Raw genomic sequence first — 55,747 nt, 5'->3', positions numbered from 1 at the left:
CCACGATGACCGGCTCCGGTCCGCGTGCCGATAGTTCGACCATATGAATCAATGCCTTATCAAATTTGATGGGCGAATGCCGGCAGCCACCCGACGGCGGATACCGCACCAATGCTTCACCCCCGAACAGAACCCGGCCGGGCTACCCACCCGAAGCCGGCTGGCATCCTCGGGCGCCCGCCGGAGGCGGGCAGCCGGAATGCCGGATATTAGTATATGGATACTATATTCGGACCGTTTTGGCCGGATAATTTAATTTATATGAAAGAAATGGTAACAGATTGTGTTTTCCCGCCGAAACCCCGCCTGCGGCCCTGGCCGGCGCCGCGGGCCGGGTCGGCACGGTTCCGGCGCGCCCCCCGGGCGTGTTAGTCTGCCGGGCCGCGACGACCATGACCACGATGCCCACCGAACCGCCCCGCCCGGCCGCACCGCTCCGGCCCAGCCCGCCCGATGCCTGACGGCCAGGCCCGGCGCATCCGCCTTTCCGGCCACGTCCAGGGCGTCGGCTACCGGCCCTTCGTGTACCGGCTGGCGCGCGAACTGGGCGTGCGCGGCTGGGTGCGCAACGTGGTCGGCGCGGTCGAGATCCATGCCGAGGCCGACGCGGCGACGCTGGCCGAGTTCACGCGCGCCCTGGTCGAACGCGCGCCGGCCATCGCCCGGCCGCAGCCGGTCGCCGACCGGGCGGCCGATTTTGCCGGACACGCCGCCTTCGCCATCCTGGCCAGTGCGGCCGACAGCGAGCCGGACATCCACGTTCCACCCGACTACTTCACCTGCGACGACTGCCTGCGCGAACTGCGCGACCCGGCCGACCGCCGCCATGGCTACCCGTTCATCAACTGCACCCAGTGCGGCCCGCGCTACACGCTGATCACCGCCCTGCCCTACGACCGCCCGAACACCAGCATGGCCGGCTTCCCGCTCTGCCCGGACTGCCGCGCGGAATACGAGGACCCGGCCAGCCGGCGCTTCCACGCCGAACCGGTGGCGTGCCCGGTGTGCGGTCCGCACCTCAGCTACGTCGATGCCGAGCGCCGCATCGAGGGCGACGACGACGCCCTCGCGGCGACCGTCGCGGCCCTGCGCGCCGGCCGCATCGTCGCGGTCAAGGGCGTCGGCGGCTATCACCTGATGTGCGACGCCGCCAGCGACGCCGCAGTCGCCGAACTGCGCCGGCGCAAGCCGCGCCCGGCCAAGCCGCTCGCCGTCATGTTTCCGGCCGACCAGGCCCTGCTGCGCGCCAGCGTGCGCCTCGACCCGGAGGCGGCGGCCCTGCTCGCCTCGCCGGCCCGGCCCATCGTCCTGCTCGAACTCGCCGACGCGGCCCGGCTGTCCCGCCACGTCGCCCCCGGCCTCGCCGAGGTCGGCTGCCTGCTGCCCTACTCGCCCCTGCACCACCTGCTCCTGGAACGCTTCGGCGGCGCCCTGGTGGCGACCTCCGGCAACATCAGCGGCGAACCCGTACTGACCGACAACGCCGAGGCGCAGGCCCGCCTGGCCCCTATCGCCGACGCCTTCCTGCACCACGACCGTCCCATCGTCCGGCCGGCCGACGACCCGGTGTTCCGGCCCATCGCCGGGCGGCCGCGCCCGCTCCGCCTGGGCCGCGGCGTCGCGCCCCTGGAACTGGAACTGGCCGAACCGCTGGCGCAGCCGGTCCTGGCCCTGGGCAGCCACATGAAGAACGCCATCTGCCTGGCCTGGGGCCGGCGCGCCGTGCTGTCGCCGCACATCGGCGAGCTGACCGCGCCGCGCAGCCTGGAAACCCTGGCCAAGGTGGCCGAGGACCTGCAGCGGCTGTACCGGGTGCAGGCCGAGCGGATCCTGCTCGACCGCCATCCCGGCTACGGCTACCGGCACTGGGTACGCGGCTCCGGCTTGCCCACCAGCGAGATCTGGCACCACCGCGCCCATGCCTCGGCGCTGGCCTGGGAACACCCGGAGGTGGCCGAATGGATCGTCTTCGCCTGGGACGGCGTCGGCCTCGGCGAGGACGCCAACCTATGGGGCGGCGAGGCCTTCGTCGGCGCGCCCGGCCGCTGGCAGCGACGCGCCGGCCTGCGCCCGTTCCGCCTGCCCGGCGGCGACAAGGCGGGGCGCGAGCCCTGGCGGTCCGCCGCCGCCTTGCTCTGGGAGGCCGGCCAGGCGGCCGAATTCGCCCCCGAGCTGCTCCACCAGGCCTGGCTGCGCGGACTCAACAGCCCGGCCAGCAGTGCCGCCGGACGCCTGTTCGACGCCGCCGCCGCGCTCATCGGGGTATGCAGCCAGGCCAGCTTCGAGGGCGAGGGCCCGATGAAGCTGGAGGCCCTCGCGGCCGCCGCCGGGGCCGCGCTGCCGGCCACGCCCGGCCTGCCCCTGGCCCGCGACGCGGCCGGGGTCTGGCGCACCGACTGGTCCCCGCTGCTGGCCATGCTGGCCGACGTCGCCCTCGCCCCGGCCACGCGTGCCCTGGCCTTCCACCGGGCCATGGCCGACGCCCTGGTGGCCCAGGCGATCCGCCTGCGCGAGGAGACCGGCGCCGGCGACGTCGGCCTCACCGGCGGGGTATTCCAGAACCGCCTGCTCACCGAGCTGGCCGTGGCCGGCCTCGCCGGGACCGGCTTCCGGGTCCGGCTGGCCGAGCGTATCCCGGTCAACGACGCCGGTGTAAGCTTCGGCCAGGTTATCGAACACATTGCCCTTTGCAGACCAACCACATGAACGAAGAACGCATCCTACTGGCCCACGGCAACGGCGGCCGCTTCATGCGCGAGCTGATCGGCGAACTGTTCGCCCGTCACCTCGGCAACCCCGCACTCGACACCGACGCCGACGCCGTGCACCTGCCCGACCTGGCCGGCGACATCCTGGTCACCACCGACGGCTTCACCGTGCAGCCGATCGAGTTCCCGGGCGGCAACCTCGGTTCCCTGGCCGTGCACGGGGTGGTCAACGACCTCGCCGTGGCCGGCGCCCAGGCGCGCTACTTCACCCTCTCGGCAATCATCGAGGAAGGCCTCGAGGTGGCCCTGCTCGACCGCCTGATCGCCAGCTTCGCGGCCGCGGCGCGCGAGAACGGCGTCGCCGTCGCGGCGGGCGACACCAAGGTGGTGCGCCACGGCGAAGGCGGCGGGCTCTACCTGTCGGTGGCCGGCATCGGCGTGCGCGAGGCGACCACCGATCTGAGCATGAAGCGCATCGCCCCGGGCGACGTGGTCCTGGTGTCCGGGCCGGTCGGCGACCACGGCGTCTCGGTGATGCTGGCGCGCGAGCAGTTCGGCCTGTCCGGCGGCCTGCTTTCCGATTCCGCCTCCGTGCTGCCGCTCGCCCGCGCCGCCTGGGACCTGCCCGGCCTGAAGTTCATGCGCGACCCGACGCGCGGCGGCCTGGCGACGGTGTGCCACGAGATCGCCCATGCGACCGGTTGCGCGGTGGTGCTCGACCAGGGCGCCGTGCCGGTGCGCGGCGAGGTCGTGGCGGTGTGCGAGATGCTCGGCTACGACCCCTATTTCCTGGCCTGCGAGGGCCGCGTCGTGGCCGTCGCGACGCCCGCTGCCGCGGCCGAGGTGCTGGCGCGCTGGCGTGCCCTGCCGGCCGGTGCCGAAGCCGCCGTCATCGGCCGCATCGACGCCGGCGCGGCGCGCCTGATCCTGGAAACCGAACTCGGCGGACGCCGGGTCCTGGAAGAACTGGAAGACGACCCCCTGCCGCGCATCTGCTGACGCCCGGCACGGGCACGCTCATTCGATCTGCGCGTCGACCAGGCGCAGGGCGTCCTTGAGGGTTTCCTCGCTGAGGGCGTTCAGGCACTCGCCCATCATTTCCGCGGCGTCGATGGTTTCCCGATTGCGCGGCAACGCGCCCGGGTCGAGGTTCGCCGCCAGGACGGCGGCGGCACCGGCCAGGCGCAGCAGTTTCTGGCGCTCCTGCATGAGAATTTCCAGCTCGTTGCGCAGCAGGGCGACCTCCTGGTCGTTCAGGGCATGGACGGTCATGCTTTCCTCATGTCGCTTGTGTTTCGTGTGGAATAATATCGTGCATTCCCGCACCACGCCTGACTTTCGTGCCCATACGCCCTGTCGTTCCGGATGACTCGATGATCGGCCAGCCGCTGGCCTGGGACCTGTATACGGTGACCGGCGTGCTGGTCGCCCGGGCCGGCATGGTGGTCGTCGACGGCGCCCAGCTGGCGCGCCTGGCGGCCCGGCCGCTGTACCGGAAATCGGATCCCGGCACGGCCGGCGCCGACTTGGTCGAGCGCCTGCGCTACGTCATGCAGGAATACCCGCAGATGCTCGGGACCGCCGGCACGGCGACGCTGGAACTGGCCATCCGCGACCTTGCCAGCGAGTTGATCGCCCTCGCCCACCTCGACCACGATGCCTGCCTGGGCCTGCTGCGCCGCCTGCCCATGCGCGACACGGCGGCGCGCCACTGCCTGCTCAGCGCCCTGATCGCCTTCGACCTCGGCGAGCAGATCGGCCGCGCCGAGGAGGAACTCCTGGTCACCGTGGCGGCGGCCATGACCATGAACCTGTCGGCCATGCGCCTGCACAACGAGTTGAACGACGGCCGCCTGCGCTTCAGCCCGGACATCCGCACCGAGCTGCGCCGCCATCCGGAGGACAGCGCCAGGCTGCTCGAGGCCGGCGGCGTGCACGACCCGGCCTGGCTGGCGACCGTACGCCAGCACCACGAACACCTGGACGGCAGCGGTTACCCGCACGGCCTGCGCGAGGACGGCATCGGCGTGCCGGCACGCCTGCTGCACATCGCCGATTTCTACGCCGCCAAGATCAGCGGCCGCTACAACCGGGCGCCGAAATCGCCGCGTTACGCCTTCAAGCAATTGTTCGGCAGCGAACGCGGCCGCCTGGACGGCCATTACTCGGTCATGCTGCTGCGCCGCCTGGGCCTGTTCCCGGCCGGCAGCCTGGTCCGCCTGGCCAACCGGGAGACCGCCGTGGTGACGCGCAAGGAGGGCAGCGGCGAGGGCGCCGGCCGGGTCACCGCGTTCATGGACATGCGCGGACGCCTGCTCCGGGACCCGGTCGAGCGCAACACCACCCAGGTCAACTACGCCGTCACCGGCCTCACCGAGGCCGAGCCAAACTGGCCCGAGATACCCTGGTCCAGCTACTGGGGGTACTAGGAAGTCAGTGCGCCTGGCCGGCCGGCTTGCCGGCCGCTTCGGCCATGCCCTCGGCGAAGGCGCGCGCGGTCTCCACGCGGCACTGGTCGGCCGCCTTGGCGGCATCGCGGATCAGCGCCTTGAGCCAGATGTCGCCGCTGTGCCCGCCCAGGGCCTGGCGGTCGTCGGCGTCGGCGAAGCGCGCATAGAAGATGCGCCGGCTGCCCGCCTTGTCGAACCACCAGGCGTTGGCGGCGGCGTATTCGTAGCCGAACGGCAGCAGGGCGGCGCCGAACTCGGGCGCATACGGCCAGCCCTCCTTGCCGGTATCGGCGGCGCCGATGAAGCCGGCCGCGGCCAGGCGCTCGACCAGCCGGGCCGCCTCACGCAGGCGGCAGTGGGCCACGTACAGGTAGTGGCCGCGCTGCAGGGTCCAGGCGGCCACGCCCTGCGGGTCGAGCTCGCGCACCGGCATCTCGGCCGCCGGCGTACCCAGGGCGTTGACATGGTGCAGCACGAGGCCGGCCGGGTGCGCCAGCATCGGGTGGCAGCGGCCCTCGACATAGTTCACGGTGCTGAAGGCGTAACGCAGGTAGGCGTCGACCGGGGTGCGGATGGCGGCGTCCTCGCGCAGCGCCTTGTGGAGGTCGAACAGGGCCATCAGGCGGTCGGCCGGGACCGGCAGCACCAGGCTGACCAGATGGCCGTCCGGGAAGTCGCCGCCGACGGCGTCGTCCTCGCGGTGCGGGAAGACGCGCAGGTTGTACATGGCCTCCAGGCGTTCGCCCAGCCGGGCCAGCCAGGCACCCGGATGGATGCCCTGGACGCTGGCGCCGAGGTCGCCGAAGCGGCTCGCCGAGACCAGGGTGACGGTCTCGTCGCCGGCGAACGACAGTTCCAGGGAGGACAGTCCGCCGGCATAGCGGAAGCGCGCGAGGTGGCCGTCGGCATCGCGCCAGTCGGCCGTCCAGCCTTTCTTCACCGGCTTGAACGAGGCGGCGACCAGGTCGCCCAGAAGCAGCCTCGAGGGCAGATCGGCGGCGGACTTGACGTCCGCGAGGTCGGCCACCGGCACGTTGACGGGGCGCTCGATGGCGGGCATTTGCAGCAGCTTGGGGAAGGTGGGGGCAGCGGAGGTAGTCATGGCGCCGATTATACCCGAGCATTTTTATCAGAAATAGATTCCCCTGCCGCGGGCAGGGTCCGGATTGGCATTCCCGCCGGCTGCCGGCCACAATGAGGACTAGCCTACATCGAGACACGACAGGATTGTGGCCATGCCTGCACGCAAGCAAAGCAGCGGTACCGTTCCTCCCGGGCCGGAACACACCCGCACCGGGTTGTCCGCCGAAACCCTCCGGCAGGCCTTCCTGGACAACCTGTTCTACATCCAGGGACGTTTCCCCGAGATCGCCACCGACGACGACCGTTACCAGGCGCTCTCCTACACCGTGCGCGACCGCCTGCTGCACCGCTGGGTAAGAACGATCCAGGCCTACAAGGAACGCGACCCGCGCACCGTCTGCTACCTGTCCGCCGAGTACCTGCCCGGCCCGCACCTGGCCAACAACCTGCTCAGCCTGGGCATCGTGGACGCCACCCGCGAAGCCCTGCGCGGACTCGGCCTGGACCTGGACGCCATCCTCGACCACGAGGAGGAGCCCGGCCTCGGCAACGGTGGCCTCGGCCGCCTGGCCGCCTGCTTCATGGATTCCCTGGCCACCCTGGAGATTCCGGCCATCGGCTACGGCATCCGCTACGAGTACGGCATCTTCGACCAGAAGATCCAGGACGGCTGGCAGGTCGAGACCTCGGACACCTGGCTGCACTACGGCAACCCGTGGGAGGTCCGCCGGCCGGGCATCTGCTACGACGTCCGCATCGGCGGCCGCACCGAGCACGTGACCGACGAGCACGGCCGCCTGCGCGTACACTGGCGCCACGCCGACCTGTTCCGCGGCGTCGCCTACGACACCCCGGTCGCCGGCTACGGCGTCGAGACCGTCAACCTGCTGCGCCTGTGGCGCGCCGAGGCGGCCGAGGACTTCGATTTCACCGTGTTCAACCAGGGCGACTACGTCGGCGCGGTGATGCGCAAGGTGCGCTCCGAGACCATCTCCAAGGTCCTCTACCCGAACGACGAGGCCGACAGCGGCAAACGCCTGCGCCTGCTCCAGCAGTACTTCTTCGTCTCCTGCTCGCTGCAGGACATGCTGCGCATCTTCGCCACCACCGGCCGGCCCCTGGCAGAGTTCCACGCCAAGTTCGCCGCCCAGTTGAACGATACCCACCCGACCATCGCCGTCGCCGAGCTGATGCGCCTGCTCGTCGACGAGCACGGCCTGGACTGGGACGAGGCCTGGCAGGCGACCCGCCATACCTTCGCCTACACCAACCACACCCTGCTCCCCGAGGCCCTGGAGAAGTGGCCGCTGCCGCTCTTCGCCGACGTCCTGCCGCGCCACCTGGAGATCGTCTACGAGATCAACCGTCGTTTCCTGGACGACATGCGCCTGCGCTACCCGGACGACCCCGCCCGCATCGCCCGCCTGTCGATCATCGACGAGACGCCGCCCAAGTACGTGCGCATGGCCCACCTGGCCAGCGTCGGCGGCCACGCCATCAACGGCGTCGCCGCCCTCCATACCCGCCTGCTCGGCACCACGGTGCTGAAGGACTTCCACGACATCTGGCCGGACAAGTTTCAGAACAAGACCAACGGCGTCACCCCCCGGCGCTTCCTGATGCTGGCCAACCCCGGCCTGGCCGATCTGCTCACCGAGGCCCTGGGCGACGGCTGGACGCGCGACCTGGAACGACTGCGCGGCCTCGAGGGCCTGGCCGACGACCCGGCCTTCCAGGACCGCTGGCGCCAGGCCAAGCTGATCCGCAAGGCCGCCCTCGCGGAACGCCTCCGGGCCGGCCAGGGCAACGCCATCGACCCGGCCAGCCTGTTCGACATCCAGGCCAAGCGCATCCACGAGTACAAGCGCCAGCACCTCAACCTGCTCCACGTGGTGACCCTGTACAACCGCCTGAAGCATGCCCCGGATGCCGACGTCCCGGCGCGCACCGTGCTGTTCGGCGGCAAGGCGGCGCCCGGCTACGCCATGGCCAAGCTGATCATCAAGCTGATCAACGCGGTCGCCGAGGTGGTCAACCGCGACCCCGACATGCGCGATCGCCTGAAGGTCGTGTTCGTGCCCGACTACAACGTGAAGGTCGCCCAGTCCGTCTATCCGGCCGCCGACCTGTCCGAGCAGATTTCCACGGCGGGCATGGAAGCCTCCGGCACCGGCAACATGAAGTTCTCGCTCAACGGCGCCCTGACCATCGGCACCCTGGACGGCGCCAACGTCGAGATCCGCGAGGCGGTCGGCCCGGACAACTTCTTCCTGTTCGGCCTCGACGCCGACGAGGCGGTCCGGACCCGGGCCGCCGGCTACCGGCCCTACGCGCTGTACGAGCGCGACCCGGAACTGCGCGCGGCCGTCGACCTCATCGCCGGCGGCCACTTCGCGCACGGCGACGCCGGCCTGTTCCGGCCCCTGGTCGACCACCTGCTCGGGCGCGACGACTACCTGCTGCTGGCCGACTACCGCGCCTACGTCGACTGCCAGGACCGGGTCGCCGACGCCTGGCGCGACCCGGCGCGCTGGACCCGCATGGCCATACTCAACGTCGCCCGCATGGGTCGTTTCTCGTCCGACCGCGCCATCGCCGAGTACTGCCGCGACATCTGGAACGTGGCGCCGGCCCGGGTGGACGGGTGACGGCGGGCGCGCCGGGCGTGGCCGGGGACGTCGTCTTCCGGGCCAGCGGCCTGACCAAGGTGTATCGCATGGGCGAGGTTTCGGTGCATGCCCTGCGCGGCATCGACCTGGCGTTCCGGGCCGGCGAGTTGGTGGTCCTGCTCGGCCCGTCCGGCAGCGGCAAGTCCACCCTGCTCAACATCCTGGGCGGCCTGGACACCCCGACCAGCGGCGAGGTCTGGTACCTCGACCACAACCTGACCGCGGCCACCGACGCCCAGTTGACCCGGTTCCGGCGCGACCACGTCGGCTTCGTGTTCCAGTTCTACAACCTGATCCCCAGCCTGACCGCGCGCGAGAACGTCGCCGCGGTGACCGAGATCGCCCAGGCCCCGATGCGGCCCGAGGAGGCCCTCGCCCTGGTCGGCCTGGGCGAACGGCTGGACCACTTCCCGGCCCAGCTCTCGGGCGGCGAGCAGCAGCGCGTGGCGATCGCCCGCGCCATCGCCAAGAAACCGGCCGTCCTGCTCTGCGACGAGCCGACCGGGGCGCTCGACTCGGCCACCGGCATCGTCGTCCTGGAGGCCCTGGAGAAGGCCAACCGCGAACTGGGCACGCTGACCGTCCTGATCACCCACAACGCCGGCATCGCGGACATGGCCGACCGGGTGATCCGGCTGTCGGACGGGCACATCGTCGAGGTGCGGGCCAACGCGACCAAGCGGCCGGCGCGGGAGCTGTCGTGGTGAAGGCCGGCGGCGGTCGCGCCTTTTCCTCCGCTTCCCGCTTCGGCGGGGCGGCTTGGGCCGGGGGCGCCCGGCGAACGCCTCACTTTCTTTGCTCGTGCAAAGAAAGTAAGCAAAGAAAGCACGCCCCACATCCGTCGAAACCCCGGGCATTCCAGACCTGCCCGGGCGGCGAAAGAACTCGCTACGCTCAGACACCTTTCGCCGACTTCCCCCGGTCAGATCCGGAATACCCGGCGCCGGCTGAGGGGACGTCCCCCCACCCCAGCCCCTCCCCCGCCCGCGGGGGAGGGGTGCGCGGCAGCGCCGGTAGGGGCATATTTTCATCCCCTCTGAGCCGCCAGATTCTCCGCTGGCGGCCGGGGGAAGTCGGCGAGCACTGTCTGAGGCCGAAGGCCGAGTTGCGCAGCCGCCCGGCCGCCGGTGGAGAATCTGGGAACCCGAAGGGCGGCGAAGCGGGGCGTGCTTTCTTTGCTTACTTTCTTTGCACGAGCAAAGAAAGTGAGGCGCTGCCGGGCGCCCCCGGCCCAAGCCAGCAAGCCGCACCGACACCGCCATGACCGCCCTCAACCGCAAACTCCTGCGCGACCTCTGGCTCATGCGCGGCCAGGTCCTCGCCATCGCCGCGGTGATCATGGGCGGCGTCGCCACCATGGTGATGGCCCTGTCGACCTACGACTCCCTGCTCGAGACGCGCGACCGCTTCTACCGCGACTACCGCTTCGCCGAGGTGTTCGCGCCCCTCAAGCGCGCCCCGGAGGCGGTCGCCGAACGGCTGCGCGAGATCCCCGGCGTGCGCGAACTGGAGACCCGCGTGGTCGCACAGGCGAAGCTCGAGGTCGCCGGCTTCGCCGACCCGATCACCGGCCAGATACTCTCCATCCCCGACCACGGTGACCCGCTCCTCAACCGCCTGCACCTCAAGCGCGGCCGCTGGCCGGCCCCCTACAGCGAGGACGAGGCCCTGGTCAGCGACACCTTTGCCGACGCCCACGGCCTGCGCACCGGCGACCGCATCGGCGCCATCATCAACGGCAAGCACAAGCAGCTGACCCTGGTCGGCGTCGCCCTGTCGCCCGAGTTCGTCTACCAGATCGCGCCCGGCTCCATGTTCCCGGACTTCCAGCGCTACGGCGTGCTCTGGATGGGCCGCCACGCCCTCGCGGTGGCCTACGGCATGGACGGCGCCTTCAACCGGGTCGCCCTCACCCTGGCCCCGGGCGCCCCGCTCCAGGACGTCGTCGACGCCCTCGACGAACGCCTCGCGGCCTACGGCGGCGTCGGCGCCTACGGCCGCAAGGACCAGTTCTCCAACCGCTTCCTGGCCGAGGAACTGAAGCAGCTGCAGACCACCGCGACGGTCTTCCCGGCCATCTTCCTGGGCGTCGCCGCCTTCCTGCTCAACGTCGTGGTGAGCCGCCTGATCGCCACCCAGCGCGACCAGATCGCCATCCTCAAGGCCTTCGGCTACACCAACGCGGCGGTCGGCTGGCACTTCATCAAGCTGGTCATGGCCATCGTCCTCATCGGCGTCGCCGGCGGCGTCGCCCTGGGGGCCTGGTTCGGCCATGGCCTGGCCGGCGTGTACATGGATTTCTACCGCTTCCCCTACCTGAACTACGTCCTGCGCCCGGTGGCCGTCCTGATCGCCCTGGCCGTGGGCAGCGCCGCCGGGATCGGCGGCACCCTGTTCGCGGTCCTCAAGGCCACCCGCTTGCCGCCCGCCGAGGGCATGCGGCCGGACACCCCGGTCGTCTACCGCGCCACCTTCTGGGAACGCCTGGGCCTGCAGCGCCACCTGGGCCAGCCGTCGCGCATGATCCTGCGCCACATCGGGCGCCGGCCGGTGAAGTCGCTGCTCACCCTGCTCGGCATCGCCTGCGCCGGCGGCCTCATGATGGTGGGCGACTACCAGCGCGGCGCCATCGACTTCATGGTCGACGTGCAGTTCCGCCAGGCGTCCCGCGAGGACCTCGCCGTGAGCTTCGTCGAACCGACCTCCGGGCGGGCCCTGCACGAACTGGCCAGCCTGCCCGGGGTGCGCCAGGTCGAGGGCGTGCGCGAGGTCGCCGCCAACCTGCGCTACCGCCAGTACCACTACCGCACCAGCCTGTCCGGCATCCAGCCCGAGGGACGCCTGCACCGCTCCCTCGACGCCCGCCTGCAGCCGGTCCAGGTGCCGCCCGATGGCGTCATCCTGACCGACCACCTGGCCCGCAACATACTGCACGTGCAGCCCGGCGACGTCCTCACCGTGGAGGTCCTGGAGGGCCGCCGCCAGGTGCTGCAGGTCCCGGTCCAGGGTCTCACCAAGCAGTACCTGGGCGTATCCGCCTACATGCGCCAGGACGTCCTCAACGACCTGCTGCGCGAGGGCGACGTGGTGTCCGGCGCCTACCTGTCGCACGCGCCGGGCAACGACGGCCCGCTCTACGGCGCCCTGCACGACCGTCCGCGCGTGCTCGGCCTGGTCGCCCACGCCAGCGCGATCAAGAGCTTCTACGCGACCCTGGGCGAATTCGTCCTGTTCTTCAACATGGTGACCACCCTGCTGGCCGGCATCATCGCCTTCGGCGTGGTCTACAACTCGGCGCGCATCTCGCTGTCCGAGCGCAGCCGCGAACTGGCCAGCCTGCGCGTGCTCGGCTTCACCCGCGCCGAGATCGCCTACATCCTGCTCGGCGAGCTGGCCGTGCTGACCCTGGCCGCCATCCCGGTCGGCTTCCTGGTCGGCGTCGGCCTGTGCGGCATCCTGGTGGTGTCGTTCGAATCCGATCTATACCGCCTGCCGCTGGTCCTGTATTCCAACAACTATGCCCTGAGCGCCACCGTGGTGACGGTGTCGGCCGTCCTGTCCGGCCTCCTGGCCTGGCGCCAGCTCGGCCGCCTGGACCTGATCGGCGTGCTCAAGACCCGGGAATGAAGGCGCGCCGCCCGCCCTGTCTGCGGCAACCGGAATACCGCGGTAGTATTGCTGCCTGACCATGTCCAAACGCCTGCCGCTCTTCCTGCTCGCCCTGCTCGTCCTGGCCGCCCTGGTCTGGGGTTTCCTGCCCGGCCCGGTGCCCGTGGAGATGGCCGCGGTGACGCGCGGTCCGCTCTCGGTGACGGTCGACGAGGAGGGCAAGACCCGGGTGCGCGAACGCTATGCGGTGTCCGCCCCGGTGGCCGGCTACGCCCGTCGCATCGACCTCAAGATCGGCGACGCCGTCGCCGCCGGGCAGACGGTGGCGGTCCTCGAACCGGCCCGCTCGGCGGGTCTCGACCCGCGCGGCGAGGCCCAGGCGCGGGCCCAGGTCGAGGCCGCACGCGCGGCCGCCCGGGCCAGCCACGACGCGGTCGCCGCCACGCTCGCCGAGGAGCGCCTGGCCGACCAGGAACTGGCGCGCGCCGAGGCCCTGTTCCGCGACCGCTTCGTCGCCCAGGCGGCGCTCGACCAGGCCCGCTCGCGCCAGCAGGCCGGCCAGGCCAACCGCCGGGCCGCCGAACAGAGTGCGCGTGCCGCCGACTACCAGCTCGCGGTGGCCCAAGCCGCCCTGGTCCAGGCCGGCCGGCCGGCCCGCGGCGACACCGTCGCGGTGACCGCCCCGGTGGCCGGCCGGGTGCTCGCCGTGCCGCACGAGAGCGCCGGCCCGGTCGCGGCCGGCCAGAGCCTGATCGAGATCGGCAACCCGGACAGCCTGGAGGTGGTGGTCGAGGTGCTCTCCACCGCCGCCGTGCGCATCGCCCCTGGCACCCGGGTCAGCCTCGACCGCTGGGGCGGCGAGCGCCCGCTCGACGCCGTCGTGCGCGTGGTCGAGCCGGCCGGCTTCACCAAGATATCCGCCCTCGGCGTCGAGGAGCAGCGGGTGCGCGTGCTCGCCGACATCAGCACCCCGGCCGAGGTCTGGCACCGCCTCGCGGACGGCTACCGGGTCGAGGCCAGCTTCGTGGTCTGGCACGGCGACGACGTCCTCCAGGTGCCGACCAGCGCCCTGTTCCGGCAGGGCAACGACTGGGCCCTGTATGCGGTGGTGGACGGCCGCGCCCGCCTGCGCCCGCTCCGCATCGGCCAGCGCAGCGGCCTGGCGGCCCAGGTCCTGGATGGCCTGGCGGCCGGCGCGCAGGTGATCGCGCGCCCGGACGACCGCATCCGCGACGGCGTCCGGGTCGCCGCCCAGTAGGCCGCCATGGGCGTCCGCCTCGTCGCCGTCCAGGCCGACATCACCCGCCTCGCCGTGGACGCCATCGTCAATGCCGCGAACAACTCCCTGCTCGGCGGCGGCGGCGTCGACGGCGCCATCCACCGGGCCGCCGGACCGGAACTGCTGAGCGCCTGCCGCGCCCTGGCCGGCTGCCCGACCGGCGAGGCCAGGCTGACGCCCGGCTTCCGCCTGCCGGCCCGCTACGTCATCCACACGGTCGGCCCGGTCTGGCAGGGCGGCGGCGCCGGCGAGGCCGAGCTGCTGGCCGCCTGCTACCGGCGCGCCGTCGAACTGGCCGGCCGCCATGGCCTCGCCAGCCTGGCCTTCCCGAGTATCAGCACCGGCGCCTACGGCTATCCGATCGGCCGCGCGGCGCCGGTCGCCGTCGCCGCCGTGCGCGCGGCGAGCACGGCCTGGCCGGCCCTGCGCGAGGTGCTGTTCGCCTGCCATACGGCGGCCGACCTGGCCGTCTATGCCGAATTGCTGGTGGAAGAACATGAAGATTGAAGCCAAACGCCGCGCAGTCCGCTGGCTGGCCGCGCTGGCCGGCCTGACCGCCACCTGCGCCCTGGCCGCCGGCCCCGACCTGGCCGGCCATGCGGCCGGCATCTGGGCGCTGCCCAGCACCGCCACGACGACGCGCTGGCTGGTCGTTCACGACCCGGCCGGCGGCCACGCCACCGGGGTCTACCACATCGAGGTGCTGGAGCGGCCGCGCGGCGCGCCGGCCTGGCAGGTGGACCACGTCGCCGGCCACATGGCGATCACCGAGGCGGCCCTGGCGCGCAGCGTCGGCAAGCCGCTCCGGCGCGGCGCGGTCTATCCGGAGACCTTCGATTCCGGCCTCGCCGCCTGGCGCGCCGAGAACGGCGGCCAGGGCGGCGCCGTCTGCGCCACCTCGGTGCTGGACTGCCTGGGCCGGCCCTGAGCCCGGCTGGCGGTCAGGAACGGACCAGCGCGGTCTCGACCTGGTCGCGCACGGCCTTGCCGACCAGCAGTTCGATCAGGGCGAGGCCGAAATCCATGGCGGTGCCGGGACCGCGCGAGGTGACCAGCTTGTCGTCGACGACCACCGCGTCCTTGCTGTAGCGCACGCCCGGGATGGGCAGGCGGTCGACGAACCCGGGGTAGCTGGTGGCCCGGCGGCCGTCGAGCAGGCCGGCCTGGGCCAGGGCCATGGGCGCCGCGCAGATGGCGGCGGTGTACTTGCCCGCCCCGGCCATCTTCTTCAGCAGCGCCTGCACGCGCGGGTCGTGGGTCAGGTTCTCGGCGCCGGGCATGCCGCCGGGCAGGACGATCATGTCGAAATCGCGTTCGAGGACGCCTTCGAGGGTCGCGTCCGGCTGCACCCGGATGCCGCGCGAGCCCCTGATGAGGCCGGAATGGAGACCGGCGGTGACCACCTCGATGTCGGCACGCCGCAACAGGTCGACGATGGTGACGGCTTCCAGGTCTTCGAAGCCGGGCGCGAGGGGAACCAATACCGATTTCATGTCAGCCTCCAGTTTCAGCGTACAGGGCCGTGTCGCCCAGCGACAGGCCGTTCAGGTAATTGCCGACCAGGCGGACCGGGGTACCGGCCAGGGCGGCGCGCAGTTGTCCGGCCAGGACCACCGAGGCCGGCGTCAGGGCCGGCAGGCGGTTGGTCTTGGTGGTCTCGTAGGCGAAGTCGGCGACGCCGCAGCCGAGCACCTCGGCGATCTTGGCGCGCCGGCCGCCGGCATCGAGCCGGCCGGGCTTGAAATGGAAGGCGAAGCCGCGCCATGCCGGGTGCGGCAGGTAATCGCGGCTGACGGCCGAGAAATAGGCGTCCTCGGCGCCGATCAGGCCGGCCACCGGCGGCAGCGCGACCTTGCCGGCCGGCACCACCACCGCGTGGGTGTCGACCCCGGCCATGGGCGTGGCGGCGAGGCCGGCGGCCAATTCGGGCAGCAGCGGGGCGAGCAGGCGAGCGGCGACGTCGGGCGGCGTCGCCACCGCCACCTCGCGCGCCCTCAGGGTGGCATCGGCAAGCTTGAGCTCGACGCCGTCCGGGCCCGCCGCCAGGCTGTCGACGCGCTGGCCCAGGCGCACCTCGACGCCGTCCGCGAGTCCGCTCAGCCAGCCCTGCATGCCGCCGGCATGGGTGAACTTGCGCGGTGCCGCCTTGACCCGCGCCTTGCGCTTGAACAGCCATTCGGCCGGATAGGGCCCGGCCGGCTGCGACAGCACGGCGGCGAAGGCCGGCGCCAGCAGGCGGTGCCAGTTGCCCGGGCCGAGCAGGCGGGTGAAGTAGGTCTCGACGTCGAGCCCGGCCTTGCCCAGGCCGAGGTTGAAGGGCAGGCGCAGGGCCGCTTCCAGGAAGCCGACCCGGGCAAACGGCGACTGTGGCCGGCCGTCCCTGAGGAAGTGGTAGCCGACCTTGGCGCGTGGCAGCAGGTTGCCGAACCGGGCGTCGGCATTGAGCGCCAGCAGGGTGCCGTAGGAGTTGTAGGCGGTATGGGCGCCGAGTTCGAGCCAGAAGTCGGCGACCGGCTGCCAGGTGTGCGCGCAGCCGCCCAGGCGGTCGTCGGCCTCGAGCAGGACGACGCGGCGGCCGGCGCGCTGGGCGTAACGTGCCGCCGTGATACCGGCGACGCCGCCGCCGATGACGACCAGGTCGAGTTCGGACATGGCTCAGGTCTCGTAAGGAAAGATGAAGTCGAAGGTGCTGCCCTCGCCCGGCCGGCTGGCGACGCGGACCTCGCCGCCGACCAGTTCGGCGGCGCCGCGCGCCAGGGCGAGGCCGAGGCCGAGGCCGCCGTAGCGCCGGGTCAGGCTGCCGTCCGCCTGGGTGAAGGCGTCGAAGATGTGCGCCTGCTTGTCCTCCGGGATGCCGACCCCGGTGTCGCGCACGCTGAAGCGCAGGTAGCCGGGCTGCTCGGCGTCGGCCGACAGGCTCACCCGGACCTCGCCCCGTTCGGTGAATTTCACCGCGTTGTCGAGCAACTGGTCGAACACCTGCTTGACCAGCTTGGCGTCGACGGTGACCGGGTCGGGCAGGCCGTCGGCGCATTCGCGTTGCAGGCGCAGGCCCTTGGCATCGGCCGCCGGCGCGACCAGGTCGAGCGCCTGGTCGACCAGTTCGACCAGGGCCGTGGGATGCGCGTCGGCCTTGCGGTCGCCGCCCAGGCTGGCGTATTCGAGCACCTCGGTGAGCAGCTTGAGCATCGCCATGGCCGAACGCAGGACGGTTTCCAGGTAGTCGCGCTGCTCGTCGGTCAGCTCGGTGTCCAGGGCCAGGTTGGTCATCCCGATGATGCCGTTCATGGGCGTGCGGATCTCGTGGCTGGCATTGGCCAGGAACTCGCTCTTGGCCCGGTTGGCCGCCTCGGCGGCCTCCTTGGCGGCGACCAGGTGCTGCTCGACCAGCTTGCGGTGTTCGATCTCGACCCTCAGGCGCTGGTTGGCGGCCCGGCTCTCCTCCAGGGCCGCCTCCTTGGCGAAGCGCTCGTGCAGGTTCTCGACGATGGCGCGGTTCAAGGTCGCCGCGCTGCGCGCCAGGGTCAGGGCGAACAGCACCACGGCCAGGGCGAACAGGGCGAACAGCGGGTCGCCGCGCACCACCAGCACCACCAGCAGGGGCAGCAGGACGAGCGCCAGGTAGACCAGGTAGACCTTGAGGTCGGGCGACAGCAGCGGGACCGCGCCGGCGGAGACCCCGGCCAGCATCAGGATGACCAGGTACTGGTAGGCCGGCGCCAGGCCGGGAAACACCGCCACGGTCAGGGTCGCCCAGCCGAGCCCGGCGGCCAGGCTGCCGAACAGGGCGATGCGCAGCCAGTAGGCGGTGTCGTGGGCCGCGGGCGCGCGCCGGTAGCGCGCGGCCTGCCAGCCGCGCAGGCCGGCGATGGCGACCATGGCGGCGGTCCAGTAGCCGAGGCGCCCGCTGCCGTCGTGGCCGGCCAGGACCGCGGCGGTGAGCATGACCAGGCCGAGCAGCATGAGCTGCCCGAACGCCGCGCTGCGGTACAGCAGAGCCACCCGCTCGGCCGCGATGCGCGCCGCGTAGTCGGGGGCGGCGGGCTGGGCGTGGAGGCCGGGGCTGTCGTTCATGTCTCGTTGGTGAAGCGGTGGATCAGGCGGCGATCGCGCTTGGTCGGCCGGCCCTTGAGGTCGGCACCCGGGTTGTGGCACAGGCGGCGCTCCGCCACCTGGGCCTCGCGCTGCGCCCGGCTCGCCTGGTCCTCCTGGTAGAGCGTCCGCGCGGCCTCGGCCGGCCCGCGCCGATCGGACAAGGCGAGCACGTCGACCAGCCAGGCGAATTCACCGATGTGCACCTCCAGACGATCACCCACCCTGATCTCCTTGCTGGGCTTGGCGCGCTCGCCGTTCAGCCTGACCCGGCCGCCGTCGACGGCCTGGCTGGCGAGGCTGCGGGTCTTGAAGAAGCGCGCCGCCCAGAGCCATTTGTCTATCCGCAATCTGTCCATGTACCGGGGCGGCCCCGGGCCGCCATAATGTCGAGACGACATCTTAGAGGAGACGCCATGCCTAGCCAACGTACCCTGCTGGCCGCGTTCGTCCCGGCGGCCGTCCTGGCGGCCTGTGCGGCCGATACCGGGCGCGGCCCGGAGTCGCCCTACTACGCCTACCCGGCCGTCGGCGTCCGCCTCCTGAAGCCGCTGACCATCCCGGCCGACCAGGCCAGCGTGCGCCTGCAGAACGGCCACCCGGTCGCCCGCAACGGGGTCGAGGAGACCGAGCCCTACTGCATCCTGGAGATCGCCACCGTCGCGGCCGCGGAACAGACCGTGGCGGCCGGCGACTTCCCGGTCGCCCGCGTGCAGCGCCGGGTCGAGTCCTTTTCCGGCATGCCGGTATTCGGGACGTCGGTGTTCGGTACCGGGACGGGCCACGACGACGGCCCGAGCCAGGTCTACTACGTCACCCAGTTCACCCTGCACGCGCCCGGACGCCCCGAGGTACGCAGCCTGACCTGCCAGCACAACCAGGCCACCGCCGGGGTCGGCATCCCGCACCACCTCACCCTGGCCCAGATGCGGGCCGCGTTGGGCGACTACATCCTGCTCGACCTGCCACGCTAGAGCCTGTTCAGACCAGGTCGAAACCGGCGCCCCGTTCCGGCGTCTCCACCTGCCAGCCGAAGCGGTCCCGCACGGCCGCCGCGAAGCCGGCCGCGGTGGCGGCCTCGCCGTGCACCACGAAGGCCCGCCTGGGCGGCGTGCGGAAGCCGGCCAGCCAGCCCAGCAGGGCGTCGCGGTCGGCGTGCGCCGACAGGCCGCCCAGGGTGTACACGCTGGCGCGCACCGGCACCGGCTCGCCGAACAGACGCACGTAGGGGGCGCCGTCGACCAGGCGCCGGCCCAGCGTGCCCTGGGCCTGGAAGCCGGCGATGATCACGCTGCAGTCGGCGCGTGCCAGGTTGTTCTTCAGGTGGTGCTTGATGCGCCCGGCGTCGCACATGCCGGACGCCGAGATGATCACCGCGCCTTGGCGGATGTTGTTGATCGCCATGGACTCTTCCGGGCTCTCCGTGAAGCGGATGTAGGGCAGGTGGTCGCCGTTCTGGCGCTGCCAGTCGAGCAACTGGCGGGTCTCCTCGTCGAGCAGGTCGGCATGGCGCAGGGTGATCTCGGTGGCGGCCGCCGCCATGGGCGAATCGACGAAGATGGCCAGGGAGCCGGAGATGCGCCCCCGGCGGATGAGGTCGAGCAGCAGGTAGACGATCTCCTGGGTGCGGCCGACCGCAAAGGACGGGATGATGACGTTGCCCTTCTTGCGCTGCACGGTGTCGTTGACCGCGAACACCAGTTCCTCGACGGTCTCGTCCATGCGCTTGTGCAGGCGGTCGCCGTAGGTGGACTCGACCAGCAGGTAGTCCGCCTCGGCGATCGGGGTCGGGTCGTTCATCAGCGGCCGGTCCGGCATGCCGAGGTCGCCCGAGAAGACCAGCTTGACCTCCTTGCCGCGGCCGCGCAGCCAAAGCTCGATGATGCTGGAGCCGAGTATGTGGCCGGCGTCGCGGAAGCAGGCGCGCACCCCGTCCGCCGGCTCGAAGGCCTGGTCGTATTCGCGCCGGCGCAGGTGCTTCAGGCTGCGCCTGGCCTGTTCGACGGTGTAGATCGGGGCCGTCTCGCCCTTCAGTTCGCCGCGTTTGCGGCGGCGGTCGTAGTTGCGCCACTCCGCCTCCTTTTCGGCGATGTGGGCGGAATCCGGCAGGAGCACGCCGAGCAGGTCGGCGGTGGCGTCGGTGCAGTACACGGGGCCCCGGAAGCCGAGGTTGATCAGGCGCGGCAGCAGGCCGGAATGGTCGATGTGGGCGTGGGTGACGAGGACGAAATCGATACCTTCCGGATCGAAGTCGGGAAAGCGCCGATTCTTCGGCTCGGCCTCGCGGCCGCCCTGGAACATGCCGCAGTCGACCAGGAACCGGACCTTCCCGGATTCCACCAGGTAGCAGGAGCCGGTCACTTCCCGGGCGGCGCCGTGTACGGTCAATCTCATGCCAGTCTCCAGCCGTGCGTTACCCTCGTTATAGCCCCGGGGCCGGCCGGCGGGCCGTTTGCCTTGCCCGGCGCGGGCGTGGATACTCGCCCGCCATGACCCGCCGCAACCCCTGGCTGATCCCCTATCAACGCCTGGCGGCCCGCCATGGTCCCCAGCACTGGTGGCCGGGCGAGACGCCCTTCGAGGTGATGGTGGGCGCCGTGCTGACCCAGAACACCGCCTGGACCAACGTCGAGCGGGCGATCGCCAACCTGAAGGCGGCCGGGCTGCTCGACTGCGCGGCGATCCTCGCCTGCCCCGATGCCGAGCTGGCGGCGGCGATCCGGCCGGCCGGCTACTTCAACGTCAAGGCCGGCCGCCTCAAGGCGCTCTGCCGCTTCCTCGCCGAGCGCGGCGTCGCCGCGGCGCCCGAACGCCTGGCCGGCCAGGCCGGCCAAGCCGAACTCCGCGACGCCCTGCTGGCGGTATCCGGGGTCGGGCCGGAGACGGCCGACTCCATCCTGCTCTACGCCCTCGGCCTGCCCAGCTTCGTGGTCGACGCCTACACGCGGCGCGCCTACGCCCGCCTGGGCCTGTTGCGCGGCGACGAGTCCTACGCCGAGATCCAGACCCTGTTCGAACGCCACCTGGCCCGCGACGTCGGGCTCTACAACGAATACCATGCCCTCATCGTGCGCCTGGGCAAGGAACACTGCCGCCCGCGGCCGCGCTGCCCGGATTGCCCGCTCAAGGAAATATGCCGACACGCCCTTTGAAGACGCCCTGCCCCTGCGGCCGCCCCGCCGAGTTGGCCGACTGCTGCGGCCGCTACCTGGCCGGCGTGCCGGCCCCGGATGCCGAAAGCCTGATGCGTTCGCGCTACACCGCCTTCACCCTGGCCGACGAAGCCTACCTGCTGGCCACCTGGCACCCGGACAAGCGGCCCGCCGGCCTGGACCTCGCGGGCCAGCCGGCGCCCAAGTGGCTGGGGCTCAAGGTCGTCCGCCACGCGGTGCTCGACGGCGACCACGCGATCGTCGAATTCGTGGCGCGCTACAAGCTCGGCGGGCGCGCTTTTCGGCAGCATGAAACCAGCAAATTCGTTAAGCTCGCCGGAGACTGGTATTATTTTGATGGAATTGATACTGACGGCTAAAAACCGTTCGACAACATGCTGGAGAATCCAATGCGTCACATCCTGCTCGTGCTCGCCGCCCTGATCCTGGGGGTATCCACCGCTCAGGCCAAGGTGGTCGGCAAAGAAGTCACCTACACCGCCAACGGCGTCACCATGAAGGGCTACCTGGCCTACGACAAGGACATCAAGGCCAAGCGCCCCGGCATCCTGGTCGTGCACGAGTGGTGGGGCCACAACCAGTTCGCCCGCAAGCGCGCGCTGCTCTTGGCGGGCATGGGCTACACGGCCCTCGCGGTCGACATGTACGGCAACGGCAAGACCGCCGACCATCCGGACGATGCCGGCAAGTTCGCGGCCGAAGTCAGCAAGAACATGCCGGTCGCCAAGGCCCGCTTCGAGGCCGCGATGAAGCTGCTCGCCAAGCAACCGACCGTGGCGCCCGGCCAGATCGCCGCCATCGGCTACTGCTTCGGCGGCGGCGTGGTCCTGAACATGGCCCGGGCCGGCGAGGACTTGAAGGGCGTGGCGAGCTTCCACGGCGTCCTGGCCACGGACAGCCCGGCCCAGAAGGGCAAGGTCAAGGCCAAAATCGCCGTCTTCACCGGCGAGGACGATCCCATGGTGCCGAAGGAGCAGATCCGCGCCTTCACCAAGGAGATGGACGACGCCGGCGTCGACTTCCGCCTGACCAGCTACCCGGGTGCCAAGCACAGCTTCACCAATCCGGACGCCGACCAGTACGCCAAGAAATTCAATCTCCCGGTCGCCTACAACGCCGAGGCCGACCAGGATTCCTGGAAGAAACTGGGCGAGTTCCTGGACTCGCTGTTCGGTCCGCGGCCGTAAGGCGCAGCACCCGAACGATGCGGCCCGCCGATGCGGGCCGCGTCGTTTTTGGCCCAAGCGTATAAAATCAAACCAGGACAACGAACTCGGATCCCTCCCCCATGAGCACCCCCCCCAACCCGCGCGACCTCCTGGCCATCACGGCAACCGGCGAGGATCAGGTCGGCCTGGTCCAGCGTTTCACCAGCCGCATCGTCGATTCCGGCTGCAACATCGAGGAGTCGCGCATGGCGCTGCTGGGCGGCCACTTCGCGCTCATCATGCTGGTGTCCGGGCGCTGGGACGCCTTGACCAAGCTGGAGGACCGGCTCGCCTCGGTGGGCGCCGAGCTGGGCCTCACCATCGTCCAGAAACGCACCCGCGACCTCGACCGCAAGCATGCCCTGGTTCCCTACAGCATCAACGTCGTGGCCATGGACCACCCGGGCATCGTGCACAACCTGGCCAATTTCTTCGCCCAGCGCGACATCAACATCGAGGAACTGGCCACCGACACCTACCCCGCCCCCCACACCGGCACGCCGATGTTCTCCGTCAACATGACCGTCGGCATCCCGGGAGACACCCACATCCCGACCCTGCGCGGTGACTTCCTGGATTACTGCGATAGCCTGAACCTCGACGCGATCTTCGAACCGGCCCGGGCCTGAGCGGAGCCCGGCCATGAAATCCCTGTCCAGACAAGCCTCCTACGGCGAAGTCCTGCTCGGCCTGACGGGGGCGCTGCTGTTCTGGATTCTGGATGCGGTGATCAAGAAATTCCTGATCGGCTGCGAACTGCCGTTCCTGACCATCCTGTTCGCCCCCGGCCTCATGGAATTCGCCACCCGGCTGCTCGCCACCGCCCTGCTCCTGCTCCTGGTCCTGGCGGCGGCCTGGCTGATCCGGCGCAAGGAGGACTCCCTGGCGCAACTCGAGCACGGCCGCTTCCTGCTCGAGGAGATGGCCATCGAACTGGGCCACAAGAACGAAAAGCTGAGCGCCGAGATCACCCGCCGCAAGGCCATCGAGGAGCGCCTGGCCACCCTGGCCGACACCGACGAGCTGACCGGCATCTACAACCGGCGCAAATTCGACGAACTGCTCGGCATCGAACTGCGCCAGGAGCCGCGCTATCAACGCGGCCTCAGCCTGATGATGCTGGACATCGACCACTTCAAGGAGATCAACGACCGCTACGGCCACGCCGTGGGCGACGAGGTGCTCAAGGAACTCGCCTACCTGGTCGAGGACATCCGGCGCGAGGCCGACACCTTTTTCCGGGTCGGTGGCGAGGAGTTCTGCCTGATCACCTTCGCCAGCAACGGCGCCAACCTGGAAACGGCCTGCGAGAAGATCCGCAAGGCGATCTCGGCGCATGCCTTCGAGACCATCGAGCACCTGACGGTGAGCGTGGGCGCCACCCAGTTCAAGCCCGGCGACAGCCGCGAGACCCTCTGCAAGCGCACCGACGACGCCCTCTACAAGGCCAAGCAGAGCGGCCGCGACCGGGTCGTGATCGGCTGAGCCTGTATACTTCCCGTCTTTCCCTGCCCGCGCCAGCGGGCTTCCGCCCCGACCGCCCTGCCATGACCGCCTTTCCGCCCGACCTGCTGCGCGACGTCCAGCGCCGCCGCACCTTCGCCATCATCTCCCACCCGGACGCCGGCAAGACCACCCTGACCGAGAAGCTGCTGCTGTTCGGCGGAGCCATCCAGATGGCAGGCACCGTCAAGGCGCGCAAGAGCGCGCGCCACGCCACCTCGGACTGGATGGAGGTGGAAAAGCAGCGCGGCATCTCGGTGACCAGCTCGGTCATGCAGTTCGAATACGCCGGCCATACCGTCAACCTGCTCGACACCCCCGGCCACGAGGACTTCTCGGAGGACACCTACCGGGTGCTCACCGCCGTCGATGCCGCGGTGATGGTGATCGACGCCGCCAAGGGCGTGGAGGCGCAGACCATCAAGCTCCTGGAGGTCTGCCGCCTGCGCAACACGCCCATCATCACCTTCGTCAACAAGATGGACCGCGAGGTGAAGCCCCCCATCGAGGTGCTGGAGGAGATCGAGTCGGTCCTGAAGATCGACTGCGCCCCGGTGACCTGGCCCATCGGCATGGGCAAGGCCTTCCGCGGCGTCTACCACCTGCTGCACGACCAGACCATGCTGTTCCGGCCCGGCGAAGAACACGCCGGTGGCGAAACCGAGCTGATCGAGGGCCTCGACAACCCGAAGCTGGATACGATGTTCCCCATGGAGATGCCGCCCATGCGCGAGGACGTCGAGCTGATCCAGACCGCCAGCCACCCGTTCGACATCACCGCCTTCCTGGCCGGCCATCAGAGCCCGGTGTTCTTCGGCTCCGGGATCAACAACTTCGGCGTCCGCGAGATCCTCCAGGCCCTGATCGAATGGGCGCCGCCGCCCCAGCATCGCGACGCCGGCGTGCGCATGGTCGAACCGGCCGAGGCGCCGTTCACCGGCTTCGTGTTCAAGATCCAGGCCAACATGGACCCCAAGCACCGCGACCGCATCGCCTTCTTCCGGGTCTGCTCGGGCCGCTACTCGCCCGGCATGAAGGTCCAGCACCAGCGCATGGGCCGGGAGATGAAGCTGGGCAACGCCCTCACCTTCATGGCCAACGAGCGCGTGCACATGGAGGACGCCGTGGCCGGCGACATCATCGGCATCCACAACCACGGCCAGCTGCAGATCGGCGACACCCTGACCGAGGGTGAGACCCTGCGCTTCACCGGCATCCCCTACTTCGCGCCGGAAATGTTCCGCACCGCGCGCTCGCGCGACCCGATCAAGTCCAAGCAGCTGCAGAAGGGCCTCAAGGAGCTGGGCGAGGAAGGCGCCATCCAGGTCTTCGAGACCCTGACCGGCGGCATGCTCCTGGGCGCGGTCGGCCAGTTGCAGTTCGAGATCGTCGCCCAGCGCCTGCAGACCGAATACAACGTCGACGCCATTTACGCCCCGGCCGACATCCACACGGCGCGCTGGCTGACCTTCCCGGACGAGGCCAGCCAGCGCCAGTTCGAGAAGGACCAGCAGATGCGCATGGCGGTCGACGTCGACGGCAACGCCGTCTACCTGGCCACCAACCGCTACAACCTTGAGCTGCTCATCGAGAAGTGGCCCAAGGTCGGCTTCCACGCCACCCGCGAGCACGGCCAGAAGCTGGCCTGAACGGGCCGGCCCGGCGCCGGGGAGGCCGAACGAAGACGCCGGCCTTGCCGGGCAATCCGGTGCCGCCAGCGTCAAGACGAGAAGCGAGGCGGGGAATCGGCCTCAGCGACCCGGCAATTCGAAGCCGTTCGGGCCGTAGTGCGGGGCCTGGCCGTTCTTGAATTTACGGCAGAAATCCTTGTATTTCTCGGTCACCGTCTCGTCACCCCGTTCGCACTGGGAACGGGCCAGCATCCAGGTATCGAACGGACAGTTCTGGAACAGGAAGTCGAGTTCTTCCTTCTGGTAGGCGCGGCTGCAACGGGCCGCCAGGTCGTCTTGGTCACCGCACCAGGCGGCCGGGACCGTCAGCGCCAGCACCGCCAGCGCCAGGATCGCACGCACTTTCTTCTCCTCGAATCCGGCTGATCACCGGCCGATAGTAACGTGAATGCCGTCCGTTCCGGCAGGGCGGCTGTCACATTCCCAGGGTGGAAAGGCCGGGGTGGAGAAGGTATGTATGGGGCATTGATCCGGACGCGATTGCCATGTATGAGCCTAATCCAAGCGACGCGCAGGGCCGGTTCGTCAACCGGGTTCTGGGCATCCTGTTCCTCGCCGCCGCGCTGTTCCAGCTCGTCGTCCTGCCGGCCTGGCTGCTGCCTGCCTCACCGGCCTGGGGCTGGCTGCTCCTGGTGCCGGTGTTGCTGAGCAACGCCTGGTGGGCCTACCTGCACGAAGCCGTGCACGGCGGTCTGTCGCCATCGCGTGCAGGCAACCGCCGGCTCGGCCGCCTGCACGCCGTGCTGTACGGGGCGCCCTTCGACCTCCTGCGCGCCGGCCATCTGCTCCACCACGCCCTCAGCCGCACCGTGCGTGAACGCTCCGAGGTCTACCGCGCCGGGCACGACAACCGGGCCCTGTTCGCCGTCGCCTACTACCTGCGCATCCTCGGCGGCCTGTATCTGATCGAAGTGCTCGGTGGCCTCCTCTTCCTGTTGCCGCACCGGGCCATCGCCACCCTGGCGGGGCGCCTGGAGCGACCCGACAACGTGGTCCCCGAACTGGTGCGGCGCGTATCGGCGCCGGCCATCCTGCGCGCCGTGCGCCTGGATGCCGGCGCGGTTCTGGCCATGTACGGCCTCGCCTTCGCGCTCTATGGCCGGCAGGCCTGGCTGCTGCTCCTGGCCCTGGCCGGGCGCGCCCTGCTCGTCAGCCTGGTCGACAACGCCTTCCACTACGGCACCGCCCTCAACCGGGTACGCGCCGCCCGCAACCTGGCCCTGCCCGGCTGGGCCTCGGCCCTGATCCTGCACTTCAACCTGCACGGTGCCCATCACCTGCGCCCGGGCCTGCCCTGGTGGCGCCTGCCCGACTACCACCGGTCCGCCGGCAGCGGCTACCAGGCCGCCTGGTGGCCGGCCCTGTTCGCACAATTGCGCGGCCCGATCCCGGAACACCGCCTGCGTCCTTGACCCGGGTCGTGGACACGGCGGCCGGGCCGGCCGACTATACTGACCGGACCCGGTTTGCGAAGGACACCATGGAACCACCACACGGTACGCTGCAGGAGGCCGTCATCGAGCAGCGCGAGGCCCTCATGACCATGCTGCGCGAGCCGCTCACGCGCATCGCCACTGCCTGCAGCCTGGTCTGGCACGACCGCGCCGCGCTGGAGGCGGCCCTGGTCGAGGCGTTCGCCATCGTGCCGGCCATGAAATTCCTCTACGCCATGGACACCGACGCGATCCAGATCACCCGCAACGTCGGCCGCGCAGGTCTCATCGACATCGACCTGGGGCGCGACCGTTCGCAGCGCCCCTACATGTGCGAACGCGTCCCCGCCGACGGTTTCCTGCTCTCCCAGGCCTATATCTCGCTGCGCGGCAAGCGGCCCTCGCTGACCGCCGTGCAACTGGTGCGCGGCACCGATTGGCGGGTGCTCGGCTTCATCGGCGCCGACTTCGACCTGCGCGACCTGCCGGTCACCGGCGGCGTCTACCAGGAGCCGACCAGTTGGCGCCAGATCAGGGGCGACCCGGCGATCCGCAGCACGGTGTTCCACCAGACCCGGGCCGACAGCGTCATGGACCTCAACATCGAGACCGTGCTCTCGGTGGTCGAGGAACTGATGACCGAGCACGGCGTCCACCACGTCATCCTGCACTTCTCGAGCAGCCGGGCGGTGATCTGGCTGACCGCCGACCCGCTGCGCTACCGCCTGCTCGACATCGCCGCCCTCACCGATCCCGACATGTGCCTGCCCTTCCCGCGCCGGCCGTATCCGCGCGACGCCCTGGTGCGCCGGGAGCAGATTCGCCCGGTCCTCGACAACCTGCGCAACCTGCGCCTGATGGACGACACCTTCTACCTGCGCAGCGGCACGCTGAACCTGTTCAACGGCGTGGTCGGCCTGACCTTCTCGTGCGACGGCTCGCACTACATTCCGGTCGCCGAGTTCCTCGACAAGGGCCAGGACTTCTGGGTCGGCAGTGCCGGGGAGACGGAACCCGGGTCAGGCCAGGAATAGCTGCAGCAGGTCGTTCAGGAAGCGGCGCCCGAGCGGGCTGGGCCGGATGGTCGGGCCGTCGCGCTCGACCAGGCCGCGGCGGTCGGCCTCGGCGAGGCCGGCCGCGAGCGTGCCCGGCGCCAGGCCGGTGCGTTCGCCGAACAGGCCCTCCTGGAAGCCGCCGTTCAGGCGCAGGGCGTTCATCATGAACTCGAACCGGAGGTCGTCGGCGTCGAGCACGCGTTCCTCCGCCGGCAGGCCGCCGCCGGCCCAGGCCAGGTAGTCCTTGGGATGGCGCGGCCGGGCCCGGCGCACCACCCGGTCGGGGAAGCTCAGCTTGGAATGGGCGCCGGCGCCGATGCCCAGGTAGTCGCCGAACAACCAGTAGTTCAGGTTGTGCCGGCAGGCCTGCCCGGCCCGGGCGTAGGCCGAGGTCTCGTAATGCCCGTAGCCGGCCTCGGCCAGGGTCGCCTCGACCTGCTCCTGCATGGCCGCCGCGGTGTCGTCGTCGGGCAGCGCGGGCGGCGCCGCCGCGAAGGCGGTATTGGGCTCCAAGGTGAGGTGGTAGCAGGACAGGTGCTGGGGGCCGTGCGCCAGCGCGGCGGCCAGGTCGCGCGCCAGGGCGGCGCCATCCTGGCCCGGCAGGGCGTACATCAGGTCCAGGTTGACCTGGTCGAACAGTGCCAGGGCGGCCTCGGCCGCGGCGTGCGCCTCGCGCCCGGCGTGGATGCGGCCGAGCGCCTCCAGGTAACGGTCGTCGAAGCTCTGGATGCCGAGCGACAGGCGCGTGACACCGGCCTCCCGGAAGGCCCGGAAACGCCCCAGTTCGAAGGTGCCCGGATTGGCCTCCAGGGTGATCTCGGCATAGGGTCGTAGCGGCAGCAGGGTGCGCACGCCGGCGAGCAGGCGATCGACCACCTCCGGGCTCAGCAGGCTGGGGGTGCCGCCGCCGACGAACACGGTCTCGACCGGGCGGCCCCAGATTTCCGGCAGGGCGCGTTCGAGATCCACCAGCAGGGCGTCGACGTAGGCGGCCTCCGGCAGTTCGCCGCGCAGGGCGTGGGAATTGAAGTCGCAGTACGGACACTTGCGCACGCACCAGGGGACGTGCACGTAGAGCGCCAGGGGCGGCGGCCGGGACGGCGCCGGCTGGGCCGGGCGCGCGCCCGGCAACGCCACCCGGACGGCCGCCGTCATCGCGACGGCCGCGTCAGAGCCCGGCCTTCAGGCGCTCGGCCAGGGCGCGCAGGGCCTGGCCGCGGTGGCTGACGGCGTTCTTCTGGTCGGCGTCCAGCTCGGCGCCGGTCTTGCCGAACTGGGGCACCAGGAAATAGGGGTCGTAGCCGAAGCCGCCGGCGCCGCGCGGCGCGTCGATGATCTCGCCGTGCCAGGCCCCCTCGGCGATGACCGGCTGGGGATCGTCCGGGTAGCGCACGTAGACCATGACGCAGTAGTAGTGCGCCTTGCGGTTGGCGATGCCCCGGAGCGACTCGATCAGCTTCTCGTTGTTGCGCTGGTCCGACTTCGGTTCGCCGGCGTAGCGCGCCGAATAGACGCCGGGGGCGCCGTTGAGGGCGTCGACGCAGATGCCGGAATCGTCGGCCAGGGCGGGCAGGCCGGTATGCGCCGAGGCGTGGCGGGCCTTGGCGATGCAGTTCTCGATGAAGGTGACGTGCGGCTCCGGACATTCCGGCACACCGAAGCTGCCCTGCGGCACGGCTTCCAGTTCCAGGGGTTCGAGGATGCGGGCGATCTCGCGCAGCTTGCCGGCGTTGTTGGAGGCGATGACGATCTTCTTCATGATTGCAGGGCCTGGCGTTGTTCGTGGATGAGCTGCTCGATGCCGGCCTGGGCCAGGTCGAGCAGGTCGTCGAGTTCGGTGCGGCTGAACGGTTCGCCCTCGGCGGTGCCCTGGACCTCGATGATGCCATCGCTGCCGGTCATCACCACGTTCATGTCGGTGTCGCAGTCGGAGTCCTCGGCGTAGTCGAGGTCGAGCACGGGCACGCCCTTGTAGATGCCGACCGAGACGGCGGCGACGTGGTCGCGCATCACCGTCTCCGGTAGCCGGCCTTCCTTGATCAGCCACTCGACGGCGTCGTGCACCGCGACCCAGGCGCCGGTGATGCTGGCGGTGCGGGTGCCACCGTCGGCCTGGATGACGTCGCAGTCGATGTGGATGGTGCGTTCGCCCAGCTTGGCCAGGTCCACCGCGGCGCGCAGGCTGCGCCCGATCAGGCGCTGGATCTCCTGGGTGCGCCCGCTCTGCTTGCCCCGGGCCGCCTCGCGGTCGCCGCGGGTGTGGGTGGCGCGCGGCAGCATGCCGTATTCCGCGGTCAGCCAGCCGGCGCCGCTGCCTTTGACGTGGAAGGGCACCTTCTCGGCCACGCTGGCGGTGCAGATGACCTTGGTGTCGCCGCACTCGACCAAGACCGAGCCCTCGGCGTGCTTGGTGTAGCGGCGGGTGATGTGGATGCCGCGCAGTTGCGCCGGCGCGCGCCCGGAGGGGCGGAAGAATTCGGTCATTTCGTTTCCAGTTGGTGTTTCAGGAGGGCGGCCTGGATTTCCTCGATCGCCTTGTCGATGTCGCGGTCGCTCATGGCCGGCTGCTGGGCCGCCTTGCCCTCCAGGGCCTTGAGCTCGGTGGTGAAGCCGTCCAGCTTGAAGTCGTTCAGGGCGGCCGGATCCACCTCGGGGCGGTCCTCGCCGCAGCGCAGGGCGACCACGGACAGGTTGTCGCCGTAGTCGCCGGCGCGGAACTCGGCGTGCTCGAGGAGCTGGTTCACCGCCACCCGGACCGGGTAGACGCGCAGGGTCGTGAGCATCTCGTCAGGCTTGAACTGCGACCAGAAGCCGTCGCTGGCCATGAGCAGGACGTCGCCGTCGCCGAGGAGGACGCCGGGCGACAACTCGATGTTGGGCAGCATGAAGCCGCCGACGCTGTTGTAGAGCTTGTTGCGGTCGGGGTGGCTGGTGATCTCGTCCTCGCTGGCCAGGCCGTCGTCGATCAGGTGCTGGATGGCGGAATGGTCGCGGGTGCGCGCGCGCAGCCCGTTCGGGCCGAAGTGGTACAGGCGCGAGTCGCCGACGTGCGCCCACCAGGCCTGGCCGTCCTGGATCACGCACACCACGCAGGTGGTGCGGGGCGTGTCGGCCATGCGGTGGCTGCTGGCGTAGGTATTGATGGTGTCGTGGGCGGCGTAGACGCCGTCGAGCAGGAACTCCGTGACATCGGCCAGGCGCGGCCGGGCCAGCTTCTCGAACATGCCCAGGACCACGTCCATGAGGACCTGCGCGGCCACCTCGCCGTGGGCATGGCCGCCCATGCCGTCGGCCAGGGCCATGCAGATGGCCTCGCTGGTGTAGGCGTGGCCGACCCGGTCCTGGTTCGACTTGCGGCCGCCCTGGCGGCTTTCCTGGTACAGGCTGTATTTCATAGGGGCTGCGTCAATTTCTGCTTGATCACTTCCATCAGGCTCTGCTTGGCCGGCCGGGCATGCGCCGGCACCAGTTCGATGAGGCGCTTCTGGACCGAGAACACGCTCTGCGGCCGCTCGGTGTAGGGCAGGCGCAGCAGGTTGTCGATCAGGGCCAGGAAATCCGGCGAATAGGTTCCGGCAAAATCCTTCGCGGCCGAGCCCAGCTTGTCTTCTTCGAGACGTTCGTTGGCGGGCGGCGGCGGCCGCTTGGCGATGCAGGTGTACATGCTGGCGCCGATGCCGTAGATGTCGGTCCACGGCCCCAGGCGGTCGCGCTGGTTGTATTGTTCGGGCGCGGCGAAGCCGGGAGTATACATGGGCACGTACTTCTGGTCCGCCAGGAGGACGTGGCGGGCGGCGCCGAAATCGATCAGCAGCGGCGAGCCGTCCTGGCGCACGTAGATGTTGGACGGCTTGATGTCGAGGTGCAGCAGGCGCTGGGCGTGGATCTCGCGCAGGCCGTTGAGCAGTTGCACGAAGGACGCGCGCACGAAACCCTCGCGCATCGGCTCCTCGTGCAGGTCGTGGATGTGGCGCTGCAGGGTCTTGCCGCGTTCATAGCGCATCACCATGTACACGGTCTCGTTGGCGCGGAAGAAATTGACCACCTCGACGACGTTGGGATGCCGGATGTTGGCCAGCGTACGGCCCTCGTCGAAGAAGTACTTCATGCCCTGCCGGAAGGTCTTCTCCTTGTCCTCGGAGATCGGCCGCACGGTACCGTCGCCATCCCGCCCCACCATGCCGTCGGGCAGGTATTCCTTGATCGCCACCGGCAGGCCGGCGGGGTCGAAGGCCAGGTACACCATGCTGAAACCGCCGCCGCCGATCTTGCGGTCGATGGCGTACTCGCCCAGTTGGAATCCGGTCGGCAGGGGATCGGGGATTTGAGCGGCCATGCAAGCCCAAGTAAGATGGCAGAACGTTAGTAGATATACGGAAGAATAGCGAATTCATGGCCACATTGAACAGCATGACCGGCTTCGGCGCCGCCACGGTGAACCTCGAACACGGCTCCATCAGCCTGGAGTTACGGGCCGTCAATTCGCGCTTCCTGGACCTCTCCTTCCGCATGGGCGACGACTTCCGGGCCCTGGAGCCGGCCATCCGCGAGCGCATCGGCGCCGCGGTCAAGCGCGGCAAGATGGAATGCCGCCTGTACTTCTCCGCCAAGGACGCCGGGCCGTTGCCCGGCGCGGCCAACCCGGCGGTGCTGGAACAGCTGGCCGAACTGGCCGACCAGGTCCGCACGGTCCTGCCCGACGCCCGGCCGTTGACCGTCGCCGAGGTGCTGCGCTGGCCCGGCGTCCTGGCCGAACAGTCGTCCGATCCGGGTGCCATGCAGGCCGCCGCCCTGACCCTGCTCGACGGCGTGGTGCGCGACTTCAACGCCAGCCGCGCCCAGGAGGGCGGCAAGCTGGCCGCGGTGATCCGGCAGCGCGTCGAGGCGCTGCGCGCCCTGGTCGCCGACCTGCGTCCGCGCACGCCGGAGATCGTCGCCGCCTTCCGCGCCAAGCTGGCGCGCCGGGTCGAGGAGATCATGCAGGGGGCCGATCCCGAGCGCATCCACCAGGAGGTCGCCCTGTTCGCCCAGAAGATCGACGTCGACGAGGAACTCGACCGCCTGTCCACCCATCTCGACGAGGTCGAGCGCGTGCTCGGCCAGGGCGGCTCGGCCGGCAAACGGCTCGACTTCCTGATGCAGGAACTCAACCGCGAGGCCAACACCCTCGGCTCCAAGGCCGCCGCCATGGAGCTGAGCCAGGCCTCGGTGGAGATGAAGGTGCTCATCGAACAGATGCGCGAACAAGTGCAGAACCTGGAGTAGAGGATTCCTTCCCACCATGAGCGGCAACCTGTTCATCGTCACCGCGCCGTCCGGCGCGGGCAAGTCCAGCCTGGTCAAGGCCCTGCTGGAGGCCGACCCGGGCGTCAAGCTGTCGATCTCCTACACCACCCGGGCGCCGCGTCCCGGGGAGGTGGACGGCGTGCACTACCACTTCGCGTCCGTCGCCGCCTTCCAGGAGATGCTCGGCAACGGCGATTTCCTGGAGAGCGCCGAGGTCTACGGCAACTACTACGGCACCTCGCAGCCCTGGATCGAGGACCAGATGCGGGCCGGCCACGACATCCTGCTCGAGATCGACTGGCAGGGCGCCGCCCAGGTGCGCCGGCTGTTCCCGGAGGCCATCGGCCTGTTCATCCTGCCGCCCTCGCTGGCCGAGCTGCGCCGGCGCCTGGAAGGCCGCGGCCAGGACAGCGCGGAGGTGATCGAGCGCAGGGTGGCCGCCGCCCAGGAGGACATCTCGCACGCCTATTCCTTCGACTACCTGGTGGTCAACGACGACTTCGCCACCGCGCTGGCCGACCTGCTGACCATCGTGCGCGCCCGCCGCCTGGCCATCGGCAACCAGATGCGGGCCCTGGAGCCGCTGCTCGGCGAGCTGCTGCGGCGCTGACCGGCGCCCCGCTCAGACCTTGAAGTAGGCGACCGACTTCTGCAGTCGCCCGGCCAGTTCCTTCAGCTGGTCGGCGGCTTCGGCGTTGCTCTGGGTGGCGGCGTTGGTCTGCTCGGTCATCGAAGCGATATTCTCGACGTGGCCGGCGATGCCGTTCGCGGTCGCCGCCTGTTCCCGGCTGGCGGTCGCGACGTCGCGCGCGCGCGCCAGCGAATCGCCCGCCTGACGCTGGATCTGGTCGAGCAGCCCGGTGGCCTGTTGGGCCAGTTCCTGGCCGCGCCGCACCTTGGGCGTCGCCCCTTCCATGGCCTGCACGGCGTCGTGGGTGTCCTCCTGGATCGCCTCGATCATGCGCGATATCTCGGCGGTCGCCTGGGTGGTGCGCTCGGCCAGCTTGCGCACCTCGTCGGCCACCACCGCGAAGCCGCGCCCCTGCTCGCCGGCGCGCGCCGCCTCGATGGCGGCGTTGAGGGCGAGCAGGTTGGTCTGGTCGGCGATGTCCTTGATCACGTTGGTGATGTTGCCGATCTCCTGGGAACGGCCGACCAGCGACTGGATGCGTTCGGCCGAATCGCGCACCGATTCGGCGATGTGCTCGATCTCGGCGGCCGCCTGGCGCACCACGTCGCGGCCGTGGTCGGCCAGGGTGGCGGTCTGGCTGGAGTTGTCCTCGGTCTGGCGGGCGATCTCCGACACCTCGTTGATGCTGACGGTCAGCTGTTCGATGGAGGCCGCGGTGGCGGCGCTCGATTCCGCCTGGTTGCGGGCCGCCAGGCTGATCTCGCCGGCCGCCACCGAGAGGTCGCCGGATTCGCGCGCCAGCACTTCCGTACCTTCGCGGATCGCGCGCACGGTGGCGTTGAGCCTGTCCTGCATCGCCGCCAAGGCGCCGAGCAGGTTGCCGGGCCGGCGGCTGCTACTGGTGATCGGCTGCGTCAGGTCGCCCTCGGCGAAGCGTTCCACGCGGCCCGACGCCTCGGCCGGCTCGCCACCCAGTTCGGCCTGGACGCTGCGGTTGATGAACCAGCCGAGCAGCGCCAGGAGCAGGGCCGCGCCGGCCACGAACACCACGGTGCCGACGGCATTGTCGCGGAAGGTGGCCTCGACGTCGTCGATGTAGACCCCGGTGCCGACCCACCAACCCCAGGGGGCGAACACCTTGGCGTAGGAGGCCTTGCTGAGCGGTTCGTTGCTGCCGGGCTTCGGGAACATGTACTCCATCTCGCCCTCGCCGCGTTCCTTGAGCACGGCCAGCCAGTGCCGGATGTACGGCTTGCCGTTGGCATCGGTGGCATCGATCTGGCTGGTGCCCTCGCGTTCCGGCTTGCTGCCGTGCATGACGTTGCGGCCGTCGAGGTCGTAGATGAAGAAATAGTCGTTGTCGCCGAAGCGTATCTTGCGCAGGTTGGCCTTGGCGCGCCGTTCCGCCTCCGCGCGGTCGATCACCCCGGCCTGCATCTGTTCGTACTGTTCGCGTACCACGCCGATCCCGACGTCGACGAGGGCGCGCAGGGCGGCGTGGCGTTCCTCCATCATGTGCTGGTGCAGTTCGGCCAGGGAATACAGGCCGAGCATCAGGAGTCCGGCCAGCATGCCGACCTGCTGCAGGAACAGACGTGTCTTGAGGCTCAGGCTGCGCTTCTTGTCCATCGTTATGGCTCCTTTGCGGGCCGGCGAATGTCGGCGCCGACTATATCGGAGCCGGCCCGGAAAACTTGACCCGGCGCCGGCCTCCGCCGGACCCCGGCGCGACCGCTGCCCAAGGCGCCGGTATCACGCTAAAATCGGGACCATTCCATTACGCATCCGGAGCAACGCCACATGGCCCGCATCACCGTCGACGACTGCATCAAGTACATTCCCAACCGCTTCGAGATGACCCTGGCCGCCGCCACCCGCGCCCGCCAGATCTCGGTCGGCGCCAGCCCCAAGGTCGAGTCCGACAAGGACAAGCCGGCTGTGATCGCCCTGCGGGAAATCTCGGAAGGGCAGGTGGGCGCGGAAATCCTCCTCAAAGCCCACTCCTGAGCCGCTTTCCTGGGCCCTTGGTCATGCCGCGCTCGGTCCAGGAACCCCACCCGCGATTCGCCCGTGCGCGCAGCCGGGCGCTGGCGGCCGCCCCCGAGGGCGGCCAGACGTCGCCGGCCGACGTCGCCGACATCGCGCCGTATCTGCGTCCCGACGAGGCCGACCTGCTGCGCCGGGCCTTCCAGGTCAGCTCCCAGGCCCACAAGGGCCAGTTCCGCAAGGACGGCGAACCCTACATCACCCACCCGCTGGCGGTGACCGAGACCCTGGTCGGCTGGCGCATGGACGCCCAGACCCTGGCCGCCGCCCTGCTCCACGACGTCGTCGAGGACACCGCGGTCAGCCGGGAGGATATTCGGCACCAGTTCGGCGACGCCGTGGCCGGCCTGGTCGACGGGGTCACCAAGCTCGACCAGCTCCAGTTCGAGAGCAAGCGCCACGCCCAGGCGGAGAACTTCCGCAAGATGCTGCTGGCCATGGCGCGCGACGTGCGGGTGATTCTGATCAAGCTGGCCGACCGTTGGCACAACATGAGCACCCTGGACGCGATGAGCCCGGAAAGCCGCCAGCGCATCGCCCAGGAGACCCTCGACATCTACGCCCCGATCGCCAACCGCCTGGGCCTCAACGTGGTCTACCACGAGCTTCAGGAGCTGGCCTTCAAGCACATGCACCCGACCCGCTACCGGGTGCTCGAGAAGGCGGTCGCCGCCTCGCGCCAGGAACGCCGCGAGCTGGTCGAGAAGATCAACGACGCGATCCGCCAGAAGCTCGAGCAGAGCCGCATCAAGGCCGACGTGTACGGGCGCGAGAAGCACCTGTACGGCATCTACCGCAAGATGCAGGAGAAGCACCTGGCCTTCACCGAGGTGTTCGACATCTACGGCTTCCGGGTCATCGTCGACGACGTGCCGACCTGCTATCTGACCATGGGGGCGCTGCACGCGCTCTACAAGCCGATCCCGGGCAAGATCAAGGACTACATCGCCATCCCCAAGGCGAACGGCTACCAGTCGCTGCACACCACCCTGTTCGGTCCCTTCGGCACCCCGGTCGAGGTCCAGATCCGCACCCGCGAGATGCACCGCCTGGCCGAAGAGGGCGTCGCCTCGCACTGGATGTACAAGGCCGGCGACGTCGGCCTGACCGAGGCCCAGCGCATGACCCACCAGTGGCTGCAGAGCCTGCTCGACATCCAGGCCGACAGCCGCGACTCGGTGGAATTCCTCGAACACATCAAGGTCGACCTGTTCCCCGACGAAGTCTACGTGTTCACGCCCAAGGGCAAGATCATGGCCCTGCCGCGCGAGGCCACCGCGGTGGACTTCGCCTACAACGTGCACACCGACATCGGCAACCACTGCGTGGCGTCGCGCATCAACGGCGACTACATGCCGCTGTCGACGCCGCTCAAGAACGGCGACCGGGTCGAGATCATCACCTCCGAGTCGGCCCGGCCCAACCCGGCCTGGATCCACTTCGCGGTCACCGGCAAGGCCCGCGCGCACATCCGCAGCGCGCTGAAGCACGCCCACCGCAACGAATCCGAGATGCTCGGCCAGCAACTCCTCAACCAGGCCCTGCGCGGCCTCGGCGCCCACCCCGAGGACGTCCCCGAGGAACGCTGGGAACAACTGCTCAAGACCAGCGGGCGCAGCAAGGGCGACGTCCTCATCGACATCGGCCTGGGCAAGAAGCTGGGCGTCATGGTCGCCCGCCAGCTGCTCGCCCGCGAAGGCGAGGACGACAACCGCGCCGCCGGGCCGATCCTGATCCGCGGCTCGGAAGGCGTCGCGGTGCGTCTGGCCAAGTGCTGCCAGCCCATCCCGGGCGACCCGATCATCGGCCAGATCCGCAAGGAACAGGGCCTCTTCATCCACACCCACGACTGTCCCCAGGTGCGCCACTACCGCGACGACCCGGACAAGTGGGTGGACGTCGAATGGGAACCCGACCTCGACAAGACCTTCGACGTCAGCATCCGCATCACCGCCGCCCATGCCCGTGGCGTCCTCGCCAAGGTCGCCGCCGCCATCGCCGCCGAGGGCTCCAACATCGACGACGTGCACATGGAGGAGGAGAGCGGCAACTACACCAACCTCTACTTCACCGTGCAGGTGCAGAACCGGGTCCACCTGTCGCGCCTCATGCGCGCCCTGCGCAGCATCCAGGAGGTCAGCCGGATCACCCGCCTGAAGGGCGGCGTGCGCGGTGTCCACAACCCAGTCAGGAAGGATCAATGAACAAGCAGATCATCGCCACCCCGGCCGCGCCCCAGGCCATCGGCACCTATTCGCAGGCCGTGCGCGCCGGCGACACCGTCTACCTGTCCGGCCAGATCGGCCTCGATCCGACCACCATGCAGCTGGCCGAGGGCATCGAGGCGCAGGTGAACCAGGTGTTCCGCAACCTCGCCGCGGTCGCCGAGGCGGCCGGCGGCAGCCTCGGCGACGTGGTCAAGCTGAACGTATTCCTGACCGACCTCGGCCATTTCGCCCTGGTCAACGAGACCATGGCGCGCTATTTCAGCCAACCCTACCCGGCCCGGGCGGCCGTCGGCGTCGCCAGCCTGCCCAAGGGTGCCCTCGTGGAGGCCGACGCCGTCCTGGTGCTCGGCTGACCGGGGCATGGCCGCCCCGGCCTCTCCGTCCCTCCTGGCCGGACTGCTCGAACTCAGCCGCGACGGCATCCTGATCGCCGACGCCGGCTTCCGCCTGCTCGAACTCAACGCCGTCGCCGCCGACCTCGCCGGCCTCGATCCGGCCGGCGCGCGGGGCCTGGCCATCGAGGCCTTCGGCGCCGCCGCGGCGCTGCCCGTCCCGGCGGTCCGTCAAGCCCTGGCGGAAACCGGCCGCTGGCAGGGCAGCTCGGCGGGCGGCCAGGCGGTGCGGGCGCTGCGTATCGACGAGGGTGCCGAACGCCGCTACCTGTTCGTCCTCTCGGCCGCTCCGGCCGCGCCGGTCGAGGTCGATCCGCTCACCGAGCTGCCGACCCGGGCACCCCTGATCGAGCGCCTGGACCGGGCCGTCGCGCGCGCCCGTGCGGACAATCGCCTGGTCGCGGTGATCTGCCTCGACATCGACCGTTTCAAGGCCGTCAACGACCAGTACGGCCACCCGACCGGCGACCACCTCCTGCGCAAGGTGGCCGGCCGCCTGCGCGGCATCCTGCGCGCCGACGATACCCTGGCCCGGGTCGCCGAGCCCGGGGCGCCGGCACGCCCGGGCGACACCGTGGCCCGCGTGGGTGGCGACGAGTTCGTCATCCTGGCCAACGCGCTGCCGAACATGGACGCCGTCGAGGACATCCTGGCCCGCATCCTGGCGCTCACCGCGCAACCCTGCGAGGTCGACGGCCGTCTCCTGGGCGTCAGCACCAGCCTGGGCGTCACCGTCTATCCGCTCGATGCCGCCGACACCGAGACCCTGCTCCGGCACGCCGACCAGGCCATGTATGAAGCCAAGCAGGACGGCCGCGGCCGCTACAACCTGTTCGACGCCGCACGCGACCAGCGCGTCCAGAGCCGCCGGCACGTCGTCGGCCGCCTGCGCCAGGCCTTGCGCGACGACGAGCTGGAGCTGCACTTCCAGCCCAAGGTGAACCTGCGCCAGGGCCGCATGGTCGGCCTCGAGGCGCTGCTGCGCTGGCGCCATCCCGAACGCGGCCTGGTCATGCCGGGCGAGTTCCTGCCCCAGGTCGAACACGACGACCTGATCGTCGAGATCGGCACCTGGGTCATCCGCCGGGCCCTGGCCCAGATGGCGGCCTGGCGCGCCGCCGGCCTCGACCTCGCCGTGAGCGTCAACGTCGCGGCCCGGCAACTGCTGGCTGACGGTTTCCTGGCCGCCCTGCACGCCTGCCTGGCCGAGTTCCCGGACCTGGCGCGCGACCGCCTGGAACTCGAGATCCTGGAGTCGTCGGCACTCGAAAACACGGCCCGGGTGCGCCAGGTGATGGAGGCCTGCGGCGGCCTCGGCATCGGCTTCGCCCTGGACGACTTCGGCACCGGCTACGCCTCGCTGACCTACCTCAAGGAAATCCCGGCCGAGGTGCTCAAGATCGACCAGTCCTTCGTGCGCCACATCCTCGACGACGGCGACGACCTGGCGCTGGTCGAGGGCGTCATCGGCCTGGCCTCGGCGTTCCGCCGCCAGGTGGTCGCGGAAGGCGTCGAGAGCGCCGAGCAGGGCGTCCTGCTCATGCGCCTGGGCTGCGACGTGGTCCAGGGCTATGGCATCGCCCGGCCCATGCCGGCCGAGCGGGTGCCCGGCTGGCTGGCCGAGTTCCGGCCCGACCCGCAATGGGCGCGCTGGGCCGACGCGCGTTGGGAGATGGTCGACTTCCCGCTCCTGGTGGCCCAGTACGACCACCTGAAGTGGGTGCGCGAACTCGCCGGCCACCTGGACGGTGGCGAACTCGGACTCCGTGCCGACGAGCTCAGCGACCATCATCGCTGCCGCTTCGGCCACTGGTACTACGGCCAGGGCATGGCCCGCTACGGCGACCTGCCGGAGTTCCGTGCCCTCGAAGGCGTGCACCGCGAGGTGCATCGGCTCGGCCCGGAGATCGCCGGGCTGCAGGCCGGCGGCCGGAACGCCGAGGCGCGGCGCCGTCTGGGCGAGCTGTTCCGGCTCAAGGACCGCATCCTGGAGCAGTTGGCGCTGCTGCAGGCCGTGGTCGCGCGCCGGCTGCCCGGCTAGGGACGGACGCGTGGCCAGGCCCTCCGCCACCCCGCCGGTACACGCCAAGCTGGGCTACAAGGCGGCCGACGACCTCCTGCTGCACCTGCCCATCCACTACGAGGACGAGACCCGCCTGAGCCGGATCGCCGACCTGGCGCCCGGGCGCAGCGCCCTGCTGGAAGGGGTGGTCGAGCGTGCCGAGGTGCTCTACCGGCCACGCCGGCAACTGCTGGTGAGCCTGCGCGAGGCCGGGACCGAGGCGCCCTTCCACTTCCGCATGCTCAACTTCTATCCCAACCAGCTGGCCCAGCTGCGTCCGGGCGTCCGGCTGCGCCTGTACGGCGACCTCCGGCCCGGCTTCTTCGGCGCCGAGATGATCCACCCGCGCTGGCGCATGGTCGCCGAACACGCCCCCCTGGCCGGCGCCCTGACGCCGGTCTATCCGACCGTCGCCGGCCTGGCCCAGGCGCGCATCCGCAAGGCCGTCGAGGCGGTCCTGGCCACCGCCGACCTGGACGAGACCCTGCCCGACCCCCTGCGCGCCCGGCTCGGCCTGCCGGGGTTCGCCGACGCGCTCCGGCGCCTGCACGCGCCCGGACCGGAAGACGACGTCGCCGGCCTGGAACGGCGCAGCCACCCGGCCTGGCGGCGCATGAAGTTCGACGAGCTGCTGGCCCAGCAACTGTCCCTGCGCCTGTACGCCGGACAGCGCCGGCGCCGGCAGGCCCCGGTGCTCGCCGAGGCCGGCCTGGCCGAGCGCCTGCTCGCCAACCTGCCCTTCCCGCTCACCGGCGCCCAGAGCCGGGTGCTGGCCGAGATCCGCGCCGACCTGGCCCGGCCCTACCCCATGCACCGCCTGCTCCAGGGCGACGTCGGCAGCGGCAAGACCTGCGTCGCCGCGCTGGCCGCCCTGGTCGCGGTCGGCAGCGGCCGCCAGACCGCGGTCATGGCGCCCACCGAGATACTGGCCGAGCAGCTCTACCTGAAATTCCGGGAATGGCTGGTGCCGCTCGGCATCGAGGTGGTCTGGCTGGCGGCCGCCCTCAAGGGCAAGGCCCGGCAGGCCAGCCTGGCGGCCCTCGCCGACGGCCGCGCCGCGGTCGCGGTGGGCACCCATGCCCTGTTCCAGGACGAGGTGGCGTTCCGCGACCTGGCCCTGGCCATCGTCGACGAACAGCACCGCTTCGGCGTCGAGCAGCGCCTCGCCCTGCGCGCCAAGGGCGCCGACGCGGCCGTGGTGCCGCACCTGCTCATGATGTCGGCGACGCCGATCCCGCGCAGCCTGGCCATGAGCTACTTCGCCGACCTCGACGTCTCGGTCATCGACGCGCTGCCGCCCGGCCGCAAACCGATCGCCACCCGGGTGGTCGGCGAGGCCAAGCGCGCCGAGGTCGTCGCCCGCCTGCGCGACTACTGCGCGGCCGGCGCCCAGGCCTACTGGGTCTGCCCCCTGGTGGAGGAGTCCGAGAAGCTGGACCTCAAGGCCGCCATCGATGCCCACGCCGAGTTGGCGGCGGAACTGCCCGAGCTGCGCGTCGGCCTCGTGCACGGGCGCCTGAAGGCGGACCAGAAGGCGGCCGTGATGGCCGAGTTCAAGGCCGGCGGCCTGGACATCCTGGTCGCCACCACCGTCATCGAGGTCGGCGTCGACGTCGCCAATGCCAGCCTGATGGTGATCGAGCACGCCGAGCGCATGGGCCTGGCCCAGCTGCACCAGCTGCGCGGCCGGGTCGGCCGCGGCGGCCGCGAGTCGACCTGCCTGCTGCTCTACGCCGAGCCGCTCTCGGAAACGGCGCGCCGGCGCCTGCGCATCGTCAAGGACAGCCAGGACGGCTTCGCCATCGCCCGCGAGGACCTTGCCCTGCGCGGCCCGGGCGAGTTCCTGGGCGCCCGCCAGTCGGGCGCCCCGCTGCTCCGTTTCGCCGACCTCGAGGCCGACCTGGACCTGCTCGAGGCCGCCCGCAGCGCCGCCGAGCGGCTCCTGCACGACGACGCCGCCGCGGCGCGCCGGCACCTGGCGCGCTGGCTGCCGCACGGTTTCGACTGGCTGCACGCCTGAGCCGCCGGGTGGGCGCCGATCTGTTACAGTAATGTGAAATTTCTCGCCCTGCCGCATCGGCATGAGCCGATTGCAGTAGCATCGCGGTTAATCCCAACCATGCGGTAAAAGTACGATGGACATCGCCTTCGACGAACTTCCCGGGCAAACCAAACGCATCCTCCTGAACGGCCGTCTCGACCTCAAGGGGAGCGGCGAGGTCGACCTGCGCTTCACCAGCCTGACCACCACCGATGGCCACAACGTCGTGGTCGACATGAGCGGCGTCAACTTCATCGCCTCGATCGGCATGCGCCTGCTCCTGTCCTGTGCCAAGGCCAAGGCCAGCCGGGGCGGCAAGATGGCCCTGTACGGTCTCCAGCCGATGGTCAAGGAGGCCCTGGAGACCGCCGGCATCGACAACCTGATCCCGCTCTACGCCGACGAGGCGTCCGCGCTGGCCAATCTCGGCCAGTGAGGCGGAGCCCCGCCGTGCCGGCCGACCAGGACCCGAGCGAACGTCTGGTCCTGGCCAACGACCATGCCGGGCTGGCCGACCTCGGCAGTTGGCTGGAGGCCTTTGCCGAGCGCTGGGCGTTGCCGCCCGCCGCGGCCTTCCGGCTCGACCTGGTGCTCACGGAAGCGGTCACCAACGTCATGGATCACGCCCGCGCGCCCGGCCGGCCGGGCCACATCGAGCTGACCTGCAGGCTCGACGACGGCGAGATCCGCGTCACCCTGGCCGACGACGGGCCGGCCTTCGACCCCACCGCGCATGTCCCGGCCGCCGTACCCGGCAGCCTGGCCGAGGCCGAGCCGGGCGGCCTCGGCATCCGCCTGATGCGCCAGTACAGCAGCCGCTTCGAATACCGCCGCGAGGCCGACCGCAACGTCCTCCACCTGGCCCTGCCGGTCGATTCGGCCGCGCCCGGGCGGCCCTGACGGCCAGGACGTCGTGGACTGCCACCGCATCCCCCTGTTCCAGGGCGTCAGCGAACGCCGGGTCGAGCGCGTCCTGGCGGCCGGCCGGCACATCCGCCTGGCCGACGGCGAGCGCCTGATCGAAGCCGGGCGGGCCAACCACTACCTCTACATCCTGCTCAGCGGCCGCATGGCCGCCTTCCTGCCCGGCGACCGTTCGCGCCAGGGCATGGCCATCGAACCGGGCGAGGCCATCGGCGAGATGTCCATCCTGGACGGCCACGAAACCTCGGCCCACGTCTACTCGATCGGCCCCAGCGAGGTGCTGGCCGTGCACGAGGACGATTTCTGGCGCCATCTGGCCGGCCTGCCGGCAGTGATGCGCAACCTCACCCGCCTGGTGGCGCAACGCCTGCGCGCCAACAGCGAACGCATGGTGCGCGCCATCGAGGAACACCTGACCTACGAGAACCTGAAGAAGGAACTGGCCGCCGCCCACGACATCCAGATGGGCCTGCTGCCGCACCATCGGCCCTTGTTCCCGCGCCATCCGCAGGTCGACGTGCACGCCCACCTGGTCCCGGCCAAGGAGGTGGGCGGCGATCTCTACGACGCCTTCCCGGTCGACGACGACCATCTGCTGATCGCGGTCGGCGACGTCTCCGGCAAGGGCATGCCGGCGGCCCTGTTCATGATGCGCACGGTCACCCTGCTGCGCGCCCAGTCGGGCCGCGGGGTGCCCGACGCCGGGTTCCTGGCCGCGCTCAACCGCCAGCTGTGCGAAGGCAACGAAGCCGACATGTTCGTCACCCTGTACGTCGGCATCCTGGCCACCCGGACCGGGCGTCTGCAGCTGTTCAACGGCGGCCACCCGCCGCCCCTGCTGTCGCGCGCCGGCGGCCCGTTCGAGGCCGCGGCCGGGGCCAAGGGCGCCTTGCTGGGCATGCTGCCCGAGGTACGCTACCAGGGCGCCGAACTGCAGCTGCAGCCGGGCGACCGCCTGGTCCTCTACAGCGACGGCGTCACCGAAGCCGAGAATCCCGACCACGAACTGTTCGGCCAGGCGCGCATGCAGGCCGCCCTGGACGCCTGCCCGGCCGGCGCCGCGCCGGCCGACCTGGTCGCCGCGCTGACCGCCGCGGTGACCGACTTCGCCGGCGCCGCCGACCAGTCCGACGACATCACGGTCATGGTCCTGCACTATCTCGGCGCCGACGCCCCCCCGGAACGCGGTGATTGCCGGCGCGGGAAATATGGTATTTTTACCGACACACATAACTCACGCCCGACCGTCCCAGGAGGAAACCCCGATGCGCCATGCCCTCGCCCTTGCCGCCCTGCTGTTGTTCTCCGTCCCCGCCCTGGCCGACGATGCCGTCGTCGGTTACGTCAAAACGGTCAAGGGGGATGCCTACGTGGTCACCGGCGGCAAACCGGTCAAGGCCGCCGTCGGCACGCCGGTCCAGTCCGGCAGCGTCCTGAAGACGGGTTCCGGCGCCTCCCTGGGCGTCACCTTCAAGGACAACACGGTGATGTCGTTCGGCCCCGACACGGAGCTGACGGTCGACGACTACGTCTACGCCCCCAACCAGGGCAACCTGAAGCTGGGCGCCAGCCTGGCCAAGGGCACCCTGGCCTATCTGTCCGGAGCCATCGCCAAGATCAAGCCGGACGCCGTGGCGGTGAAGACCCCGACCGGCACCATCGGCGTGCGCGGCACCCACTTCGTCGTCAAGGTCGAGACCGACTGATCCAGGCGCCGGCCGGGCCGGGCCGGTCAACGCCGGCCCGGTCGTTCCCGCTCACGCCAGGGCGCTGATCCACTGGGTCGCGCGGCGCAGCTTGCTGGCCATGTCGCGGGCCAGGTTCTCCAACAGCGCGATCTTCAGCTGCGGCGCCTCCGCCGCCACCCGGTCGAGGTTCTCCGTATCGAGTATCCAGCACTTCACCTCGGTGTCCGCGAGCACCGAGGCGCTGCGCGTGGTCTGGCCCAGGAGCACCATCTCGCCGAAGTTCATGCCCGGGCCGAGCGAGGCGATGCGCTGGTGGCCGCCGTTCTGGAGCGGCACCAGGATGCTGACCTGGCCGGATTCGATGAAGAAGATGCGGCCGTCGCCGGCCTGGCCGGTCACCAGGATGGCATCGCCCGCGGCGAACGACGCCGTGCCCGTCACCGCCTCCACCTGCGCCATCAGCTCCGCCGGCACCCCCGCGAAGAGCGGCGACTCGGCCAGGGAGCCGAGCCGGTCGGCGTAATGGGCGGCGCCGCCGTAGAGCCGGTTCTCGCACCATTCCACGGCCAGGTCGTTGTCCTCGAAGCTGAGGTAGCCGTGGTCGTCCGGCCCGGCCGACTTGCGCAACGGCTCGATGATGGCCGGCCGCTCGTGGATGCGCGAGAACACCACCGCGATGTCGTCGCGGGCGAATTGCCGCCGGGCCTGGTTGAGCAGACGCGCGGCGCTCTCCGATATCCCGGCCACCTGGTGCATGTCGAGGATGAAGCTGTGCGTGTCCGGCGCCATCTCCCGCATGCGCCGGATGACGTATTCGATGCCGTCCACGGCCAGGAAGCCGTGCAGGCTGAGGTACTTGATGCGGTGCGCCTGGGCGTTCAGGCAGGCGCGCATCTCGGCGCCCGGCTGGCGCCGCGAGGGGGCATCGGCGCCGGTGTAGACGCGCCCGAGCGCCATGGCCGGGTGGCCGGCATGGCTGAACACGTGCATGTGGAAGTCGCGCGACAACTGCTTGCAGACCTCGATGCCGCGCACGCTGTTGCCCTTCTCGTCCAGGCGCGGCGAGAAGATGCCGATGCCGAAACGCCCCGGCAGCACGGCGATGATGCCGCCGCCGACGCCGCTCTTGGCCGGCATGCCGACCTCGTACAGCCAGCTGCCCGCGTAGTCGTACATGCCGCAGGTGGCCATGACGCTGAGTACCCGCTCGACGTGCTCGGCCGGCAGCGCGCGCTTGCCGGTGAGCGGATGGACGCCGCCGTTGGCCAGGGTGGCCGCCATGTAGGCGAGGTCGCGGCAATCCACCAGCACCGAGCACTGCCGGAAATAGTTCTCCAGGGAAGCCATCGGCTCGCCGTCGATGATGCCGAAGTTCTTCAGCATCCAGGCGATGGCCCGGTTGCGGAAGCCGGTCTCGCTCTCCGAGCGGTACACCGACTCGTCGACGCTCAGGTCGCGCCCCACGAAGGTGGACATCGAGCTCTCGATGCGCTGCCATTGTGCCTCCGGCGTGTCGCCCGCGACCAGGCTGGCGGTGGCGATTGCACCAGCGTTGATCATCGGGTTCAGCGGCGCACCAGTTTGGGGATTCAGGCTGATCGAATTGAAGGCATCGCCGCTCGGCTCCACGCCCACCTTGCTCAGCACGAAGTCGCGGCCGCGGTCGGCCAGCGCGGTGGCGTAGACGAACGGCTTGGAGATCGACTGGATGGTGAACTGACGCGAGAAATCCCCCACCGAGTAGGCCACGCCGTCGAGGGTGACCAGGCAGATGCCGAACCAGGCCGGGTCCGCCTTGGTCAGCTCCGGGATGTAGCTGGCGAGGGCACCGTCGTCGAGGCCGGCGATCCGGCCGTGGAGGTTTTCGAGGTACGTCTGGATCGGCGACTGCATATGGCCTCCTAGCCGGAAGAATGACAGTAAAACTACGCAATAAGCGCGCCAGCCGAAACGCGCTGGCGGAGCCGGTTATTTCTCCGTGAAGGTGATGACGTCGCCGGTCTGGCCCTTGTGCAGACGGCCCAGGTGGAAACGCACCAGCGGGTCGTCCGGACGCGCCTCGGCCAGGGCCTCGAAGGTGGCCAGGGCGGCGGGGTCGCCGGCCGCCATCCGGCGATAGGCGGCCTCGTATTCGGGATCCGGCGGCGCCGACTCGCCGGCGTCGGGGATGAGGGGCTGGTAGACCATCAGGGGCAGGCTCTTGCCCTTCAGCACCAGCTTGCCGACCGGCCGCGCCACCGTGCCGACACAGCCGGACAGGGTCGCCTCGGACACGCACACCAGGGTGCCCAGCTGCTTGTTCACGCTCTCCAGGCGGGAGGCCGTGTTGACCGGGTCGCCGAGGGCCCGGTAGTCGAATATGGTCGAGCCGCCGAAGTTGCCGACCGTCACCTCGCCGGTATGGATGCCGATCCGGGTGGCCCCGAACGGGACCCCGCGCGCGTTCGCGGCGGCCGCGTGGCGCTGGGCGAAGCGGTGCATGGCGACCGCGCAGGTCATCGCCCGCTGGCGGTGGTCCGGCTGCTCGACGGGCGCCGAGAACATGATCGCCACGGCGTCGCCGACGATGCGGTCGAGGGTGCCGTCATGCTCGAAGGCGATGTGGATCATGCTGTCCAGGTAGTCGTTCAGCAGGGCCACCGCCTCGGCCGGGTCGAGTTTCTCCATCAGGTTGGTGAAGCCGGCCAGGTCGGTGAAGATGAAGCTGCATTCGCGCCGCACGCCACCCAGTTCGAGGTGGTTCGGGTTGTCGACCAGATAGCTCACCAGGTTGGGCGAGACGTAGCGCGAGAAGGCGCGCTTGACCCAGCGCTGGCGCCGTTCGGCGGTGGCGTGGTGGTGGATGCTGGCCAGGATGAAGATGACGAGCAGGACCAGCGCCGGGGTCACCGGATCGAGCAGCAGGCCGTGCTCGGCATAGGCGTACCAGCTGGCGGCCCCGGTGACGGTGATGGTGACCATTGCCGCCGCCGCCGACAGGATGGCCCCCGCCGACAGGCCGATGAATCCGACCAGCAGGCCGCCGAACAGGATGCCCAGCATCTCCAGGCCGGGCGCCCAGTTGGGTCGCGACAGGTGGCTGCCGAGTAGGATCTCCTCGATCGCCTGGGCATGGCTTTCCACCCCCGGAATCAGACCGCCGAGCGGGCTGAAGCGCAGGTCCATCAACCCCTGCGCGGAGGTGCCGACGAGCAGCACGTGGCCCTCCAGCTGGGCCGCCGGCACCTGCCCCGCGAAGACCTTCCAGGCCGGGATGTAACGGCCGGCGACCGGACGCGTGTAATGCACCCAGACCTGGCCGGAGGCATTGGTCGGGACCTCGAAGGCACCGATGCGTACGGACTGGATGCCGGTGCCCGCCTCGGCATCGGTCTTGACCATCAGGTTGCGCGCCCCCTGACCGACGCGCAACGCCTCGGCGACCAGCGAGGGAATCGGCTTGCCGCCCAGGTCGAAGAGCAGCGGAACCCGCCGCACGACGCCGTCCGAATCCGGGATGAAGGTGATCGCGCCATTGCCCGCTGCGGCGTCCTGGAGTTCCGGCAGCGCCGCCACCGTGCCCTGGAACGCCGGCAGGTAGGGCAGTGGCGATCCGCCCACCTCGACCACCCGGAACGGGGTCGCGAAGTGGGCCGGCGGTGTCCCCTTGCGCAACAGGGCGTGGCCGAGCACGACGCCGCCGGCCGACAGCGTGCGGGCCAGCACGGCGTCGTGGTCGGGCAGCGCCGCCAGGCGGCGGCTCAGGTCCGCATCCGGACGCCAGACCTTCTCGATGGCGGACGGGGAGGTCCGGTCCGGCTCGGCGAACATGACGTCGAAGGCGATGGACGCGGCACCGGCGGCGCGCAGGCGGTCGATCAGCTCGGCGATGCGGGTGCGCGGCCAGGGCCATTGTCCGAGCCGGGCCAGGCTCTCGTCGTCGATGTCGATGACGCGAACCGGGACCGGCTCGTACTGGCGGGGTTTCCAGCGCTGGTACTGGTCGAAGACGTTGTTGCGCAGGCCCTGCAGGGGCAGCGGATCGATCAGGTAGAGCGCGATGCCGGCCAGGACGGCCGCAATCGGGATCAGCCAACCCGGGTTCGGTTTGGGCAGGGTCATGGAGGACTCGTCAGGGGCTCGGCGCCGCGTCAGGTTGGGACACACCCCCTGGCGATCTTGAGATATCGACACGGGACCGTTTTATGTATTATTACTCGAAAAAACATGCCATTTCATTCAACTATTCGGATGGCGAACAAGGAGCCCTGGGCAAGCAGGCGCGGCGGGCACACGATGTGCCGGTCGGTCGCCGTCAATTACTGCTGCCTCGTTGCAGCCCGCAGAGGAGAAACCGTCTTGAACACCCGCAAACTCGCCTTGGCCATCATCCTGCTGGGCCTAAGTACCAGCTCCGTCCTCGCCGCCGACGTGGCCGGCTACGTCCGCGCCCTGCACGGCGACGCCTACCTGACCGTCGACGGCCAGCGCAGCCCGGCGGCGGCCGACGCCCCGGTGAGCGCCGGCACCCGGATCGAAACCGGTTCCGGCGCCTCGCTCGGCATCGTGTTCAAGGACAATACCGTGCTCTCGGTCGGGCCGGGCAGCGCGCTCAGCCTGGTCGACTACGCCTATGCCCCGAGCCATGGCGAGTTCAAGCTCGACGCCACCCTGGAGAAAGGCACCCTGGCCTACCTGGCCGGCGCCATCGCCAAGCAGAACCCGGGCGGCGTGATGCTGAAGACCCCGACCGGCAGCGTCGGCGTACGCGGTTCGCACTTCGCCATCAAGGTCGACAACCAGTAACCGGGAGCCCGACATGCCCACGTCATGCCCTACCCTGTCGGCGCGCCTGCGCGCCCTGCTTGTCACGGCCCTGTACGGCCTGGCCGTCCCCGCCCTCGCCGGCACCGAGGTCGTGGTCCTGCAGAACCCGCTGCCCAGTGAAGTGCCGGAAGACAACCGCGCCCAGATTCACAATGCCGACGGCGTCTACGGCATTCCGGCGGCCGGCTTCGGCGGCCAGGTCGAACGCGGCTTCATCACCGTGCCGCGGGTCAGCGACGACCGCATCCAGAGCGACTTCGGCGCCGCCCTGGCGGCCATGCACGAGATCCTGCAGCAAGGCTTGCCGCCCTTGTCGCACTCATATGTGGTGCTGCTCGCCCCGGAAGCCGGCCAGGCGGCCGGCTACCTGGGCGTGAGCGTCGGCGAGCGCAGCTACCGCCTGGAGGAACCCGGCCGGGCCATGCTCATGGACGGCTACTCCTACGCCCCGTTCACCGCCACGCCGGGGCAGATCACGGGCGACTTCGGGACCCTGCTGACCACCCTGGCCGAGGCCAAGCAGGCCGGCCTGCCCACGCGGACCTACGTCGTCCTGCTGGAAAACCCGGATGGCAAGACCGGCAAGATCATGGTCACCGACGCGCACGGCACGACCGTCCTGGACCAGAATCTCGAGGCGCTGCGCATGGACCCGGGCAATTACGCCACGTTCGAGGCCGGAGCCGAGCAGGTGCGGCAGGACTTCGGCGCCGCCCTGGACGCGCGTCCGCCCCTGCCCAGCCACGTGACCCTGTTCTTCGAGACCGGCTCGACCAAGCTGAACGCGGATTCCGAGCAGGCGCTGGCCGCCCTGCTCGCCGACCTGCACGACCGGCCCCTGCCGGAACTGACCTTGCAGGGCCATACCGACACGGTCGGCACGGAGAAATTCAACGACAAGCTGGCCCAGAAACGCGCCGACTACGTCGCCAAGCGGATTCGTGCCGCGTATGCGGGCATCGAACACCTGGAGGTGGAATCCTTCGGGCAACGCCAACTCCTGGTGCAGACGCCGCCGGAGACGGCCGAGGTGAAGAACCGCCGGGTCGAAGTCTACCTGCGCTAGGGCGAACCCCGCCGCCCGGCCGCCATCGCCTCGGCCGGGCGGACGCCGGGCCGCCGCATCTGTCATAATTAACAGCTTCTCGACAGACGTGGGCAGGCATGACGAACTGGCATCTAGCCACCAGCACGATGGCGCCTTGGCGGCCCTGGCTGATCCACCACGGTTCGTTGACCCGCCTGCTCAGTTCACGCTTCCCGGACTTCAACGTACGGCGCCTGCGCCAGGCCTTCGACCTGCCCTACCGTGACGAGGTCGCCCCGCTCGGCCTGGGCGGCCACGAACGCGCCCTGGTCCGCGAAGTCCTGCTCCGCTCCGGCTCCGTGCCGCTGGTCTACGCCCATACCGTCATCCCCTCGGCCTGTCTGCGCGGTCCCTGGCGGCAACTGGCCGGCCTGGGCAACCAGTCGCTCGGGGCCACCCTGTTCGCCGACCCGCGCGTCGAGCGTTTCCCGCTCGCCTTCCGCCGTGTCAGCCGGCGCCACCCGCTCTATCTGGCGGCGGCCCCCTATCTGACCGAGCCGGCCGCCGCCCTGTGGGCACGCCGGTCGCAATTCGCCCTCGCCGGCCATCGACTGATGGTCACCGAGGTCTTCCTACCCAGCGTCATCCGACCATGAATCTGCTCGCCCGCCTCGCCCTCTACGAAAAGCTGATGCGCCTCGACAAGCCCATCGGCATCCTGCTCCTGGTCTGGCCCACCCTGTGGGCGCTCTGGCTGTCCGGCGGCGGCCGGCCGGACTGGCTGGTCGTCTGGGTGTTCATGCTCGGCTCGGTGCTGATGCGTTCGGCCGGTTGCGTCATCAACGACTATGCCGACCGCGACTTCGACCCCCACGTCGCCCGCACCAAGGACCGCCCCATGGCGGCCGGCAAGGTCGGCACCCGGGAAGCCCTGCTGCTCGCCGCCGGCCTGTCGCTGCTCGCCCTGCTGCTGATCCTGCCGCTCGCGCTCGACAACCTCCTGCTCCTGGAACTGGCCGTCGTGGCCTTGTTCCTGGCCGCCAGCTACCCGTTCACGAAACGCTTCTTCGCCATCCCGCAGGCCTACCTCGGCATCGCCTTCGGCTTCGGCATCCCGATGGCCTACGCCGCCCACCTCGGCAACGTGCCCGCCGTGGGCTGGTGGCTGCTGCTCGCCAACATTTTCTGGGCGGTCGCCTACGACACCGAATATGCCATGGTCGACCGTCCGGACGACCTCAAGATCGGCATCAAGACCTCGGCCATCACCTTCGGCCGCTACGACGTCGCCGCCGTCATGTTCTGCTATGCCGCGACCCTTGGCCTGCTCGCCTACGTCGGCGACGCGCTGCGCCTGGCCTGGCCGTACTATGCCGGCCTGGCCGTGGCCGCGGGCATCGCCGGCTATCACTGGACCCTGATCCGCGGCCGCGAGGGCGGTCCCTGCTTCAAGGCCTTCCTGCACAACAACTGGTTCGGCGCCGCGGTGTTCGCCGGCATCGTCGGGGCCGGCCTGGTGTCATGATCCCGGCCCAGTTCGAACGCGCCGAGATACTCATCGGCCGCGCCGGCGTCGAGCGCCTGGCGGCCAGCCACGTCTTCCTGGCCGGTCTGGGCGGGGTCGGTTCCTGGTGCGCGGAGGCCTTGGCGCGCGCCGGCGTCGGCCGCCTCACCCTGGTCGACATGGACGACGTCGCGCTGTCCAACATCAACCGCCAGCTGCCGGCCCTGCTCTCCACCGTCGGCCGGCGCAAGACCGAGGTCATGGCCGAACGCATCCGGGACATCAACCCGGCCTGCGCCCTGGAGGTGCTCGATACCTTCATCGATCCGGACAACGTCGCCGGCCTGCTGCCGGCCGACGCCGCCTACGTCGTCGACTGCATCGATTCCCTCAACTGCAAGGTGGCCCTGATCGCCACCGCGCACGCCCGCGGCATCCCGGTCGCGGCCAGCATGGGGGCGGGCAACAAGCTGGACCCGGGCCGCGTGCGCATCGCCGACATCGCCCGCACCCAGGGCGACGCCCTGGCGCGCGAGGTGCGCCACCGGTTGCGCCGCCTGGGCATCACGGAAGGCATCCTGACCGTCTACTCGGACGAACCCGGCCGGCCGCCACGGCCGCCCGAACCGACCTCGCACGGACGCGCCCGTGCGGTCAACGGCACCATCTCCTACCTGCCGCCCCTGTTCGGACTGATGCTGGCCGGCGCGGTGATCCAGCGCCTGCTCTGACCGCCGCCTAGCTGCGGAAGCGCGATACCGTGCCGCTCAGGGCCTGGGCGAGCTGGCGCATCTCCTGGACCGTCCGGTCGGACTGCCGGATCGCCTCCTCGGTGTGCGCCGCGACGTCGGCCAGGCGTTCGACGTTGGCGGCGATCTGGCTGCTGGCCAGCGACTGCTCCCGGGTGGTCGCGGCGATGCCTTCGATGCCGCGACTGGCCTCCATGACGGCACCGTGGGCCTGCTCGATGCTGCCCACCGCGGTCTCGCCGCACTTGACGCTGGTGTCCAGGACCGCCTGCCCTTCCTGGATGGAGGCCTCGACCTGGCCGGAGCGGCCGCCCAGTTCGGTGGTGATGGAGTTGATCTCGTTGGCGTACAAGGCAGTCTTTTCGGCCAGCTTGCGCACCTCGTCGGCGACCACCGCGAAACCGCGCCCCTGTTCACCGGCGCGGGCCGCCTCGATGGCGGCATTGAGGGCCAGCAGGTTGATCTGGTCGGCGATGTCCTTGACGTGCTGGGTGGCGCCGATGATGCGATGGGTGCTCTCGAGGAACTGGTCGACCGAGCCGGCGACGCCCTGGACAGCCTCGCGCACGCCGTTCATCGAGCTACCCAGCCGTTCCATCCGGGCGCGCGCCTCGTCGGAGTAGCGCGCGCTGTCCTGGGAGACCAGCTGGATGCGGTCGGCACCGTCGGCGACCGAGGTGATGCTGGCGGACATCTGCTCGACCGAGGCGGCGGTCGAGGCCACCGCCTCGGCCTGGTTGTGGGTGGCTTGGCGCAGGTCGGCGGAGGTGCCGGCCAGTTGCGAGGACAGCCCGTCCAGTTGCCCGGCATGCGCCTTGATCGCGTTGACCATGTCCTGCAGGCCGCCGATGAATCGGTTGAAGCTGGCGGCGGCGCGCCCGAGCTCGCTGCCGCCGTCGCCCGGCAGGCGCGCGGTCAGGTCGCCCTCGCCCTGGCTGAGCGCGGCGATCGAGTTGTCCAGGCGGTTGAGGTTGGCGACGATGTTGGCCAGGATCAGCAGGCCGACCGCGAGCCCGGCCAGCACCGCCAGGGAGGAAAACACCAGGCTGGTGGTCTGGGCGCCGGCGACGCCGCTCTGGACGGTGCGGTCGCGCGTCTCGATATAGGCCTTCTGCGCCTTGATGGCATCCAGCAGGAGGCCGCGCATCTCGCGCCAGGTCGGGGTTTCCTGGTCGTTCAACAGGGCCTTGGCGGCTTCCGAGTCACCCGCCTTGACCAAGGCCATGACCTGCTCCTGGAGCCCCTTCTGACGTTCCCGTATGGCCACGATGCTCTGCAGGCCGCGCGCCGCGTCGTCGCCGTGGGCGACGGCCAGCGGCTGGGTAGCGGCGAGCAGGTCGTCCATGGTCTTGGCCGCCTTGGCGAAGTTCTGGTAGGCCTTGGGATTGGCGGGGTCCAGGATGATGTTGCGCAGGGCCTGGCCCATCTGCAGGCCATTGGCGTACAGCTCGGTGTAATTGAGCAGGAGCGACTGGTCTTCGGTGATGAAGCGGGTGAAGTCGCCCTTGGCCTGGCTGAGCGCCCGGTAGCTGACCAGGGAGGCGACCGAGAACAGGCCGATCACCAGGACGAGCAGCAGTGCCAACTGCAGGCGGATGCTGAGATTGCGCAGGCCAGACATGGCGTCCCCTTTCTCTCGCTATCTTCGGACGACCCGGCGGCCAGCCGGCGCCGGCCCGGCCGACTTGCCGCCGCGAAGCTACTTCAACATAGCATGCGCACAAATACCCGCCCCTGGCGCCGGGCCGCCCGGGGGCAGGGGCGGCCGCCGCGCACGCGAACCAGCGCGGGTGTTACGGACCGGGATAGGCGGCCAGCGTGGCGGCCGTCAGGTTGCCGATCACCGCGTGGATCGCCTTGGTCGGATGAATCCCGTCCCAGAAGAAGTAGCCGTCGGGCTGGCCGCAGGTGAACGGCGCCAGGCCGGGCGTCACGCAGGCGTCGGTGACGTTGCTCAGGCCGTAGCTGTCCGGATCGGCGATGATCGCCGTCATGTGGCTGCTGATGTCCAGTTGGGCGATCTCGATGCCGAGCCCGCCGAGCGGGGTCAGCACGTTGTTGGCCAAGCCGTAGTTGAAGCCATCGGTGAGGCTGTCGGCAACCGCCTGCGCCAGCGGCCCGAAGGCCCGCACGGCGGGCGTCAGGGCGATCCTCGGCGCGTTCCAGACCAGGAATTTGCGCGCCCCGGCGTAGCTCAGACGCTGCATCTCATAGCCGATCTGGCCAAGGGCATCGGTGATGACGGCGCTCGCCGCCGCCGTGGCCTGGGCCTGGTCGCCGCCGCTGGTCTGATAGACGGTCAGGAACCTCACCAGGGCGTCGCGGATGTCATTGCTGCCGATCTCGATGACGTACAAGGCGTCGCCCGGTGCCGCGCCGCCGACGTCGCCCAGGAAGGCATCCACCTGTT

Annotated in this window: 52 protein-coding genes and 1 pseudogene (2 of these 53 running past the window's edge); 34 read left to right on the top strand and 19 right to left on the bottom strand. The window is 70.2% G+C overall.

What is annotated here, in order from left to right; translation table 11 throughout:
* Positions 1-4: the 5' end (the start) of a hypothetical protein gene (locus tag EZJ19_RS14370; protein ID WP_131448775.1), read on the bottom strand. It extends 650 nt beyond the left edge of the window; the window shows 4 of its 654 coding nt (coding positions 1-4); its start codon is at positions 2-4; the stop codon falls past the left edge of the window.
* Between the two features lie 449 nt (positions 5-453).
* Here EZJ19_RS14370 and hypF point away from each other — a divergent pair, with 449 nt between their 5' ends.
* The gene (gene hypF / locus EZJ19_RS14365; protein ID WP_131448773.1) at positions 454-2,706 is read left to right on the top strand and encodes a carbamoyltransferase HypF; all 2,253 of its coding nucleotides are present in this window, start codon (positions 454-456) and stop codon (positions 2,704-2,706) included.
* Positions 2,703-3,707 carry a hydrogenase expression/formation protein HypE gene (gene hypE / locus EZJ19_RS14360; RefSeq protein WP_131448771.1) on the top strand — a complete coding sequence of 335 codons (1,005 nt, stop codon included), beginning with the start codon at positions 2,703-2,705 and terminating at the stop codon, positions 3,705-3,707. Before hypF ends, hypE begins: the two co-directional genes overlap by 4 nt.
* Before the next feature lie 18 nt (positions 3,708-3,725).
* Here the strand turns inward: hypE and EZJ19_RS14355 are convergent, their stop codons facing one another.
* Complete coding sequence (locus EZJ19_RS14355) at positions 3,726-3,980, bottom strand: hypothetical protein (protein WP_131448770.1); 255 nt, start codon at positions 3,978-3,980, stop codon at positions 3,726-3,728.
* A 101-nt stretch (positions 3,981-4,081) separates the two neighbouring features.
* On the opposite strand from EZJ19_RS14355, the gene EZJ19_RS14350 reads away from it, so the two are divergent.
* Positions 4,082-5,137 (top strand): HD-GYP domain-containing protein, encoded by a 1,056-nt coding sequence (locus EZJ19_RS14350; RefSeq protein ID WP_131448768.1) that lies wholly within the window; start codon positions 4,082-4,084, stop codon positions 5,135-5,137.
* Positions 5,138-5,141: 4 nt separating this feature from the next.
* Here EZJ19_RS14350 and EZJ19_RS14345 read toward each other — a convergent pair whose 3' ends face one another.
* On the bottom strand, positions 5,142-6,260 hold the full coding sequence (locus EZJ19_RS14345) for a hypothetical protein (RefSeq protein ID WP_131448766.1): 1,119 nt from the start codon (positions 6,258-6,260) through the stop codon (positions 5,142-5,144).
* Between the two features lie 133 nt (positions 6,261-6,393).
* On the opposite strand from EZJ19_RS14345, the gene EZJ19_RS14340 reads away from it, so the two are divergent.
* The 6 genes from EZJ19_RS14340 to EZJ19_RS14315 all read left to right on the top strand — a co-directional run bounded on the left by EZJ19_RS14340 (position 6,394) and on the right by EZJ19_RS14315 (position 14,726).
* Positions 6,394-8,889 (top strand): glycogen/starch/alpha-glucan phosphorylase, encoded by a 2,496-nt coding sequence (locus EZJ19_RS14340; protein WP_131448764.1) that lies wholly within the window; start codon positions 6,394-6,396, stop codon positions 8,887-8,889.
* Between the two features lie 17 nt (positions 8,890-8,906).
* A complete protein-coding gene (locus EZJ19_RS14335) occupies positions 8,907-9,617 on the top strand; it encodes an ABC transporter ATP-binding protein (protein ID WP_240754785.1) in 711 nt (236 codons plus the stop codon).
* Positions 9,618-10,170: 553 nt separating this feature from the next.
* Positions 10,171-12,537, top strand: coding sequence for an ABC transporter permease (locus tag EZJ19_RS14330; protein ID WP_131448762.1), 2,367 nt, complete (start codon positions 10,171-10,173; stop codon positions 12,535-12,537).
* 61 nt (positions 12,538-12,598) lie between these two features.
* Positions 12,599-13,777: an efflux RND transporter periplasmic adaptor subunit gene (locus tag EZJ19_RS14325; protein ID WP_165873590.1), complete on the top strand. Its 1,179-nt coding sequence runs from the start codon at positions 12,599-12,601 to the stop codon at positions 13,775-13,777.
* Positions 13,778-13,783: 6 nt separating this feature from the next.
* Positions 13,784-14,305 carry an O-acetyl-ADP-ribose deacetylase gene (locus EZJ19_RS14320; RefSeq protein ID WP_131448758.1) on the top strand — a complete coding sequence of 174 codons (522 nt, stop codon included), beginning with the start codon at positions 13,784-13,786 and terminating at the stop codon, positions 14,303-14,305.
* Complete coding sequence (locus tag EZJ19_RS14315) at positions 14,295-14,726, top strand: DUF5086 family protein (protein ID WP_165873589.1); 432 nt, start codon at positions 14,295-14,297, stop codon at positions 14,724-14,726. Before EZJ19_RS14320 ends, EZJ19_RS14315 begins: the two co-directional genes overlap by 11 nt.
* Positions 14,727-14,739: 13 nt before the next feature.
* Here the strand turns inward: EZJ19_RS14315 and EZJ19_RS14310 are convergent, their stop codons facing one another.
* From EZJ19_RS14310 to EZJ19_RS14295, 4 genes are read right to left on the bottom strand one after another with little or no spacing between them, the layout of a single operon-like run.
* Positions 14,740-15,291: a DJ-1 family glyoxalase III gene (locus EZJ19_RS14310; RefSeq protein WP_131448754.1), complete on the bottom strand. Its 552-nt coding sequence runs from the start codon at positions 15,289-15,291 to the stop codon at positions 14,740-14,742.
* A gap of 1 nt (position 15,292) precedes the next feature.
* Positions 15,293-16,450, bottom strand: coding sequence for an FAD-dependent oxidoreductase (locus tag EZJ19_RS14305; RefSeq protein WP_131448752.1), 1,158 nt, complete (start codon positions 16,448-16,450; stop codon positions 15,293-15,295).
* Positions 16,451-16,453: 3 nt separating this feature from the next.
* Positions 16,454-17,872 (bottom strand): sensor histidine kinase, encoded by a 1,419-nt coding sequence (locus EZJ19_RS14300; protein WP_131448750.1) that lies wholly within the window; start codon positions 17,870-17,872, stop codon positions 16,454-16,456.
* The gene (locus EZJ19_RS14295) at positions 17,869-18,249 is read right to left on the bottom strand and encodes an RNA-binding S4 domain-containing protein (RefSeq protein ID WP_131448748.1); all 381 of its coding nucleotides are present in this window, start codon (positions 18,247-18,249) and stop codon (positions 17,869-17,871) included. Before EZJ19_RS14295 ends, EZJ19_RS14300 begins: the two co-directional genes overlap by 4 nt.
* 57 nt (positions 18,250-18,306) lie before the next feature.
* Here EZJ19_RS14295 and EZJ19_RS14290 point away from each other — a divergent pair, with 57 nt between their 5' ends.
* A complete protein-coding gene (locus tag EZJ19_RS14290; protein ID WP_131448746.1) occupies positions 18,307-18,864 on the top strand; it encodes a hypothetical protein in 558 nt (185 codons plus the stop codon).
* Positions 18,865-18,871: 7 nt separating this feature from the next.
* On the opposite strand, the gene EZJ19_RS14285 is transcribed toward EZJ19_RS14290, so the two are convergent.
* On the bottom strand, positions 18,872-20,284 hold the full coding sequence (locus EZJ19_RS14285) for an MBL fold metallo-hydrolase RNA specificity domain-containing protein (protein WP_131448744.1): 1,413 nt from the start codon (positions 20,282-20,284) through the stop codon (positions 18,872-18,874).
* A 95-nt stretch (positions 20,285-20,379) separates the two neighbouring features.
* On the opposite strand from EZJ19_RS14285, the gene EZJ19_RS14280 reads away from it, so the two are divergent.
* The 6 genes from EZJ19_RS14280 (at position 20,380) to EZJ19_RS14255 (ending at position 25,423) form a co-directional block, all read left to right on the top strand.
* Complete coding sequence (locus EZJ19_RS14280) at positions 20,380-21,042, top strand: endonuclease III domain-containing protein (RefSeq protein WP_131448742.1); 663 nt, start codon at positions 20,380-20,382, stop codon at positions 21,040-21,042.
* The gene (locus tag EZJ19_RS14275) at positions 21,024-21,422 is read left to right on the top strand and encodes a YchJ family protein (protein WP_131448740.1); all 399 of its coding nucleotides are present in this window, start codon (positions 21,024-21,026) and stop codon (positions 21,420-21,422) included. Before EZJ19_RS14280 ends, EZJ19_RS14275 begins: the two co-directional genes overlap by 19 nt.
* A 30-nt stretch (positions 21,423-21,452) precedes the next feature.
* On the top strand, positions 21,453-22,250 hold the full coding sequence (locus EZJ19_RS14270) for a dienelactone hydrolase family protein (protein WP_206199437.1): 798 nt from the start codon (positions 21,453-21,455) through the stop codon (positions 22,248-22,250).
* Between the two features lie 101 nt (positions 22,251-22,351).
* Complete coding sequence (locus EZJ19_RS14265) at positions 22,352-22,900, top strand: glycine cleavage system transcriptional repressor (RefSeq protein WP_131448736.1); 549 nt, start codon at positions 22,352-22,354, stop codon at positions 22,898-22,900.
* A 13-nt stretch (positions 22,901-22,913) separates the two neighbouring features.
* Positions 22,914-23,756, top strand: coding sequence for a GGDEF domain-containing protein (locus EZJ19_RS14260; protein ID WP_131448734.1), 843 nt, complete (start codon positions 22,914-22,916; stop codon positions 23,754-23,756).
* 62 nt (positions 23,757-23,818) lie between these two features.
* The gene (locus EZJ19_RS14255) at positions 23,819-25,423 is read left to right on the top strand and encodes a peptide chain release factor 3 (RefSeq protein ID WP_131448732.1); all 1,605 of its coding nucleotides are present in this window, start codon (positions 23,819-23,821) and stop codon (positions 25,421-25,423) included.
* A gap of 102 nt (positions 25,424-25,525) precedes the next feature.
* Here the strand turns inward: EZJ19_RS14255 and EZJ19_RS14250 are convergent, their stop codons facing one another.
* A complete protein-coding gene (locus tag EZJ19_RS14250; protein WP_131448730.1) occupies positions 25,526-25,807 on the bottom strand; it encodes a hypothetical protein in 282 nt (93 codons plus the stop codon).
* A gap of 143 nt (positions 25,808-25,950) precedes the next feature.
* Here EZJ19_RS14250 and EZJ19_RS14245 point away from each other — a divergent pair, with 143 nt between their 5' ends.
* Together EZJ19_RS14245 and EZJ19_RS14240 are read left to right on the top strand one after the other, a co-directional pair.
* Positions 25,951-26,877: a fatty acid desaturase family protein gene (locus EZJ19_RS14245; protein WP_131448728.1), complete on the top strand. Its 927-nt coding sequence runs from the start codon at positions 25,951-25,953 to the stop codon at positions 26,875-26,877.
* 68 nt (positions 26,878-26,945) lie between these two features.
* Positions 26,946-27,932 carry a PDC sensor domain-containing protein gene (locus EZJ19_RS14240; protein ID WP_131448726.1) on the top strand — a complete coding sequence of 329 codons (987 nt, stop codon included), beginning with the start codon at positions 26,946-26,948 and terminating at the stop codon, positions 27,930-27,932.
* Here the strand turns inward: EZJ19_RS14240 and hemW are convergent.
* From hemW to EZJ19_RS14215, 5 genes are read right to left on the bottom strand one after another with little or no spacing between them, the layout of a single operon-like run.
* On the bottom strand, positions 27,918-29,108 hold the full coding sequence (gene hemW, locus EZJ19_RS14235; RefSeq protein ID WP_131448724.1) for a radical SAM family heme chaperone HemW: 1,191 nt from the start codon (positions 29,106-29,108) through the stop codon (positions 27,918-27,920). The genes EZJ19_RS14240 and hemW overlap by 15 nt on opposite strands.
* A 13-nt stretch (positions 29,109-29,121) precedes the next feature.
* A complete protein-coding gene (rdgB, locus tag EZJ19_RS14230; RefSeq protein ID WP_131448722.1) occupies positions 29,122-29,712 on the bottom strand; it encodes an RdgB/HAM1 family non-canonical purine NTP pyrophosphatase in 591 nt (196 codons plus the stop codon).
* Positions 29,709-30,437 (bottom strand): ribonuclease PH, encoded by a 729-nt coding sequence (gene rph / locus EZJ19_RS14225; protein ID WP_131448720.1) that lies wholly within the window; start codon positions 30,435-30,437, stop codon positions 29,709-29,711. Before rph ends, rdgB begins: the two co-directional genes overlap by 4 nt.
* Positions 30,434-31,348 carry a PP2C family protein-serine/threonine phosphatase gene (locus EZJ19_RS14220; protein ID WP_131448718.1) on the bottom strand — a complete coding sequence of 305 codons (915 nt, stop codon included), beginning with the start codon at positions 31,346-31,348 and terminating at the stop codon, positions 30,434-30,436. Before EZJ19_RS14220 ends, rph begins: the two co-directional genes overlap by 4 nt.
* Positions 31,345-32,289, bottom strand: coding sequence for a serine/threonine protein kinase (locus EZJ19_RS14215; protein ID WP_131448716.1), 945 nt, complete (start codon positions 32,287-32,289; stop codon positions 31,345-31,347). Before EZJ19_RS14215 ends, EZJ19_RS14220 begins: the two co-directional genes overlap by 4 nt.
* A gap of 56 nt (positions 32,290-32,345) precedes the next feature.
* On the opposite strand from EZJ19_RS14215, the gene EZJ19_RS14210 reads away from it, so the two are divergent.
* Together EZJ19_RS14210 and gmk are read left to right on the top strand one after the other, a co-directional pair.
* Positions 32,346-33,218 carry a YicC/YloC family endoribonuclease gene (locus EZJ19_RS14210; protein WP_131448714.1) on the top strand — a complete coding sequence of 291 codons (873 nt, stop codon included), beginning with the start codon at positions 32,346-32,348 and terminating at the stop codon, positions 33,216-33,218.
* A 16-nt stretch (positions 33,219-33,234) separates the two neighbouring features.
* Complete coding sequence (gmk, locus tag EZJ19_RS14205) at positions 33,235-33,849, top strand: guanylate kinase (RefSeq protein WP_131448712.1); 615 nt, start codon at positions 33,235-33,237, stop codon at positions 33,847-33,849.
* A gap of 12 nt (positions 33,850-33,861) precedes the next feature.
* On the opposite strand, the gene EZJ19_RS14200 is transcribed toward gmk, so the two are convergent.
* Positions 33,862-35,499 (bottom strand): methyl-accepting chemotaxis protein, encoded by a 1,638-nt coding sequence (locus tag EZJ19_RS14200; protein WP_131448710.1) that lies wholly within the window; start codon positions 35,497-35,499, stop codon positions 33,862-33,864.
* A 171-nt stretch (positions 35,500-35,670) separates the two neighbouring features.
* Here EZJ19_RS14200 and rpoZ point away from each other — a divergent pair, with 171 nt between their 5' ends.
* From rpoZ to EZJ19_RS16825, 9 genes and pseudogenes are all read left to right on the top strand, one after another.
* On the top strand, positions 35,671-35,877 hold the full coding sequence (gene rpoZ, locus EZJ19_RS14195; RefSeq protein WP_131448708.1) for a DNA-directed RNA polymerase subunit omega: 207 nt from the start codon (positions 35,671-35,673) through the stop codon (positions 35,875-35,877).
* A gap of 23 nt (positions 35,878-35,900) precedes the next feature.
* A complete protein-coding gene (locus EZJ19_RS14190) occupies positions 35,901-38,120 on the top strand; it encodes a RelA/SpoT family protein (protein WP_131448706.1) in 2,220 nt (739 codons plus the stop codon).
* Positions 38,117-38,497 carry a RidA family protein gene (locus EZJ19_RS14185; protein ID WP_131448704.1) on the top strand — a complete coding sequence of 127 codons (381 nt, stop codon included), beginning with the start codon at positions 38,117-38,119 and terminating at the stop codon, positions 38,495-38,497. The genes EZJ19_RS14190 and EZJ19_RS14185 overlap by 4 nt, the downstream gene beginning before the upstream one ends.
* Before the next feature lie 7 nt (positions 38,498-38,504).
* Entirely contained in the window at positions 38,505-40,577 is a 2,073-nt protein-coding gene (locus EZJ19_RS14180) for an EAL domain-containing protein (protein WP_131448702.1), read from the top strand.
* A 10-nt stretch (positions 40,578-40,587) separates the two neighbouring features.
* Entirely contained in the window at positions 40,588-42,618 is a 2,031-nt protein-coding gene (gene recG, locus EZJ19_RS14175) for an ATP-dependent DNA helicase RecG (RefSeq protein ID WP_131448700.1), read from the top strand.
* Positions 42,619-42,733: 115 nt separating this feature from the next.
* Positions 42,734-43,075: an STAS domain-containing protein gene (locus tag EZJ19_RS14170; protein ID WP_131448698.1), complete on the top strand. Its 342-nt coding sequence runs from the start codon at positions 42,734-42,736 to the stop codon at positions 43,073-43,075.
* Positions 43,076-43,089: 14 nt separating this feature from the next.
* On the top strand, positions 43,090-43,539 hold the full coding sequence (locus EZJ19_RS14165) for an ATP-binding protein (protein WP_165873588.1): 450 nt from the start codon (positions 43,090-43,092) through the stop codon (positions 43,537-43,539).
* 13 nt (positions 43,540-43,552) lie between these two features.
* A pseudogene (locus EZJ19_RS16830) lies at positions 43,553-44,707 on the top strand (PP2C family protein-serine/threonine phosphatase); the annotation flags it as partial.
* A gap of 64 nt (positions 44,708-44,771) precedes the next feature.
* A complete protein-coding gene (locus EZJ19_RS16825; RefSeq protein WP_420813138.1) occupies positions 44,772-45,269 on the top strand; it encodes a FecR family protein in 498 nt (165 codons plus the stop codon).
* A 51-nt stretch (positions 45,270-45,320) separates the two neighbouring features.
* On the opposite strand, the gene glsA is transcribed toward EZJ19_RS16825, so the two are convergent.
* Together glsA and EZJ19_RS14150 are read right to left on the bottom strand one after the other, a co-directional pair.
* Entirely contained in the window at positions 45,321-47,144 is a 1,824-nt protein-coding gene (gene glsA / locus EZJ19_RS14155) for a glutaminase A (protein WP_131448692.1), read from the bottom strand.
* Positions 47,145-47,219: 75 nt separating this feature from the next.
* Positions 47,220-49,352, bottom strand: coding sequence for a CHASE2 domain-containing protein (locus tag EZJ19_RS14150; RefSeq protein ID WP_131448690.1), 2,133 nt, complete (start codon positions 49,350-49,352; stop codon positions 47,220-47,222).
* 237 nt (positions 49,353-49,589) lie between these two features.
* On the opposite strand from EZJ19_RS14150, the gene EZJ19_RS14145 reads away from it, so the two are divergent.
* The 5 genes from EZJ19_RS14145 (at position 49,590) to EZJ19_RS14125 (ending at position 53,319) form a co-directional block, all read left to right on the top strand.
* Complete coding sequence (locus EZJ19_RS14145; protein WP_131448688.1) at positions 49,590-50,036, top strand: FecR family protein; 447 nt, start codon at positions 49,590-49,592, stop codon at positions 50,034-50,036.
* A gap of 13 nt (positions 50,037-50,049) precedes the next feature.
* A complete protein-coding gene (locus tag EZJ19_RS14140) occupies positions 50,050-51,123 on the top strand; it encodes an OmpA family protein (protein ID WP_131448686.1) in 1,074 nt (357 codons plus the stop codon).
* Positions 51,124-51,221: 98 nt separating this feature from the next.
* A complete protein-coding gene (locus tag EZJ19_RS14135; protein WP_131448684.1) occupies positions 51,222-51,740 on the top strand; it encodes a chorismate--pyruvate lyase family protein in 519 nt (172 codons plus the stop codon).
* On the top strand, positions 51,737-52,609 hold the full coding sequence (gene ubiA, locus EZJ19_RS14130) for a 4-hydroxybenzoate octaprenyltransferase (RefSeq protein ID WP_131448682.1): 873 nt from the start codon (positions 51,737-51,739) through the stop codon (positions 52,607-52,609). Before EZJ19_RS14135 ends, ubiA begins: the two co-directional genes overlap by 4 nt.
* Positions 52,606-53,319 (top strand): tRNA threonylcarbamoyladenosine dehydratase, encoded by a 714-nt coding sequence (locus tag EZJ19_RS14125; RefSeq protein WP_131448680.1) that lies wholly within the window; start codon positions 52,606-52,608, stop codon positions 53,317-53,319. Before ubiA ends, EZJ19_RS14125 begins: the two co-directional genes overlap by 4 nt.
* 7 nt (positions 53,320-53,326) lie before the next feature.
* Here the strand turns inward: EZJ19_RS14125 and EZJ19_RS14120 are convergent, their stop codons facing one another.
* Both EZJ19_RS14120 and EZJ19_RS14115 read right to left on the bottom strand, forming a co-directional pair.
* On the bottom strand, positions 53,327-54,958 hold the full coding sequence (locus EZJ19_RS14120) for a methyl-accepting chemotaxis protein (RefSeq protein WP_131448678.1): 1,632 nt from the start codon (positions 54,956-54,958) through the stop codon (positions 53,327-53,329).
* A gap of 172 nt (positions 54,959-55,130) precedes the next feature.
* Positions 55,131-55,747, bottom strand: the 3' portion of a protein-coding gene (locus tag EZJ19_RS14115) for an SGNH/GDSL hydrolase family protein (protein WP_131448676.1). 421 nt of this gene lie beyond the right edge of the window; 617 of the gene's 1,038 nt are visible here — the last part of the coding sequence; the start codon falls outside the window, past its right edge — the gene reads right to left on this strand; it ends in the stop codon at positions 55,131-55,133.

The sequence above is a fragment of the Parasulfuritortus cantonensis genome (genome assembly GCF_004337445.1).
In the GTDB taxonomy this organism is placed as follows: domain Bacteria; phylum Pseudomonadota; class Gammaproteobacteria; order Burkholderiales; family Thiobacillaceae; genus Parasulfuritortus; species Parasulfuritortus cantonensis.
This window is presented reverse-complemented; position numbering and strand designations above follow the sequence as displayed.

Excerpts from the sequence above, each read along its gene's own strand:
- hypF (WP_131448773.1), top strand. The coding sequence starts at position 454 with ATGCCTGACGGCCAGGCCCGGCGCATCCGCCTTTCCGGCCACGTCCAG.
- hypE (WP_131448771.1), top strand. The coding sequence starts at position 2,703 with ATGAACGAAGAACGCATCCTACTGGCCCACGGCAACGGCGGCCGCTTC.
- EZJ19_RS14355 (WP_131448770.1), bottom strand. The coding sequence starts at position 3,980 with ATGACCGTCCATGCCCTGAACGACCAGGAGGTCGCCCTGCTGCGCAAC.
- EZJ19_RS14350 (WP_131448768.1), top strand. The coding sequence starts at position 4,082 with ATGATCGGCCAGCCGCTGGCCTGGGACCTGTATACGGTGACCGGCGTG.
- EZJ19_RS14345 (WP_131448766.1), bottom strand. The coding sequence starts at position 6,260 with ATGACTACCTCCGCTGCCCCCACCTTCCCCAAGCTGCTGCAAATGCCC.
- EZJ19_RS14340 (WP_131448764.1), top strand. The coding sequence starts at position 6,394 with ATGCCTGCACGCAAGCAAAGCAGCGGTACCGTTCCTCCCGGGCCGGAA.
- EZJ19_RS14330 (WP_131448762.1), top strand. The coding sequence starts at position 10,171 with ATGACCGCCCTCAACCGCAAACTCCTGCGCGACCTCTGGCTCATGCGC.
- EZJ19_RS14325 (WP_165873590.1), top strand. The coding sequence starts at position 12,599 with ATGTCCAAACGCCTGCCGCTCTTCCTGCTCGCCCTGCTCGTCCTGGCC.
- EZJ19_RS14320 (WP_131448758.1), top strand. The coding sequence starts at position 13,784 with ATGGGCGTCCGCCTCGTCGCCGTCCAGGCCGACATCACCCGCCTCGCC.
- EZJ19_RS14315 (WP_165873589.1), top strand. The coding sequence starts at position 14,295 with ATGAAGATTGAAGCCAAACGCCGCGCAGTCCGCTGGCTGGCCGCGCTG.
- EZJ19_RS14310 (WP_131448754.1), bottom strand. The coding sequence starts at position 15,291 with ATGAAATCGGTATTGGTTCCCCTCGCGCCCGGCTTCGAAGACCTGGAA.
- EZJ19_RS14305 (WP_131448752.1), bottom strand. The coding sequence starts at position 16,450 with ATGTCCGAACTCGACCTGGTCGTCATCGGCGGCGGCGTCGCCGGTATC.
- EZJ19_RS14300 (WP_131448750.1), bottom strand. The coding sequence starts at position 17,872 with ATGAACGACAGCCCCGGCCTCCACGCCCAGCCCGCCGCCCCCGACTAC.
- EZJ19_RS14295 (WP_131448748.1), bottom strand. The coding sequence starts at position 18,249 with ATGGACAGATTGCGGATAGACAAATGGCTCTGGGCGGCGCGCTTCTTC.
- EZJ19_RS14290 (WP_131448746.1), top strand. The coding sequence starts at position 18,307 with ATGCCTAGCCAACGTACCCTGCTGGCCGCGTTCGTCCCGGCGGCCGTC.
- EZJ19_RS14285 (WP_131448744.1), bottom strand. The coding sequence starts at position 20,284 with ATGAGATTGACCGTACACGGCGCCGCCCGGGAAGTGACCGGCTCCTGC.
- EZJ19_RS14280 (WP_131448742.1), top strand. The coding sequence starts at position 20,380 with ATGACCCGCCGCAACCCCTGGCTGATCCCCTATCAACGCCTGGCGGCC.
- EZJ19_RS14275 (WP_131448740.1), top strand. The coding sequence starts at position 21,024 with ATGCCGACACGCCCTTTGAAGACGCCCTGCCCCTGCGGCCGCCCCGCC.
- EZJ19_RS14270 (WP_206199437.1), top strand. The coding sequence starts at position 21,453 with ATGCGTCACATCCTGCTCGTGCTCGCCGCCCTGATCCTGGGGGTATCC.
- EZJ19_RS14265 (WP_131448736.1), top strand. The coding sequence starts at position 22,352 with ATGAGCACCCCCCCCAACCCGCGCGACCTCCTGGCCATCACGGCAACC.
- EZJ19_RS14260 (WP_131448734.1), top strand. The coding sequence starts at position 22,914 with ATGAAATCCCTGTCCAGACAAGCCTCCTACGGCGAAGTCCTGCTCGGC.
- EZJ19_RS14255 (WP_131448732.1), top strand. The coding sequence starts at position 23,819 with ATGACCGCCTTTCCGCCCGACCTGCTGCGCGACGTCCAGCGCCGCCGC.
- EZJ19_RS14245 (WP_131448728.1), top strand. The coding sequence starts at position 25,951 with ATGTATGAGCCTAATCCAAGCGACGCGCAGGGCCGGTTCGTCAACCGG.
- EZJ19_RS14240 (WP_131448726.1), top strand. The coding sequence starts at position 26,946 with ATGGAACCACCACACGGTACGCTGCAGGAGGCCGTCATCGAGCAGCGC.
- hemW (WP_131448724.1), bottom strand. The coding sequence starts at position 29,108 with ATGACGGCGGCCGTCCGGGTGGCGTTGCCGGGCGCGCGCCCGGCCCAG.
- rdgB (WP_131448722.1), bottom strand. The coding sequence starts at position 29,712 with ATGAAGAAGATCGTCATCGCCTCCAACAACGCCGGCAAGCTGCGCGAG.
- rph (WP_131448720.1), bottom strand. The coding sequence starts at position 30,437 with ATGACCGAATTCTTCCGCCCCTCCGGGCGCGCGCCGGCGCAACTGCGC.
- EZJ19_RS14220 (WP_131448718.1), bottom strand. The coding sequence starts at position 31,348 with ATGAAATACAGCCTGTACCAGGAAAGCCGCCAGGGCGGCCGCAAGTCG.
- EZJ19_RS14215 (WP_131448716.1), bottom strand. The coding sequence starts at position 32,289 with ATGGCCGCTCAAATCCCCGATCCCCTGCCGACCGGATTCCAACTGGGC.
- EZJ19_RS14210 (WP_131448714.1), top strand. The coding sequence starts at position 32,346 with ATGGCCACATTGAACAGCATGACCGGCTTCGGCGCCGCCACGGTGAAC.
- gmk (WP_131448712.1), top strand. The coding sequence starts at position 33,235 with ATGAGCGGCAACCTGTTCATCGTCACCGCGCCGTCCGGCGCGGGCAAG.
- EZJ19_RS14200 (WP_131448710.1), bottom strand. The coding sequence starts at position 35,499 with ATGGACAAGAAGCGCAGCCTGAGCCTCAAGACACGTCTGTTCCTGCAG.
- rpoZ (WP_131448708.1), top strand. The coding sequence starts at position 35,671 with ATGGCCCGCATCACCGTCGACGACTGCATCAAGTACATTCCCAACCGC.
- EZJ19_RS14190 (WP_131448706.1), top strand. The coding sequence starts at position 35,901 with ATGCCGCGCTCGGTCCAGGAACCCCACCCGCGATTCGCCCGTGCGCGC.
- EZJ19_RS14185 (WP_131448704.1), top strand. The coding sequence starts at position 38,117 with ATGAACAAGCAGATCATCGCCACCCCGGCCGCGCCCCAGGCCATCGGC.
- EZJ19_RS14180 (WP_131448702.1), top strand. The coding sequence starts at position 38,505 with ATGGCCGCCCCGGCCTCTCCGTCCCTCCTGGCCGGACTGCTCGAACTC.
- EZJ19_RS14170 (WP_131448698.1), top strand. The coding sequence starts at position 42,734 with ATGGACATCGCCTTCGACGAACTTCCCGGGCAAACCAAACGCATCCTC.
- EZJ19_RS16825 (WP_420813138.1), top strand. The coding sequence starts at position 44,772 with ATGGTATTTTTACCGACACACATAACTCACGCCCGACCGTCCCAGGAG.
- glsA (WP_131448692.1), bottom strand. The coding sequence starts at position 47,144 with ATGCAGTCGCCGATCCAGACGTACCTCGAAAACCTCCACGGCCGGATC.
- EZJ19_RS14150 (WP_131448690.1), bottom strand. The coding sequence starts at position 49,352 with ATGACCCTGCCCAAACCGAACCCGGGTTGGCTGATCCCGATTGCGGCC.
- EZJ19_RS14140 (WP_131448686.1), top strand. The coding sequence starts at position 50,050 with ATGCCCACGTCATGCCCTACCCTGTCGGCGCGCCTGCGCGCCCTGCTT.
- EZJ19_RS14135 (WP_131448684.1), top strand. The coding sequence starts at position 51,222 with ATGACGAACTGGCATCTAGCCACCAGCACGATGGCGCCTTGGCGGCCC.
- ubiA (WP_131448682.1), top strand. The coding sequence starts at position 51,737 with ATGAATCTGCTCGCCCGCCTCGCCCTCTACGAAAAGCTGATGCGCCTC.
- EZJ19_RS14125 (WP_131448680.1), top strand. The coding sequence starts at position 52,606 with ATGATCCCGGCCCAGTTCGAACGCGCCGAGATACTCATCGGCCGCGCC.
- EZJ19_RS14120 (WP_131448678.1), bottom strand. The coding sequence starts at position 54,958 with ATGTCTGGCCTGCGCAATCTCAGCATCCGCCTGCAGTTGGCACTGCTG.